The following is a 41,192-nucleotide window of genomic DNA, read 5'->3' as shown; positions in this document are numbered from 1 at the left end:
AATGGTGCCGATGTTTACGTGGGGCTTATTACGTTCAAACTTGCTCTTTGCCATCGCCGTTGTTCTCTTTGTTCTAGAACCGCTCGAGCGCCCGCATAGAAACCAATCAGATTTCCAGGCCGACATTTATGCCAAAACGGAACGGCGAACCGCCCGTCGATGATTCCTTACACGCCTATCCGCTCTTGAAAATCTGGAGCGGGTAACGGGAATCGAACCCGTGTATTCAGCTTGGAAGGCTGCTGCTCTACCATTGAGCTATACCCGCGCACTCTAAACTCTAATCCGACAGTGGTGGAGGAAGTTGGATTTGAACCAACGTAGGCTTAGCCAACGGATTTACAGTCCGTCCCCTTTAACCGCTCGGGCATTCCTCCTAATATCACTATCAGCAGAGTCGAGTAACTAGGCATTTTTCACAGAGTTTCCGGTTGGCGCTGGGCCCGCCGTCGTTCTGTGAGCGGGCTTATGCCGATATGCGTCGCTCCTGTCAACAGGGTAAAAGTGAAAAGAATGCAGAACATTCCACAGCTTGGACAGATCAGCTCGCCCTCAGCCCCCGAGAACCGCGCGAAACCGGGATTTGACGCCTATAAAGAGATATAAATTCTCACATTAAATAAAATCGAGCACGCTATCTTCCATGTTGTGGACAGGGTATAAGCGCCGCATGAATGATAAAAACTCACCCCGTACCCCCAAAGATTCTCATTATGCGCGCCTGCGTCGCGAACATCGTGACCATAAGGCAGCCGCAGAAGGCAAAGTGCCGCACAGGCCTCAACGAGCACCTATTCCGGCCGGTCGAGTGGCGGATGGAACCGTGCGCCTTTATGGTCTGCATACGGTTCGCGCAGCTGTAGAGAATTCCGCACGCACGATTTTGCGTATGCGTGCGACTCGCAATGGCTTTGCGCGCCTTGAAATTGGCGAAGCGGAGAGCCTCCCCTTCCCAGTCGAAATCGTCGAACCTAAAGAGATCGACAAAGAGACTGGTTCGGATGCCGTCCATCAGGGCGTCATGATCGAAGCAGAACCGCTTCGGCATAAAAAGTTGTCAGAATTGAAAGATAGCCCGCTTTTGCTGGTGCTGGATCAAGTTACCGATCCACACAATGTTGGTGCTATCATCCGCTCGGCAGTGGCTTTTGGTGCAGGAGCAATCATCACCACTAGCCGTCACAGCCCTCAAGAAAGCGGGGTTCTGGCAAAAGCTGCCTCGGGTGCGCTCGAACTGATTCCTCATATTGAGGTTCGCAACCTTGCAGAAGCGATCGAAGAACTTCATTCGCTCGGTTTCATGACCATCGGCCTTGATTCGGAAGGTCCACTTGAAATGGAAGCGACACTTGAGGGTGGTCGCGTTGCACTCGTTCTTGGCGCAGAAGGCAAAGGTCTTCGTCAAAAGACCCGTGAAACAGTGACTGCACTGGCACGTCTCGATATGCCGGGCGAAATCAAATCGCTTAACGTCTCCAATGCTGCAGCAATTTCGCTCTATGCAGCGGAACGTTATCTGCGTGCGCGCAACGGTTCTTAAAAGCGATTCAAGTTTTTATCTGGAGCGTTTCATGCGCTCCAGATGATTTGAAGAATAGGACACACGGATTTAGGCCGTGGCGATGTAAGTCCGAATATCCTCTGCTTCACGCTCCACATCCTCAATGCGCCGCTTAACTACGTCACCGATTGAGATGATTCCAGCAAGCTTGCCATTTTCTTCCACCGGCATATGACGGAACCGGTTGCGAGTCATGATTTCCATCACCTGATTCACAGTGTGATGTTCCCGACAAACCTGTACCTTTGTAGTCATAAACTCAGACACAAGCCGGTCAGCGATCTTTTCTTGCATAGACGCGATAGCACGCACCACGTCACGTTCAGAAAAAATGCCCTTTATCCGACCTGCTTCATCACAGACGACCAAAGCACCGATTTTGTGTTGAGCTAAGACAGCAACAGCATGAGAAAGCGTTTCCTCAGGGCCTATAACAACAACATCTCTGCCCTTTGTCTCGAGAATCGATCTAACAGTCATGCCAAAGTCCCTCCCAAGGTTCAGCAATCCAATCTGCAGGATCGCTGCATGATTCTAACGCAACTCCTCCAGCTGCGTTCCAATAATGGTGCGCTTTGATTAGCCGCTTTGCAAGCAGACTAAATTGGGAGACCTAAGCTCAGCGCCTAATCACAGCGTCGTAGCTTCGGGGCTTATCAAGCAGTGAAATCCCGAAAAAGCCTGCGATGAAGCCACCAATATGGGCTTCCCATGCAATTCCCGATAAATCAGCTCCGCCTGTCGAATAAAGACCCGTGAAAATATTGATCAGAAACCAGATACCCACGAAGGTCAGCACAGGCTTAAGTGTGAGCGTGAGACCAATAGGCAGCACCGGCCCTGCAAATTCCGACCTGCGCCCAAAGCCGACACGGCGGAACCCGTAACGCGCTGCAGCCCCCATCATGCCGGAGATTGCGCCGGAAGCACCAACGAGTGGCGTTACGCTTTCGGGATAGATCGCATAATGCGTGAGGCCCGCAATCACCGACGTTAGAATCCAGAAAATAATCATTCGACCAGTACCGATACGGCCCGCGAGCGGAGAACCGAAAGCCGCAAACCAGATCATATTGACCGCAATATGCGCAAAACCGCCATGCATGAAAGAGTAACTGATGAGCGTGAAAAGTGCGGACGGATCGGTAAAGCCACCAGCAAGTGAGAACCGCGCGGGAATCAAAGCAAAGTTCAGCATGAACTCATAGTTCTGCTGCTCACTGATAAAGTAATTTTGATAGATATAGACGCCAGCGCAGATCGCCATTAGCGCAAGAATGACGCTTGGTATGTTGAATATTGGTTCGCTGCCGCCCGAACGTCTCGAATCGTTGGAGTTTCCGCGCATTTCAGGCTGAGGCGTGCTCATCGATTGCCACTTTCCGTCTGCGAAAGACCTGTCGCGCTGATCGCTCTTGGCGGTCGCGCTAATCTGGATATGGATTCTTGATAAGTGACAATTCGTTAAAAATAAAGGCCGCCGGAGTATCCCGCACGGCCTTGTCGCAAATGTCTGACTTTTGCGAGACAGAATCTGGAGATCAGAAAAAAGCCAACCAAGACAATGGCTTCAACTGACAACCCATCAAACTGCTATAAAAGAACTTTTGCAACTATTACTTCTTGTTAACCTTAACAACCAACCCTAGTGGATGAAGAAAGGGTTAAGCTGGCGCCCTCGCCGTTAATACTATTTTAATGCGCTGACCAACGGGCACTGCCCGAAATCAGGATAAAACGGCAAGCAGCGCATAATGAAAAATCGCAGCACGATCGCAATCTTTAGCGAATGGCAGCGACTGGCTTTAAGTCAGGGTAACGCGCTCCATGCGCCGCAGCGCGAACTGATCCAGCCTCGCAAGCTCGGACGGCATTTGTCGGATCTGTTCATTCTTGAAGAAGATGAAACGGGGGACCTGATGTTCCGCCTCGCGGGCACACGCGTTTGTGCCCTGTTCGGTCGCGAACTTAAAGCCACTCGGTTCCTGTCACTCTGGCCTGAACGCAATCGCTCTGCCCTTAACGAACTTGCCAGAAACATTGATTCTCTCTTGGTCCCGGCTTTGAGCCAGAATGACGGCATTAGTCTCTCAGGACGTAGTCTGGCCTTTGAGATGTTGCTGGCACCGCTCGAAAGAGGCGAAGGCGGAAGAATCAATCTCCTTGGCAGCATCGTTGTTCTTAGTGACGTCGCATGGGCCGGTGCCGATCCGCTGGTCTTGGGCCATCTTAACAGTGTTGAACCGCTTGCACCCGATCTAATCATTGAGCAGGAGGTCCGTAAACCTTCCGTGATGACCGTCAATGTAGCAAACAGCACACGCCGCTGGGGTACGCCGGTTCCTGCGCACCATATGCCAGCTCTCCGGGTCATCAACGGCGGCAAAGCCTGACTGGAAACATTTAAGGTCAGCAGTATAAAGGTAAACGCGCACTAAGGTTACGGATTGGCAAACCGCTTTTTTGAGCAATTTGGGCATCAAAAGGCCATAAAGCCCTCTAAAATGGTCTTAAACACGCCATTTCTGAACAAAACATTGCTGAGTTCCGCGCAGTTTTATTCAAATTAGATTCGCATTTTCGCGTCTGAATTTCCCAGCCCTCAAAGTCTTGCACGCATTCTTGTTTCCAACAGGGAGACAAAAGAATGACGAAGCAAACAATCATCGCAGCAATCCTGCTGATACTGGGTACGGCTTTTGCGCAAGCAGCGAATCCAGCATCCAAGTCGCACTGGATGCCAACGGGTGAGCGTACATCTCAGCCGATCGGCCATTATGAATTTTGCGAGCGCCATGACACAGAGTGCAAGATCACCAGCGCTAACAGCGCACCGCTGACGCTCAATCAGAAAGTTTGGCAGGAAATCATCGCGGTTAACGCCAGCGTCAATGAACGAATCGCACCACGCACCGATATGGACGTCTGGGGCCGCGAGGAATATTGGGAATACCCAACCACGGCTGGCGATTGCGATGACTATATGTTGCTCAAGCGCCGCGAGCTTATTGCTCTCGGTATCCCGGTCAACACGCTCCTGATGACAGTCGTTCGTCAGGCAAATGGCGAAGGCCATGCGATTCTGACGGTACGCACAGATCGCGGCGACTTCATTCTCGACAATCTCGATCAGCGTGTGCGCCTTTGGAACGAAACCGACTACACCTATCTTAAGCGCCAATCGACGACCAACACTGGCACCTGGGTCTCTATCAAGGATGGCCGCGAAACCTTCGTCAGCAGCATCCGCAACTGATTCTCATTAAATATCACATTAAAAAGGGACGGGTCGTCATTCCCCGTCTCTTCTTATATCTTTCAGATTCTGCTTATGCCGGTTCCAGGCCACGCATGAAAGATTGGCCTTTCTCGACGTAATGCTTGGCTGACAATTTCAGGCTTTCGACAGCTGCAACATCAAGCTCGCGAATTACGCGCGCTGGCGAGCCGACAATTAGCGAGTTATCCGGAAACTCCTTGCCTTCTGTCACCAGCGCGCCCGCGCCGATGAGGCAATTGTTTCCGATTTTCGCACCGTTGAGTAAAATGGCCCCCATGCCGATCAAACTATTATCGCCAATTGTGCAACCGTGAAGAATCGCGCGATGGCCAATCGTGCAGCCCTCCCCAATGCTGAGCGGAAACCCAATATCCGTATGCATGATGGTGTGTTCTTGCACATTGGTGTTGGCACCAACCGAGATCATCTCATTATCGCCACGCAGAACCGCTCCAAACCAAAAGCCGACATTCTCGCCAACGAGAATTTTACCAATCAGCGTTGCATCCGGTGCGATCCAGTTACTGGCCCGGTCGGCAAATTCAGGTTTGTGGCCATTATACGCATAGATCGGCATGAGCTTTCCTCCATCACAAATTCTTCGAACAACATGCGCTAATTATCATGGGAACGGAATGCGGCTTTCAGGCAATAGAGTGTTGCCGCTAGGAAGATGATACCTGCGAGCACTTTGAAACCAACAATTGTCGAGAAGAATCCCCAGTCATCCGGCCAGTAATAGGTGCTGCGAAGCCTCCCCATCTGCGATGAAACCGCCATTTTTCCGGTGGTTACGTTATTAAAAGCACTACGAAGCAAAAAGAACGACACCAGTCCCCCGAGCACTGTACTGGCCCAAAGCGAACCCGACGAAAATTTTCGCATTTCAGATTGCGGTCGATTTTCAGGATCCGGCTTAATATCGCGCGTTTTACGATTGCGGATATTAAGCCAGATAGGCAGCTGTTTATCTCTGTCGTCTTGCGCCATGATCAATCGCAGATTTCATAGCCGCTGCTTTCAGCTTCCACGGCTGCCTTGATCCAGAAGAAGACATTGCCTTCACCTTGAAGCTTGCCCTGACAAAGAGCGACGACATTTCCCTGTCCCGCAGGAGCCTTAGCGGCACAGGATGCCTTCCAGCTGGCAAAACGTTCAATGGAACCATCAACAATCTCAGGAAAACCAAAATAGATCTCGCTCATTTTCTGGGCCAGTTCGGGACAGGTACCGTCATCGTCAATCGCCTGCGCTTGCGCTTGCGCAGAGGAAGCCACAAGGCCCATACATAGGGCTGCGGCAGTACCCAAAACATGGCGCGCAAATGAATCAATCATGATTTCTCCCACCTTCCTCAATCAGCGCCAACTTTTGTAGAGAACGCTCCTCGGACCATCAAGCCAATAAAAAACGCCCTCTCTGCAAAGCAGAAAGGGCGTTCTGGTTCATCAATCAAGACGGATCTTAAAGATCGACGTCAAGAATAGCCATCGAGAAGTTGTAGGAAAGTTCGCCTTCGTCTTCGTCCTTATAGACGAGACCCAGGAACTCATCATCCAGATATACCTCAGCGGAATCGTCCTTGCGCGGACGCGCCTTCACCTGAAGGCCCGGATTGTTGAAAGTCCGCTTGAAATATGCGTCGAGTTTCTTGAGTTCTTCGGGTTTCAACCGGCTTCTCCTGATATTGAATTGAGGCCGGTTTAATGCACCCGGCATTGTTTGATGTAAAGCACTAACGCATGAGCGGCTCAGCGCATACACCGTTAGTTTGGATGACTAATCGTGGATATAGTCCGCGCTGATGAAAAGACCAGACGCGGCAGATCGTTACGATTTATGGGAACTATGCCGGGCTAAATACCCTCGCCATACATGTGCTCACCAAAGGCTGCTTCGCCTAGCGTCTGGTCCATAACGCGCGATGGCTCGGAACAACCACTTTCCCCGACAACCTTTGCCGGTACACCAGCTACCGTCGCATTATTCGGCACAGGTTTCAGCACGACAGAACCAGCCGCAATTTTTGAGCAATTGCCAACTTCGATATTGCCCAGAATTTTCGCACCCGCTCCGATAAGCACACCATGGCGAATCTTAGGGTGACGATCACCACTGGCCTTGCCCGTACCGCCCAGCGTTACGCCATGCAGAATCGAAACATTGTCTTCAATGACAGCCGTTTCGCCCACCACAAGCCCGGTCGCATGGTCAAGGAACAACCCACTGCCAAACTTTGCAGCCGGATGAATATCAGTCTGGAAGATCGAAGACGAACGGCTTTGCAGGTAATAAGCAAAATCCTTACGACCTTCTTTATAAAGCCAATGAGCCAGACGATGCGTCTGGATGGCATGAAAACCCTTCAGATAAAGAATTGGGTCCATAAAACGGCTGTAAGCCGGATCGCGGTCATACACGGCCTGTATATCGACGCGCACTATATGCGACCATTCCGGATTGGCTTCAAACATCGCATCAAAAGTCTGACGCAGGATATCCGCGCTCAGATCCGCATGACCAAGACGTTCGGCAATGCGATGCATCACTGCATCTTCGAGCGTCGATTGATTGAGGATCGTCGCATACAGAAACGTTCCAAGCACGGGATCGTTCTTGGCCGCTTCCTCCGCTTCAGCGCGAATGGAATGCCAGATCGGATCAACCTGCCCCAACGAAGGGGACAATTTTGCGTTCGAACGAACGGACATCATGCATACTCCAATTTTGCTCATTGCAGACAATTGAACACTCCCGTTGCCCATAAAGCCTGCATTGCAATGCGAGTTCGGCAGACAACATATCTCAAAATGCCGTGCCTTTACACCGCATAAATCTTATCGCTGTCGTTAGCGTATCGCGCCCGAACTCAGAGAGGGTTTTCTTCGAGAAAGGCCAGAACACCTTTCTTATAAATCTTGTCACCCACCGCCAACATATGGTCACGGTCAGGAATATCGAGCGCCCGACCATTTGGCAGCATATCTGCCAACTCTTGAGCACTCCCTGCAATATCGTCTGTCGTCCCGACCGCTACAAGGACCGGCTGCATGATGCGCGCAATTGCCTCGGCAGAAACCAGTTCCTTAGATGTAATGACACAAGCCGCGAGCGCAATTCGATCACTCTTGGTCTGGTCAGCAAATTTGCGGAACATCATCCCGCGCGGATGCGTGATGGTCGATGGATCTTCTGCAAGAAGTGCTTCACCAATTGGCTCCCAGTCGCCCGCGCCCGTCACCATGCCGATGCCAAGACCGCCAAACACGGCGCTATGGACGCGTTCGGGATGCTCGATTGCCAGAAACGCAGTGATGCGCGCGCCCATGGAATATCCCATGACGTGCGCTTTTTCGATGCCAAGATGATCAAGCAGAGCCGCGGCATCACCCGCCATGGCGCTCGGTGTGTAATCCGCTGCCTCATGGCTCTTTGCAGAAAATCCGTGGCCACGATCATCGATGGCGATCACGCGATAACCTGCTTCAGTCAAAGTGCGAAACCAACCCGGCGACACCCAATTGACGAGGCTCGACGAGGCAAAGCCGTGAATGAGCAGGATCGGGTCGCCCTCTCCGTCCTGACGATACGCAAGACGCAGACCATCATGTTCGAAATATTCGATATCGAGCGCGCTCAATTTGTATTCCTTTTGAATTTCAGAATGCGGGATTTTTGACAGGCTTAACTGCGACACTCGCCACAAATGGCCTTGTGGATCGCACTGTCACCACGCTTGATACCGGTTCGTTTAACAGTCCCGGCCAGAAGTTCAACCACATAAGCCGCGGGTCCTTGCGAAGAAATGATGGCCTCGGAGAACGGTTCTGCATTTTCATGGATCGCCGACACATGGCCGGTATCGTCAAGAAAAACCATATCCAGCGGCGAAGGCGTGTTCTGCATCCACATCATCACGCTCCGCATTTCGCCAAAAACAAAGAGCATCGCGCGGTCTTTCGGAAAATCGGTTCGCCACATCAGACCACGCATACGCGCTTCATCTGTAGCAGCAATCTCCAACCCGAATGAAACCTTGCCCTTTGAGGTAACGAAGGTCAGCGGTTCTTTATCCAAAGGCAATAGCATTGGCTTGGTTTCCTGCGCATGGGCAGAAACAGCAAAAAATAGAAAAGCGAATGCGAAAAGAATCCGGCCCATACCCTGCTCTCGTGCTGCGCGTTCGTGCCAATTGCGCAGTCACGGGCGCTCACGAATGGTGCGATTGAGCCGCGAAGATAACAACGAGGTTGTAGTACGGCAAGACTAAGTCGCCAGCATCACCCGGTTGTTACAGAATATGAAATGGGAGTTCGATCATCTCCAGCAAAAGTGCGAAACGTTTTTGCGTTGGATGATGCATTAAGCGAAGAGATAGAGTGATTCTATGAGCTTTGGTGGGCTGCTCAATGAGAAACCGGAATCGCCGTGCCAATATCTGGATGGATTTCCGCAGCCATGAGGCCCTTGTCTCCATTGCCGAAACGGATCAGAACGACTTGACCGGGGCGCAGTTCCATCATGCCAAAGCGACGAAGCGTTTCCATATGAATGAAAATATCTTCTGTGCCCTCACCGCGCGTCAGAAAGCCGAAGCCCTTGGTGCGGTTGAACCACTTCACAATCACGCGCTCCAGCCCGCTTGATGGCGTAACCGTTACATGCGTGCGCTGTGGCGCCATCTGAGCCGGATGAACTGCTGTAGACGCATCCATAGAAAGAACGCGGAAGCACTGCATACCACGATCGCCATTGCGCACTTCACAAACGATACGCGCGCCTTCGAGCGCTGTTTGAAAGCCATCGCGGCGAAGCGATGTGACATGAAGGAGAATATCGGAAAGCCCAGGCTGGTCGGGAACGATGAAACCGTACCCCTTTGCAACGTCGAACCACTTGATGTGGCCGGACACTTCAATAAGTTCGCCTAGCTCTTCTGAGGAGGCCTGACTGCGAAACTGGTCATTCGACACAGATTTGTCCGCCATGCGCTCGTCCCTCCTCTTTTGTTCCGTTGCGATTCTGTCCTGATTCTTGCCCAAAGAATAACACTTCCTTAACCGGAGGCGGCAAGCCTAAACTTTTGCTGTCATGAAGATGATCACAGGCTTTGTGCTCTCAGCGTTAATTTGCCAATTTCTAAAATTGAAAATTGCCGTATCAAGCACCTCGTCGAAAACATATGGCAGCATGGCAATTCGACAACTTGTTTACTTGCGTTTTCACGTAAGCCGCCTATCCACGAAATTGCTCTTTCAAGCCGTGCAATGGAAACCGGGCGGAAGGATACGAAAAGCTGAACCATTCTCTGGGGAAAGCGTTAAATCCTACAACCGGCAAACATGCGAACCAGGAGAAGACTATGCGTTATCTGCACACGATGGTTAGAATTCGCGACATTGATGAATCGCTCGATTTTTACGTGAACAAGTTTGGCCTTGAAGAAATTCGCCGGACTGAAAATGAGAAAGGTCGCTTTACGCTCATCTTCCTTGCCGCGCCATCAGACAAGGATAAGGCCAAGGCAGAACGCGCTCCAGAGTTGGAACTTACCTACAACTGGGACCAGGAAACCTATACCGGTGGCCGCAACTTCGGCCATCTCGCTTATGCGGTCGATAATATCTATGAGACTTGCCAGAAGCTGAAAGACGCTGGCGTCACAATCAACCGTCCACCACGCGACGGCCACATGGCTTTCATCAAGTCACCCGACGGCATTTCCATCGAACTGATCCAGAAGGGCGAACGCCTCGCTCCGCAGGAACCGTGGGCTTCAGCCGAAAACATCGGCAGCTGGTAATCAAGAAAAAGGCCCGGTATCTCGACCGGGCCTTTTCATTAAAACTGTTAGGCTTATTCGGTGCCTTGAATGGCTGCGAGCAACCAGTCGCCACCATCAACGCGGGTGAACGTCCAGACTTCGACGCTTTCAACCGGCTCATCAGGGTTACCTTCGACGACAGCGCCTGTATTGCGGTCAAGCATAACATCGATAGCCGAGTAGCGGATGGCGACAGTCGCATAGTCGACATTGCCTTCACGCCATGCTTCGGAAACATCGCCCTGAAGCAGCTTCACGTCCTTGACTTCATTACGCATACAGCTGGAAGCGATCTCACCCAGTTCTTCAGCCAGGTAAGACATGGCTTCCGGTGTTGCGAGCTTGCGGAGTGCTGCATAATCCTCACGGCCATAAGCGGTCTGGATTTCTGACAACATCTGCTCGAAGCGATCCAGTTCTTCCTGGCCAACATCCATTGGCTCTTCTTCAACAGCAGCTGCAACCGGGGTTTCTTCCTGCTTAGCGCCAAAGGGATTTACCGAAGGCGTGCGGCTTGCAGTATTTGACGGTGGTGCAGCAGTCTTTGCAGAACCAAAAACCTGTGCAGCATTAAAAGGCTGGCCACCGGCGTTGCCTGCACCCGCTGCTGCCGTCTGACGACGATTTGCAATCATGCGCATAACGAACATCGCGATCAGCGCAATGACAGCGACCTGCAACAGAAGGCCTAACATGCCGGCCATACCGCCAAGGCCATTACCCAGCAACATGCCGATCAGACCACCAACAAGGAGACCACCGAGCATCGAACGGCCGAAATTGCCAAACATGCCACCAGAACGAGCCGCAGCTGCATTCTGTGTGCCTGCCGCTGCACCCGGACGATTGGTCTGTGTTGCACCTGTATTTGGCGTCATCGAACGTTCCATAGGCGCTGCATTGTTTGGTGCAGTGCGTGTCGGTGCAGGCGCCTGATATGTACGTGCACCACGGCTACCAAAACCGCCCCCGCCAGCACGGCGAGCCTCGGCGAAATCAACAGCGGCAAAAGAGGCTATAAGCCCAAGGACCATTGCAGCGGTCAGTTTGGTCAGGCGGTTTCCGGAACCCGGCATAAGTATCTCCCAATAGAGTAATCACAGAATATTTTAGTCCGTGATTATATGGGAATTCGCTCCCCGTTTTCACAAGAGCGTGAAGACAAAAAAGTTGAGAAAATTCAAATAGGCACAGCTGCATCCAGAATCTGTATCTGAGGAGTGACTGAACCGTTCCAGTGATTGAGCGACAAATTGCCGACAATATGGACACTCTGACCGATATTATTAAACAAAAACCGCCCCAGATCGCCTTCAGCAACGCGGAAGGCGATCGCGTTGACGCGTTTGCCATCTGCGCCACGCAGAGCAACACGCACATGATCCCGTCCAACTAAACGCGCATCCGCCAATATATGATGCGGAAGTGCAAGCACCGGCTGTGGATGAGCTGAGCCGAAAGGACCAGCTTTCTGCAAAGATTCATAAAGCGAAACAGTCGCGCCCGAAGCAGCAACCGCTCCGTCAATCGAAAGACTCTGATTTTCACGAAGCCTTGCGACCGTATCAGCCGATTCTTCCTCAAGATATGCACGAAGCGCACCAAGCTTGCCGCGCTCAATGGTAATACCAGCTGCCATGGCGTGACCACCGCCCTTTACCAGCAACCCGCGCTCCATCGCACCGCGAACCAGTTTGCCAAGATCAAGTCCGGAAATAGAACGCCCCGACCCCGAGCCAATGCCATTCGCATTAAATGAAATGGCAAAGGCAGGCCGACGCGCCTTTTCTTTGAGCCGCGATGCCAGCAATCCGACGATACCCGGATGCCAGCGATCACTTGCCGTCACAATCACCGATGCACCTGCACCGCCTGAAAGCTCAAGTGAAGCTTCCGCTTCGGCCTCAATCAGCATTTCGGCTTCCATAGCCTGTCGCTCCAGATTGAGTCGGTCGAGTTCTGCGGCAATTGGATCAGCAGCGGTTGAATCGTCCAGTGTAAGCAACCGAGCGCCCAGCCCTGCATCACCAATACGTCCCCCGGCATTGATACGTGGGCCGATCAGATAGCCAAGATGGAAAACATTGAGCGGCTCGCCAATGCGCGAAACCCGGCCAAGTGCTGCCAGTCCCGCATTGCTCTGGCTACGCGCAACCAGCAGTCCCTTCACGACAAAGGCGCGATTGACACCTTTCAGCGGAACCACGTCACAAACTGTCGCAAGTGCCACCAAATCGAGCAGCGAAAGAAGGTCCGGCCCGGCCCCCTTCCCGCGTTCGCGCAAAACTTTTGTCACCTGAACAAGCGTCAGAAAAACAACGCCCGCGGCGCACAGATGCTCCTGCTGTGAAATATCGTCTTCGCGGTTCGGGTTGACGATGGCCACCGCATCATCCGGTAGATCACCGCCCACCTGATGGTGGTCGATAACCACTACATCGGCACCAGCTTCTTTTGCAGCCGTAATCGACGGCGCGCTGTTGGTGCCACAATCAACCGTCACGATTAACGAGGCGCCCTTTGCTACCAGTTCACGCATGGCATCGGGGTTCGGGCCGTAGCCTTCAAAGATACGATCCGGAATATAGATTGAATGCGCGATACCATAATGTTTCAGAAACCGCGCCATAAGGGCGGATGAACATGCGCCATCAACGTCATAGTCGCCGAAAATAGCAACCGTCTCGCGCCGCATGATAGCGTCGGCGATGCGGTTTGCGGCTTTATCCATATCGGTCAGCATCGCTGGATCTGGCATCAGGTTGCGCAGGCTCGGATCAATAAACTCTGGCGCGCCTTCAACAGAAACCCCGCGCCCTGCAAGCACGCGCGATACCAGATCGGAAATACCATGATGCTGCGCGATTGCGAGCGCCGTATTGGCCTCACGAGGCCCGAGCCGGTCCATCCACTTCTGGCCAGTGACGGATTTCCGGATACCAAGAAAAAAGCGTTCTGTTGTCATGGTTTCTTAAAGACACAAAAGGCGACATTTTTGCAATGCCGCCTTTTAAACAACCCTATGATAGCTCTGTTAGAATTTAGACAAGTCCTGATGTCTTGCCTTAATTTCACGAACTGTCTGCGAACTTGAGCGCATGACGATTGTGTGGGTCTGGATATAATCACGGGCGAACTTGACGCCAGAAAGCATATTACCATCCGTCACACCGGTTGCAGCAAAAAGCACGTCGCCCTTCGCCATCTCTTCGAGCGTATAGACCTTTTTCGGGTCGGAAATGCCCATCTTGGCCGCGCGTGCGATTTTCTCATCAGAATTAAGCTGAAGTCGGCCCTGCATCTGGCCGCCAATGCAACGCAATGCAGCAGCTGCCAGCACACCCTCCGGCGCACCACCTATACCGATATAAATATCGATGCCGGTTTCATCCGGATTGGTCGTGTGCATAACACCCGCAACGTCACCATCGCCGATCAAACGAATGGACGCACCAGTCGCACGCACTTCTTCGATCAGACGCGCGTGGCGTGGACGATCCATAATGCAGGCCGTAATTTCATGTGGCTTTACGCCCTTGGCCTTTGCAATGGCCATGATGTTGTCGGTAGGTATTGCATCGAGATCGACAACGCCCTTCGGATAACCTGGACCAACAGCAATCTTTTCCATGTAAACATCTGGCGCATAGAGCAGATTCCCCTTCTCAGCGATGGCGATAACAGCCAGCGAGTTCGGCAGATTCTTGGCGCAAATCGTCGTACCTTCCAGGGGGTCGAGCGCAATATCGACATCAGGCCCCTGCTTGGTGCCAACTTCTTCACCGATATAGAGCATCGGCGCTTCATCGCGTTCGCCTTCACCAATTACGACGGTACCAGCAATCGGCAGACGATTAAGCTCCTGACGCATGGCGTCAACTGCGGCCTGATCGGCAGCCATTTCATCGCCACGTCCACGAAGGCGTGCTGCAGCCACTGCCGCGCGTTCTGCCACACGAACGAGTTCGAGTGTGAGAATGCGATCCAGTCCCTGGGCTGATCCATGCGGTTGCTGCTCTGCGGTCTTGGCCATGTGAACAAAGTCCTGAATTCGAATGAGGTTGCTGCGTCGACAGAACGACAGTGTCGTCACTTATAGCGACAATATGCAAATCTTTTGTCAAAGTCCCCTGCCGCCTGCAAGAGAATGAAGGGTAAAAAGATTTTGCACTCAAGCGCTTAATCGATTTAAGGTCACACACTTGGTTTCATGTCTTGGTCGGGCGTGAACGAACACACCCAACCATTGAGACCAGAAAGCTGAAAGCAACCAGAAGAAGCTTCTGCAGATCAACCTAAAGCTGCTTCGAAGAAAAACTCTGGGCTATCAACTTCGACCAGCTTTTTTCTATCGATTACCCAGAAACGATTTCCAACGTTACGCACGAAACTGCGATCATGTGATACGATGAGGCTTGCTGTTTCATCGCTCAACAGTTCTGCTTCCAGCGCTTCTTGCCCATCGATATCCAGATGATTGGTCGGCTCATCGAGAATGTAGAAGTTCGGCTTGGTCAGACGCAGAACCAGCATGGCAAGCCGCGCCTTTTGTCCGCCCGAAAGCCGCGACAAAGGTTTGGCCTGCATCTCAAGCGTCATACCGGCGCCGGCAAGCAAGGATCGTGCTCGCTGGTCGCCGACATCAAAACGCTTCATTATCGTCTCAAATGGCGTCCAGTTACCATTCAGCTCGGATAAAGCCTGATCACTATAGCCCAACACGAGTGACGGCGTCGCTTTGATGCCCGCAAGCGATTGTTCCGGCTGAAGGATTGCTTCACGAACCAGTGTGAGCAATCGCGTCTTACCCGTACCGTTAGCGCCGAGCAGCACGATTCTGTCACCGGGATTGACCCACAACTGCCCGGCTTTGTAGAGGGCTCGACCGTCAGGCGTCGCAATCTCAGCCTGATCGATAACGATTAGTGCCTTGGCATGGCTACCCCGACCATCAAGCCTTATTTTGCCCGCAGAGCGTTCGACATGTCCTGCTTTCGCGCTTTCCTCGATTTTCTCGGCTCGCGCACGCAACTGCTTGGTTTTCACCACCAGCAAATCACTTCCCGAATTAATGCCTATATTGTTGAGCTTCGCGGCCTGTCTGCGCAATTGCTGGACAGTCTTCATGTCCTTTTCAAACTGGCGGGCGTCAGCCGCATCTATCTCGTCAAGCGCCACACGCGCTTGGCTGTACGGCAACGCAAAGACGAACGACTTATCCGCACGCAGGAAAAGCGTGCGTTTCGTGACCACATCAAGAAAGGCGCGGTCATGACTGCAAACAATGACGGCTACTGAACGCGGGAGCGCATCAAGCCAGTTTTCCAGCAAATGCACTTTCTCAAGGTCGAGATGGTTTGTCGGCTCGTCCAGCAAAAGCACGTCAGGCTCGGACACCCATGTGCGTGCCAGAAGCGCAAGCCGCTGCCAGCCACCACTCAACTGCCGAATGGCAAGTTCACGCAATTCAGCCGGAACATTAAGATCATCAAGCACGATATCAGCACGCCAGCTTTCATAAGCGCGTGCTTCTTCATCCAGTCCGCTGAGCACGACGTCATAGAAAGACAGATCCATCAGATCGTCTGAGACATACTGGCTGACATAGCCGATTTTGAGCCCACGCGAGCGCGTGATCGTACCGCTGGTGGGCTCCCCCTCTCCGACGATCAATCGTAAAAGACTGGTCTTTCCACGACCATTGGCGGCAACGATACCAAGCCTCTCGCCATCGCCTACGACGAAATCGAGGTTTGCAAACAAGGTCTGATGGAGGCTAAGCGAAAGATTCTGAACAGATATAAGAGACATGACGATAGGCCCAATTTGGCCAAGCACTGACGAGCAGTTCTCAAACAGCTTCAATCAACATGCTTGCAAATTTGCGGCTACAGCAATTGAAGCTGAGCCTTCAGAAAAGGCAGAAAAAGACCTTTGTTTCAGTCTTAATCGGCCCTGCACAATTTAATGTTGCAGGGCAAAATCAGGGCCATACTGACGATGACGGTCGTGACGCGTCACATCCATATTACAGCCCTCCTTTTCCATATTGTCTCTAAACCGGACTATTCCGATGGGTGCTTCTTAGCAAAGTCGTTGCCGCCCTTCAAGAGTGGCAACACTATTGGATATAATCAGCCTGCGCGTTCGATACGGATCATCTGTGGCTTGTTGACCAGATGATCATCCTTGAGAATTGCTTCAAGAGCTTTCTTCACAGCGGATTCAGTCGTTTCGTGCGTAACGAGGATAACAGTCTTGATGCCATCACTTACATCGCTGTCCATCAAAGGACGTTGAACGATTGACTCAAGCGAAATGTCGTTCTCAGCCATACGCTTGGCAATTCCAGCAAATGCACCGATACGATCATAAACCGTCAGGCGAATGAAATAGCCGCCCGCATGCTTGCGCATCTTCGCACGCTTATATGGCTGCAAGGCTTTCGCAGGTGTTCCGAAAACGGGGCCATGCTGAAAGCCGGGACGACTTTTGGCAATATCTGCCAGATCGCCGATCACGGCCGAAGCCGTGGCATTACCACCGGCACCCGGACCAGAAAGCAGAAGCTCACCCAGGAGGTCAGTTTCAATTGCAACTGCATTGGTCACGCCATGGACCTGTGCAATTACCGACGAGGTTGGAACCATCGTTGGATGCACGCGCTGTTCGATACCGGTATCGGTCTTCTGCGCAACGCCGAGCAACTTGATGCGATAGCCAAGCTCGTCAGCAGCACGAATATCGGCCAGTGAAATATTGCTTATGCCTTCAAGATAAATGTCGTCGGCTGCAATCTGGGTGCCAAATGCAAGGCTTGTGAGCAGCGCAAGTTTATGCGCCGTATCGTTGCCTTCAATGTCAAAGGTCGGATCAGCTTCGGCATAACCGAGACGCTGCGCATCCGCGAGGCAATCTTCAAACGAAATACCCTCTTCCCACATCCGGGTGAGGATGTAGTTACAGGTGCCGTTCATGATGCCATACACGCGTGAAACCGTGTTGCCGGTCAGTGATTCACGCATCGCCTTGATGACGGGAATGCCGCCAGCAACGGCTGCTTCAAAATTGAGAAGAACGCCCTTATCTTCGGCAATCTTGGCAAGCGCCACGCCGTGCTTTGCGAGAAGTGCCTTATTGGCGGTCACGACATGATGACCTGCACGCAATGCAGCTTCAACAGCCGATCTGGCCGCGCCTTCATCACCACCGATCAGCTCAACGAAAACATCAATATTAGCGCTTTTGGCAAGCTCGATCGGATCGTCAAACCATTCAATGCCACCAAGATCGACACCGCGATCACGAGTTCGATCGCGTGCGCTCACCGCAGTAACTGTAACTTGCTTGCCGCACTGACGAGTGAGCATTTCGGCCTTGTCACGTAGAATACGCAACACCGAAGCACCAACGGTGCCCAGTCCGGCAACGCCGATCCGCAATGCATCACTCATTGTTCTGTCTTTCCGATTCGTTGAATTTCTATGTGGTGGGAAACAAGGGCCGACCAGAAGACGGCCCCTGCTTTGTCCGGTTAAAATCGCTTAACGGCGACCTTCAAGCGGAATGATGTTCTGCACATTCTCGTCCTTGGCGGACAGGAAGCGCTTGATGTTACGAGCAGCCTGACGGATGCGGTGTTCGTTCTCGACCAATGCGATACGAACATACTCATCACCGTGTTCGCCAAAGCCTACGCCCGGCGCAACAGCCACGTCGGCCATTTCAACCAGAAGCTTGGAGAATTCGAGCGAGCCCAGCGCACGGAAACGCTCTGGAATCGGAACCCATGCGAACATGGTTGCCGCTGGTGGCGGCACATCCCAGCCTGCACGGCCAAAGCTGTCGACCAGCACATCGCGACGCTGCTTATAGACATTCCGAACATAAGCAATGTCAGTACCGTCGCCGTTAAGTGCTGCGGTTGCTGCAACCTGAATAGGCGTGAATGCACCATAATCCAGATAGGATTTAACGCGCGTCAGTGCCGCAATCAGGCGTTCATTGCCAACCGCAAAGCCCATGCGCCAGCCCGGCATCGAAAACGTCTTCGACATCGAAGTGAACTCGACAGCAACATCCATCGCACCCGGCACTTCAAGAACCGATGGTGGCGGGTTGTTGTCGTCAAAATAGATTTCCGAATAAGCCAGATCCGACAGAATGATCAGATCGTTCTTGCGTGCGAAATCGACCACATCCTTGTAAAAATCAAGGGTAGCAATATAAGCGGTCGGGTTCGACGGGAAGTTAAGAATAAGCGCGAGTGGCTTTGGAATAGAATGCTTGACCGCACGATCCAGCGCACGAATGAAATCCTCATCCGGCTTTGCAGGAATCGAACGGATCACACCGCCCGACATGATGAAGCCGAACGAATGAATCGGATAGGTTGGATCCGGGCAAAGCACGACATCGCCGGGTGCCGTGATCGCCTGCGCCATATTGGCGAAGCCTTCCTTGGAACCAAGCGTCGCGACGACCTGTGTATCCGGGTTGAGCTTCACACCAAAACGACGCGCATAATATTGTGCCTGCGCACGGCGAAGACCGGGGATGCCCTTCGACGACGAATATCGATGCGCGCGCGGGTCCTGAACAGCTTCGCAAAGCTTGTCGACGATGTTCTTTGGCGTCGGCAGATCAGGATTACCCATTCCGAGATCAATGATGTCGGCTCCGGCCGCTCGCGCCGATGCCTTCAGGCGATTTACCTGCTCAAAGACATAAGGTGGCAAGCGACGGACTTTATGAAATTCTTCCGACATGATCCTGTTCCAGAAGGGAGTTGAATGAAACGGCGCGTATGCGCCGGGTTAGGAGCTATACACCTGTTATCGAATCGGGTCGAGACTTGTTACAGTTCTGCGACGAAGCTTTTATAGAAAGAAAAGCCCGTTATTCCCCGGCTTCGATCTGCTTGAGGGTGGCGTCTGTTTCTTCCTGCGCCTGTTTGCGCAAAGCAGCAGCCTGAGCTGGCGTGAGAGCCGCATTGGAAGAACGTGTGGCCGCGAGACGCGTGCGGTCAGAATCAAGGCCGGACATCATCTGCGCCTTCTCTTCAGGCGTAATCTGTGTAGTCGCAGCTTTTGGCATTCGGCCAAAGGTCGGATAGGTATCGGTGCGCTTGGCACCTTCCTGAGGCGTACCCTGAAACTCAGGCCCACCGGCACAACCCGCGAGAAGCACCACGGCTGTTGCTGCCAGCATGAGATTGGCAAACTTCCGTGTGCTTTTGGTCATATGTCCGGTTCCGATCCTGGTGCTCTGAAGACGCTAGTACATTACTTAGCGCGTCACAGATAGTATAGTGCGGAATGGATAGCACTAACTCGATGCATCATGTCAACAAGTGAGTTGCGATTGGCTTCATTCCGCGGCGACGGATGTATGAATGATAAATAAGTATAACCAAAAATTACAAGCAGTAATATTGTGTTATATCTCTGTAATTGAACGACCTAATAAGCGCTTATGAAACACATAGCACTTTCAATAGTTGCGTTTGGCAGTTAAAAATCCTAAAAATTAGTTACTACTTATCACTGAGTGATTTGTATATTCACGCTTAAATGCGCCTACATATGTGGTGTAATCGCTATAAAGTGCTGAAAATCTTGGTTTATCTACCCCGGTACAAATGACCGGTTTCCGTGAGTAAAATCGCCTTCTTTAAAATTGGCGAGACTCACATGGGGGATTTGATCTCCCGAAACCAGGCGGGCACGGGCTTCCGGTTCGTCAGACTGATAAATCCCGATAAGCTGATCAAACAGCCGGGACGTCGAGCTGGAGCAGACATTGAAATTTGCAGAACCTTCACACCGGAAGACCGGCAGATTGCTGACAAGCAGCGTAGCTTTGCTCGCACTTGTACTCGCATCCTGCACATCGACTGGCAACGGCACTTCGCCTTTACAAATGACGAACAACGCCGATGGTTCCATGATTGCTGACACTCTTCAAAGTGCTGCCGATCAGACAGTTGCCGCCGAAGCAGCGGCAGACGCAGGTAAGGCTGAAACGAAAAAGGCTGATGCAACGACTGAAACGGCGAAAGCCGCTGTCGCCGAAGCAAGGTCAACTGATACAGAACAAAAGCCAGCAACAGCAGCCGCAAACGACGCGCAACCGACCCAAGACGGCTCTATTCAGGTTGCAGCTATCGCACCACAGACGAAATCCACTTCCCTGTTTGGCATGTTTGGCAAAAAGCCAGCTGAGCCGCCTGTAAATTCAACAACGGCGCCCGAAACAACTGAGACTGCAAAACCTGAAGAGACAAAAGAGCAGGCTGCCGCACAGGTAGCTAAGCCTACTGCGGAAGAAGCCAAACAAGCCGAAGCGCCAAAACCTGCCGAATCAGAGAAACCTACTCAAGTGACATCGCTTTTTGGCTCTGCAAAAAATGCCAATGCATATGCAGCGCCCCAGCGCCCCGCCTCAACAGCAAGCCAAGGCAGCATCGCTCGTCTCTTCACCGATGAATCAGCAAACAGCTCTGGTACGTCGCAGAACAAGAAGCTCGCAGTTATAAGGCCAGCCGGAAAATCGAAGCACGAATATAATTACACCCTCCCTGGCGTGCGTCCGAACGGCGGCTTCGAGATCAAGCACCGCAAGAGCATCTATGACGACAGCGATATCGATGCGAACGAATATGACGATTACGCATCCGTTCAGTTAGCATCGGCACCGGGGCTTGCGCGGCTCGCACCAAATGGCCTGAAGGTTCAGCGCGAAACAGTCGATGTTGCCTGCCTTAAGCCTCAGCTTGTCACTATGCTGAAGACCATGGAACGGCACTTCCGCAAACCTGTCATGGTCACTTCCGGCTATCGTAGCCCTTCCTACAACCGCAAGGTCAATGGTGCCCGCAAATCACTTCATATGATTTGTGCAGCAGCCGACATTCAGATCGATGGTGTTTCAAAGCATGAGATCGCCCGCTATGCGCGCAACATGACAGGCCGCGGCGGTGTCGGCACCTATTGCCATACAACCTCAGTCCACGTCGATGTAGGTCCAGAACGCGACTGGAACTGGAGCTGTAAAAAGTAATCACAGCAAATCAAGCCGGACCAAAAGTCCGGCTTTTTTGTTATTTTTCATATAGTTGCCAGATTCCCCACTCCGCTTTTCCAGAAGAAAACGACAATCAGACGAGTTTTTTTTAGAAAAGTTATATTAAGGGCTTGCGAGTCAGGATCTTCCTGAATATAAGCCCACTCACACCAGCAACAGGCGCCCATCGTCTAGCGGTTAGGACAGCGCCCTTTCACGGCGCAGACAGGGGTTCGATTCCCCTTGGGCGTACCACTTGCTGGTTTTTTCTTTTCCAGAACACTATAATCCGCAGCTTGTACGTTGAAGGCCACAAGGGCCGCCAACGCTTTTCGTTGTTCATGTTCTTTTTGCACAAGCCGCCCTATCTCTTTGTTTTCAAAGAATCATACAGAAAGCTCGCCCTCGAAAATTTTCTTTGATTTTTTCTAAAAAAGGACTTGCGCGTCTGAAATTTCCTGCCTATAAGCCGACCCACACCAGCAACAGGCGCCCATCGTCTAGCGGTTAGGACAGCGCCCTTTCACGGCGCAGACAGGGGTTCGATTCCCCTTGGGCGTACCACTTGCTGGTTTTGTTTTTCTCCCGAAAAGTTGATATCTTGGTAAGTGACATAGCTTCGACAGCAATGTTACGCACTGTCCGTAAAACTTGAAAATGGACAGCAAGATTATGGCTAAAACCAAAGCAATCGTACCGACCGCCCATGCCAGTCGCTATTTACAGCAGCTGTGCAAACATTGGGCTCATAAATTCACTGTTGAATTCACACCCGAGCATGGTCGAATCGATCTTGGCGAGAATCGCTTGGTTCTGATGGACGCTAATCCGGAAAATCTCGTCGCAACGGTCGAGGCACCTGAAGAAAGCCTCTCTCAAATGGAAGACGTCGTCGCAAGCCACATCGTGCGCTTTGCGTTCCGCGAAGAACTGGTCTTCAACTGGGTGAAGGAATAGGCGCTTTGGCGCCCGTTCAACCCTCCGATAAATTGCCCGCAAATTGCCCCGAATAGCCATCTTCACATCACATTGCGGGCTAAATCTCACGCAAAATTCTCACCAACACAGAGATGATTTGGTGGTGGTGAAGATGACCAGTGAAACAAGAACAACACTGACACTGCTCAGTGCAGGCCTTATTGCAGCAATGCTTGTGCTCGGCGCAGATATGAGCTGGGCGGACGTCGCCAAGGTACTGTTCTGATACTCCTTCGCACATACTTGCAACAAAGCAATCATGAGCCTACACCGGCTCATGCTTTTCCAAACCTGCCTTGTCACCGGTCGCTTAGAGCGGCGCTATAAAAGGTTTCTCGCCGACGTCACGCTCGACGATGGGCGCTTCATCACCGCATCGGTTCCCAACACTGGTTCCATGCTCGGATTGACTGCTCCCGGCTCCCGCGTCTGGTTGAGCGTCTCAGACGCCCCTCACCGCAAATATCCACATACGTTGCAGATCGTTGAAGCAGACAACACACTGGTCGGCGTCAATACCGGACTCCCAAACAAGATTGCGGAAGAAGCCATTCTTTGCGGCATGATTCCCGATCTTAAAAACTACGGGCTTCTCAAACGCGAACAGAAATATGGCAAAAACTCGCGGATCGACATTCTACTTGATGAAGGTGAGCAACCCCGCGCCTATGTCGAAGTGAAAAATGTCCACTTCATCCGCACACCTTCCCTTGCCGAATTTCCCGATACTGTCACCGCGCGCGGTGCAAAACATCTTGATGAACTTGTTGATGTCGTATCCGCTGGATATCGGGGCGTGATGGTGTTTATTATCCAGCGAAGCGATTGCAACAGATTCAGCATCTCAGGCGATCTTGATCCGGCTTATGCCCGCGCATTTGAACGCGCACGGGCGGCCGGGGTTGAGGCTTGGGCCATTCGATGCCAAATAACAGAAAATGGCATCACCGCTGAAACTCTGGTGCCCATTGAATACTGAGCGCATCCCGAGTTGTTTAAAACAGTTTCCGGGCAGCGCATGAGTAAGAATAAATGATTAGAGCGCCGGTCTGATGAAAACGGATTTTAAAGCGCTTGAGAAAGACGGATCGAAATGGTGACTTATATCGAAGCGACGAGCGCGCCGATGAAATATACTGGGCAGATCAGGCTCTATGGCCCGGATGCCTTTGAAGGTATGCGCAAGGTCTGTAACCTTACCGCTCGTTGCCTTGATGCATTGAATGACATTGTAAAGCCGGGCGTCACGACCAATGAAATCGACCGCTTCGTGTTCGAGTTCGGCATGGATAATGGCGCCTTCCCGGCGACACTTAATTATCGCGGCTATACAAAATCGACCTGTACCTCAATCAATCACGTCGTTTGCCACGGCATTCCGGACGATAAGCCTCTCCGTGAAGGCGACATCGTCAACATCGACGTAACCTATCTGCTCGATGGCTGGCACGGCGATTCCAGCCGCATGTATTCGGTAGGTGAAATCAAGCGTGCGGCAGAGCGTCTGCTGGAAGTCACCTATGAGAGCCTGCTGCGCGGCATTGCTGCGGTAAAACCCGGTGCAAAAACCGGCGCAATTGGAGCAGCCATCCAGACCTATGCCGAAGGCGAGCGCTGCTCTGTAGTGCGCGATTTTTGCGGCCACGGCGTTGGTCAGCTTTTCCATGATGCACCGAACATTCTGCATTATGGCACTGTCAACGAAGGCGTCGAAATCAAGGAAGGCATGATCTTCACGATCGAGCCAATGATCAATCTGGGCAAGCCGGGCGTGAAAGTGCTGTCGGATGGTTGGACGGCAGTTACACGCGACCGTTCGCTGACGGCACAATACGAACACACTGTCGGCGTTACTAAAGATGGCTGTGAAATATTCACACTGTCACCAAAGAATGTTTTTGGCCCGCCATCCATGCGGTAAGCGTAATTCAATATTGTCTGTCTGTTTCTGCGGGGGTTTAAACAGAATGGCACCGAAAGATAAAAAAACGGGGAGTTTAGACCTCCCCGGATTCAATGAAGGTATTCAGATCGGCCTGCGGCTCGAAAAGCCGCACCATTTGGGCCACCGTGACAGGCTTCGCCAGCGCTTCAAGGCGGCATCAGATGCGCTCGCGGACTATGAATTGCTCGAACTTCTTCTGTTCCGCGTTATTCCGCGGGCCGACACCAAACCGATCGCAAAGTCTTTGCTTACCCGTTTTGGCTCTCTCGCCGAAGTTCTTGGTGCACCCGAAAAACTTATTGCCGAAACACCGGGCGTTGGCCCTTCCATAGCGCTTGAACTCAAAATAGTTGAGGCAATAGCCAAACGTTCCGCACGTAGCATGGTGATGGAGCGCGAAGTGTTAGGCTCATGGAGCCAAGTAATCGCATACTGCACGACCGCAATGGCCTATGAAACGCGAGAGCAGTTCCGCGTGCTTTTCCTAGACAAGAAAAATCGCCTCATCGCAGACGAAGTGCAGCAACAGGGAACGGTCGATCACACGCCAGTCTATCCGCGCGAGGTCGTACGACGAGCACTGGAGCTTTCTGCAACCGCGATAATCGTCGTTCACAATCATCCGTCTGGCGATCCAACCCCATCGCGGGCTGACATCGACATGACGAAACTTCTGATCGATGCGGCCAAAGCTTTGAGTATCTCGGTCCACGACCACATCATTATCGGCAAGCACGGCCATATTAGTATGCGAGGCCTGAAACTGATTTAGAGCGCATCTCTAAAAATGCGAAGCGGCTTTCGGAAAAAGATGCGCGTAGAAACAAATGAACAGTACATTTCCAATAACTCAATCAAAACTGGAAATGCTCTATTCTCGGACCTGTGAATGGTTACCATTCATTAAGCATAGGAACGGAAACGCGGGCTTACCTCTACAAATTAGCTCGAATTTTCTTAAATTTAGACACAATCACAAGCGACGAAGCGAATAGTTCAAGGGGCTTCAAATCCGCCCCTGTCATAAGAGTTAAAGTATATTTCTCGTCAGCGTTTTCGGCGGGAAAACTGGAGTAAAAAATGTTGAAGCGTTCTTACATCGCCGCGGCGTTCGGTGCCGCAATCGTTGCCTTTGCTGGCCCGTCCTTTGCTGCTGACATGATGGGCGGCGCGGATTACACCTACAACGAGCCGATTGCATCCGGTCCTCATGACTGGTCGGGCAACTACGTCGGCGCACAGATCGGCGCTTCGTCGTCCCGCGTTCCTGGCCCATTCACGAACCGTACTGGCTTCCTTGGTGGCGCGGTTGTCGGCAAAAATATGCAGAGCGGTAACGTTGTCTTCGGTGGTGAGCTCGAGGGTAACTTTGCAGAAGCTGAACATCGTATCGGCAATGGCGGCAGCCTCCAGCAGTCTTGGAATGCAAATGCCAAGGGCAAAGTCGGCTATGCTTTCGACAAAACATTGGTTTACGGCACTGCTGGCTATGGCGTAACGAAGTTCAAGGCCAAGGATGCAACCACGTCCGCTCCAGGCTGGGAAGGCGGAGCACTGATCGGCGCAGGCGTTGAACAGGCACTTTCTGGTCCAATCTCCATCAAGGCTGAATATGACTTCCAGCGCTTCAACGATGTGAAGTCGAAGGTAAATGGCGTTAGCCAGACGAACAACTTGAAGAATCATTCGATCAAGGCCGGTGTAAACTACCGCTTTTGATTCTTGACGAAGGACACTTCAGTCCAATTTCGCATAAGCTCATTCTGCTTTTGCACAAAAGGCTGCGCTTACCGGCGCAGCCTTTTCTTTTGCACAATTTCTCAGGCTGGAAAGGTTGCAGCGGCTATCGTGCAACCCCTCATGCCACTTGACTTCGCTAGCTCCCAACTTCTTATATATCAACGGTTCGAGTGGGGCGCTCATCACCAGTAATTCTCAAGTGAATTCCGGCAGCGTTGAATCCCTATTGGGAACCGGCTTTCAATTGGGTGGCGAGACATATCTTCGCCGTTCAGCTAGGAATGGAAAATGCAGCGCGTTTTTGACGGACATAATGATGTCCTTCTGCGTCTTTGGGAAAACCAGCGCAATGGTGGCGACCCAATCAAGGAATTCATCGACGGCACGTCGATTGGCCACATAGATCGCCCCCGCTCACTCAAGGGCGGTCTGGCTGGCGGTATCTGCGCCATCTACATCCCATCTGGCCACCATATCAAACTGGGTAAGCCAGATCAGAACGGACATTACGAAACGCCGCTTTCGCCTCCACTGGAACGCGCCCCATCGCTTGACATCGCTCTTGAATTTGCTTCGCTGGCACTCCGCCTCGAAGAAGCTGGTGGCTGGAAACTTTGCCGCAACGGCAAAGAATTAGACGAGGCACTGACGAGCGACACATTCGCGGCAGTTCTTCATATGGAAGGCTGCGAAGCCATTGACGCCGATCTGGCAGCACTAGACGTCTTTTACGCCGCAGGACTGCGCTCGCTCGGCCCGGTCTGGAGCCGAAACAATATTTTCGCGCATGGCGTACCCTTTGCATTCCCTATGAGCCCTGACACAGGTCCCGGCCTGACAGAAGCCGGTGAACGTTTGGTCAAGGAATGCAATCGCAAAGGCATCCTCATCGACCTCGCGCACATCACCGAAAAAGGATTTTGGGATGTGGCAAAGCTGAGCGATCAGCCACTTATTGCCAGCCATTCCAATGCACATACTCTCACCCCTGTCGCACGCAATCTGACAGATCGTCAGCTTGATGCGATCCGTGACAGTAAAGGGCTTGCCGGTCTCAACTACGCAACCACCATGCTGCGCAGCGATGGCATCGAGAATGCAAATACACCGCTTTCAGATATGGTACGCCACGTTGATTACATGGTTGAGCGCATGGGCATCGATTGCGTGGCGCTCGGTTCTGACTACGACGGCGCAACCATTCCAAACGAAATCGGTGATGCAGCAGGTACGCAAAATCTCGTCACGGCGCTGCGGGAAGCAGGTTATAGTGAAGATGAACTCGCGAAGCTTTGCCGCGACAACTGGATAAGAGTGCTTAAACAGGCTTGGCACGAAGCAGCCTGATCGCTCGATAACAAAATCCCAAAACAAAATGACAGAAAGGGAACTAAAATGATGCATTTCGGACGTTTTCGTATTCTTGCAGCCGGTGCAGCTCTTGCTGCAGTTATGGCTGCAAATCCGGCATTGTCGGCAACGCCGGCCGATACACTCGTTCAGGCTTGGGCTATCGATGACACCATCACGCTTGATCCGGCTGAATCCTTCGAACTTTCGCCAGCCGAATTCATCGGCAACGCCTATGACATGCTGGTTCGGCTCGACATCAACGACACATCGAAAGTTGTGCCGGGCGTGGCAGAAAGCTGGACCATTTCTGATGACGGCCTCACCTACACGTTCAAGATGAAGCCGGGCATCAAGTTTGCTTCCGGCAACCCGCTGACTGCAAAGGACGTGGCTTACTCGTTCGAACGCGCTGTTCGTCTCGACAAGAGCCCGGCGTTCATTCTGACCCAGTTCGGTCTCAATGGTGAAAACGTCACGGAAAATGCCAAGGCGGTTGACGACACCACCTTCGTTCTGAAGGTCGACAAGGCTTATGCTCCAAGCTTCGTGCTGAACTGCCTCACCGCTACCATTGGCGCGGTTGTAGATCAGAAGCTGCTTGAAGAGCATTCTGTAAAGGTCACTCCGACTGACGATTATAAGTACGAAACCGACTATGCCGCAGCATGGCTCAAGACTGGCTATGCAGGTTCGGGTCCATTCAAGATCCGTGACTGGCGCGCCAATGAAGTTGTCGTTCTGGAACGCAACGACAATTACTATGGCGAAAAGCCAAAGCTCGCCCGCGTGTTTTATCGTCACGTCAAGGAAAGCGCCACGCAGCGTCTGATGCTTGAATCGGGTGACGTCGATGTCGCGCGCAATCTTGAGCCAGGCGATCTGGAAGCCGTTCAGAAAAACAAGGATCTGGCCGTCGCCAGTGCTCCAAAGGGTACCGTTTATTACATCTCGCTCAACCAGAAGAATCCGAATCTGGCGAAGCCAGAAGTTCGCGAAGCCTTCAAATATCTGGTTGATTACGACGCAATCGGCGCAACCTTGATCAAGGGCATCGGCGAAGTTCGTCAGACCTATCAGGCAAAGGGTGTTCTCGGCGCTCTCGACGCTGCCCCATACAAGCTCGACGTTGAAAAGGCTAAAGAACTGCTCGAAAAGGCTGGTCTCAAGGACGGTCTATCGATCACCTTCGACGTTCGCAACACACAGCCTGTGACCGGCATTGCCGAATCCTTCCAGCAGTCCGCTGCCAAGGCTGGCGTCAAGATCGAGATCATTCCGGGCGATGGCAAGCAGACGCTGACCAAGTATCGCGCACGTAACCACGATCTTTACATCGGCCAGTGGGGCATGGACTATTGGGATCCAAACTCCAATGCTGAAGCCTTCACGTCCAACCCGGACAATGGCGACGATGCTTCCAACAAGACGCTCGCATGGCGTAATGCATGGGACATTCCTGCACTGACCGAGGAAACAAAGGCTGCACTTCTGGAACGCGACAACGACAAGCGCGCCGCAATCTATCAGAAGCTTCAGCAGGAAGCTCTTGATCAGAGCCCATTCGTGATGCTGTTCCAGCAGACCGAAGTTGCCGGCGTTCGTGGCGATGTGAAGGGCTACAAGCTCGGCCCGACATTCGACTCGAACTTCCTCGCACCGATCAGCAAAGACTGATCTGAAGAACGGTCAGACAATTGAGCACGACAACAACTGTAACTAAAAAGAGGGGCGCCCGACGGCGCTCCTCTTCCATCGCTAAAGCGATTGCCAGCTTTCTGGTCATCGTTATAACCACTTATCTCGGCCTTTTGGCCGTCACGTTTTTCATCGGCCGCGTTGTGCCGATTGATCCAGTTCTCGCCATTGTCGGCGACCGCGCACCCGCACATGTGGTCGAGCGCGTGCGTCAGGAGATGGGCTTCAACCTCCCCTATTACCAGCAGTTCTACCTTTATGTGAAAGGTGTCCTGCAAGGCGATTTCGGCACATCGGTACTAACCACAAATCCGGTCATGACTGATATTCGCCGCGTATTCCCAGCAACTATGGAACTCGCAACCATCGGAACCATCATCGGTGCCCTGCTCGGAATTCCGCTCGGTGTTCTCGCAGCTGTCAAGCGCGGCAGCATCATCGACCAGATCGTACGCGTGATCGGCCTTGTCGGCTATTCTGTGCCGATCTTCTGGCTCGGAATGCTCGCACTTCTGATTTTCTATGCGCGCCTCGGCTGGACGTCTGGCCCCGGACGCATCGATATCACGTTCGAATATACCTTCACGCCAATCACTGGCTTTTACCTTGTCGACGCCATCATCCAGCGCGATTGGGAAGCACTGCGCAACATCGTTTCGCATCTCATTCTGCCGTCGGCTCTGCTAGGCTATTTCAGCTTGGCCTATATCAGCCGCATGACGCGTTCCTTCATGCTCAACGAGCTTGAACAGGAATATATCGTTGCAGCGCGCGCGAAAGGTATTTCGGAAACCCGCATCATATGGGGCCATGCTCTTCGCAATGCCGCTGTGCCACTCGTGACGGTGATTGCGCTTTCCTATGCAGGTTTGCTTGAAGGTTCAGTTTTGACCGAAACGATCTTCTCGTGGCCAGGTCTTGGTCTTTACATCACCAACTCGCTTCAAAATGCTGACATGAATGCCGTCCTCGGTGGTACAATTATCATTGGGTCGGTCTTTATCGCGCTCAACCTCGTATCCGATCTGCTGTATCGGCTTCTCGATCCAAGGACGCGCGCACGATGAGCCAAATGACAGAAACATCCAATCTTTCGTGGCGCGACTGGCTGCTCTCCGAGCGCCCGCAATCGCGTATGCAGGCACGCCTCGGCCGTTCTTACATGGTCTGGCGCCGCTTTACGGCCAATAAACTGGCCGTTCTCGGCCTGCTCATCATCATTGCATTGCTGCTCGTTGCAGCCTTCGCCAATGTACTGGCACCGCATTCGCCTTATAGTGGCGACTTGGCCAATGCTCGTCTGCTGCCTCCGGGCACACCGGGCTATCTGCTCGGCACCGATGATCAGGGACGTGATATTCTCTCACGCCTAATCTACGGCTCACGCCTGACACTTTACGTCGTCTTGCTGGTTGCGGTCATTGCTGCACCTATCGGCCTTCTCGTCGGTACAGTTGCCGGTTACGCCGGTGGCTGGGTCGATGCAGTTCTCATGCGCATCACCGATATTTTCCTTGCTTTCCCGAAGCTCATTCTGGCACTCGCCTTTGTCGCTGCTTTGGGACCTGGCATTGAAAACGCCATTATCGCGATCGCGATCACCTCATGGCCGCCTTACGCGCGTATTGCACGCGCTGAAACCCTGACCATTCGCAACTCGGATTATATTTCCGCCGTGCGTCTGATGGGCGCGTCACCTTTCCGCATCATTCTGCGCCATGTGATGCCGCTCTGCACATCTTCGCTGATTGTACGAGTAACGCTTGATATGGCTGGCATCATTCTGACGGCAGCGGGCCTCGGCTTCCTTGGCCTTGGTGCTCAGCCACCATTGCCTGAATGGGGCGCAATGATTGCTTCTGGCCGTCGCTTCATTCTCGACCAGTGGTGGGTGGCAGCAATGCCGGGTATTGCGATTCTCGTCGTCAGCCTTGGCTTCAACTTCCTTGGCGATGGCCTGCGTGATGCACTCGATCCGCGGGGTAACAACCAATGAAGCCACTTCTGACAGTTGAAGACCTCCGCGTCACCTTCCCTACCCGCACAGGCGCGATTGAAGCAGTACGTGGCGTAAGCTTTACGCTTGGTCGCGAGCGTCTCGGGATCGTTGGTGAATCCGGGTCCGGCAAATCGCAGACCGGACGCGCGATCATGGGGCTTACCCCACCACACGCGAAGATCACCGCCAAGAAGCTTGAATTTGACGGCATCGATCTTCTCAATGCGTCACCTCGTGAACGTCGCGCCTTGCGCGGCGGCCGGGTTGCCATGGTGTTGCAGGACCCGAAATATTCGCTCAATCCTGTCATGACTATCGGCAAGCAAATCGCGGAAACGCTGAAAGCACATGGCAAGTTTTCGAGTTCGGAAATCCGCACTCGTTCAATTGCCATGCTGGAAGCCGTACAGATCAGAGATGCTGAACGCGTGATGAAACTCTATCCGCACGAAGTTTCGGGCGGCATGGGACAGCGCGTCATGATCGCTATGATGCTGGTCGCGGAACCGGAAATGCTGATCGCAGATGAGCCAACCTCTGCACTTGATGTGACAGTTCAGCTCGAAGTGCTTGGCATTCTCGACAAGCTCGTGGCAGAGCGCGGCATGGGCCTCATCTTCGTGAGCCACGATTTGCGTCTCGTATCGTCCTTCTGCGACCGCGTCATCGTCATGTATGCTGGTAAGATCGTTGAGGAACTTGCGGCAAGTGATCTTGCAAATGCGAAACACCCTTATACGCAAGGATTGCTGAACTGCATGCCCAAACTCGGAGCTGACCGCCATCCGCTACCTACCTTGCAGCGTGAGGAGGCATGGCGTCTATGAGCACCGCACCAGCTCTCAGCGTCGACAAGATCGACGTATTTTTCGACGAATTCCACGCACTCAAATCGGTCAGCATCGATGTCGCACGCGGGGAATCTTATGGACTGGTGGGCGAGTCCGGCTCCGGTAAATCCACGCTTCTGCGTGCAGTAGCCGGGCTTGCACCTGTCGACGACGGTGAAATCCGTATTGACGGAAAGCCACTTAAGACACCGCGCGACAAAGCGTTCTACCGCAATGTTCAGATGGTGTTTCAGGACCCTTACGGCTCTCTGCATCCACGTCAGACGGTCGATCGCCTGCTGCTTGAACCGCTTGCAGTGCATGGCATAGGTGATACAGAAAAGCGCATCGTTCGCGCGCTTGATGAAGTGGGCCTAGGTTCGGGCTTCCGTTTCCGCTATCCACACCAGCTTTCGGGCGGTCAGCGTCAGCGTATCGCCATTGCACGCGCACTCATCATCGAGCCAAGTATTTTGCTTCTCGACGAACCTACCTCTGCGCTCGATGCCTCCGTACAGGCTGAGGTGCTCAACCTGCTCGAACAAGTGCGGCGCGACCGCAAGCTGACCTTCGTTATGGTCAGCCACGATCTCGCAGTCGTTACGCATATGTGTGATCGGTTGGCGGTGATGCGCAACGGTGAAGTTGTCGAGCAGCTTGAAGCCGGGGATCTTGTCAGCGGCAATATCAATGCTGACTATACAAAGAACCTGATGACGGCCAGTGAAGGCTTCAGGCGCTAAAAACAAGGGGACCAAAAGGTCCCCTTTTTCAATAGCCATTCTGAAAAGCGTGAAACGCACGTCGGATAAAACCGGCTTACAGCAGTTCCAATTAAGAATGAATCGTTGGAAACGCTGTAAATCAATGCACGGTTGGTACTTTAGTCGTCTGCACCGCGGCGTGCACTGTCGCCATCCAGACCACGGCGCCAATAGGCAACGATCAGCTGCTTATCCTTTGGAATATTCCGCTCTTTACGCATATAGGTGCGGATGGACCTGAATGCATTGAATTCGCATCCCGCCCACACATAGATGCTCTCTTCGCCTTCGGGCAGTTCAACTGCGCGTACGGCATCCTGCAGAAGCGTCGTGGTTCCAGCTTCAGCACCTTTGCGGTGTAGCCACTGCAGATCAACGTCAGCACGCGATTGAATGGCCTGTTCTTCCGCATCACTGTCGATTTCAATGCGTACGACAGCTTTGGCACCTTCTGGAAGACGCTCCAGAATCCGTCCGATTGCCGGCAGAGCCGTTTCATCACCCGCCAGCAGATACCAGTTCGCATCAGCGGCAGCATCACCACCCCCAGGCCCTGTCATGCCAACAATATCGCCCGGCTTGGCGCTTATAGCCCAACCGGAACCCGGCGCATCGCAATCGTCACCATGAACAACCATATCGATATCAACCCAGCCAGCTTGAGCATCAATCTGGCGGATCGTGTAAACACGGGTAGCGAGCTTGGCTTCGCCTTCCGGCCAGACGGGGCGACCGTCTTCACCGGACACAGGCCATTGCGGCGTAGCGAGACCTTTTGGTGGGAACAACAGACGGATATGCAGACCCGTATGGGCAAAGCGCGCAAGTTCGTTTCCCTTCAGGCGGACACGGCGCATGTGCGGCGTAACATTGCTGACGGCAACTACCTGCATTTCGCGGAAGTAAGGCAGTGGCAGACCTGCTGCACCGTCACCTTCCCAGATGATCCGAGGCTTTGGGCTGCCCTTTTCAAGAAATTCCATCACATGTTCAACGATGGAGTATTTCATATAGGCTAGGCCAGTTTCGTCGCGGCTTTTCACATCGACCGATACTGCGTCCTTGTCCCACTGAACATCAGCCTGTCCGAAGCTTAACACAAGTCGCGCACTGTTTTCCTGCCGCTCTACATCAGCATGTTCGACAAAATGATCAAGAACCTGATCAAGAATACGAGATGGATTATTGACGATGAAACGTGTGCTGGCGTTCAGGCTCAATTCGGACATGCCTGTTCTCCTCATCATGGAATGTGAGCCAGCCATACCCGAATTTAACATGAGGGTTCAAGTCATCATTTAACTTTAACGCCGCAATAAATCGTGACGGGCAGTGCCTGACGCCATGCATCAAAGGAACCAAGCGCCCCTGCTTGCGCAACCTGCAACCGGGTCAGTTCACCGCCATATCGCTGCTGCCAGTTGAAAAGCTGCATTTCGCTTTGCAATGTAACAGCATTGGCAACCAAGCGCCCGCCGGGCTTTAGGGCTTTCCAGCAAGCTTCGATCACGCCCGCATCTGTAACACCACCACCAATGAAAATCGCATCCGGTGCTTCGAGGCCACTCAACGCTTCAGGCGCGTCGCCTTTCACAAGCTGCAGACCGGGCACGCCCAGAGCACGCGTGTTGCGCTCAATGATCGCTTGCCGCGTTTCATCGGCTTCGATTGCGATAGCCCGACAAGAAGGATGAACACGCATCCATTCAATGCCAATCGAGCCACAACCAGCACCTACATCCCATAAAAGCTCATGCGGCAGCGGCTGCAACCGCGACAGTGTCACTGCACGTATATCGCGCTTTGTCAGCTGCCCGTCATTCTCAAAAGCATGGTCTGGCAATCCGCTGACAGGCGAAAACACAGCCGCATCTGGCTCCGCGATGCAGTCAATTGCCAAAACATTGAGATCGGCACAGTTTTCATGTGACCAGCCATCAGCACTGCCAATGATAGATTTTTCCTTTGTCCCGCCGAGATGCTCAAGAACTGTCAAACGGCTTTGGCCAAAGCCTTTGGCCTTTAGAAGTGCTGCAGCTTTCGCAGGCGTCGTACCATCATTGCTCAATACGAGGGTCTTCTCGCCCGGCAGGATATGCGGTGCCAGCAGTTCAAACGGACGACCATGCACGCTGACTATGCGTACTTCTTGCAGAGGCCACGCCATACGGCTTGCGGCCAGCGACAATGACGATGGAAACGGGATGATCTGCATATCTTGTTTCGAGAAATGACGGCTCAGCGATGCACCCATGCCAAAGAACATCGGATCACCGCTAGCCAGCACCACAACTTGCCTGCCGCGTTGGGCTTCAATCATTGGAAATGCATTATCGAACGGTGACGGCCATGAAATCTGCTCGGCTTCAACGTCAGGATTGAGCAAGGCCAGATGCCGCTTGCCGCCGAAAATCACATCAGCACGGTTGAGTACGTCGCGAGCGTTCCTTCCAAGACCCGCCAGCCCGTCCTCACCAATACCGATAACCGTCAGCCAGCAGCTCATAAGCATTGCTCCTTTTCTTTGTTCGTATGGCGGTGCAGTAGCAAGTGCAAGCGCGAAGGCGTATAAGGCCAATATGTTGAGCAAGCCAAAAAACCAGACCATTGCTATCAGACCCGACCGGCGTAGCGCCTGTCCGGGACTTTCGCGCATGGTGATGAGCAAGGATGGCGCAATCGCCCGCATCAAGCTCCGGCTCGGAAGGCTCAGCGTGGCACAGGCTCAAGCCATCGCAGATATCGCCGAACGATTTGAAACGGGCGCGATTGAATTGTCGATTCGCTCCAACATTCAGCTTCGCGGCATTCATCCCGACGTCTGGCCGAATGTAATTAGTGCACTTTATGAGGCCGGGCTTGGTGCGGAAAACGCGGCGGCTGATGATGTTCGCAATGTCATGGTAAGCCCGACTGCTGGTATTGATCATCGTCAGATCAGCGATGTGACTAGCCTCGCCGCCAAACTGCTTTCCGTTTTGCAGGAAAACGAGACCTATCACGCGCTGTCGCCCAAATTTTCGCTCCAGATCGACGGTGGCGAAGATTGCGCTATGGTTTCGCATCCCGGCGATATCTGGCTCTCAGCAATTGAAGGTGGCAAGGCCTATGCTTTTGGACTGGCTTCCTCGCCTGACAAACAGGCGCTTGGCACAATTTCAAACGACCATGCCCTGCCTTTTATCGAAGCTCTGCTACAGCATTTCCTTAGCACGAGCCAAAAAGGTATTGCGCGCATGAAACACCTCTTCGAGGTGATGCCAGTCGCAGAGTTTCTGCAAACACTTCCATTTGCATTTGATGCACCAGCAAGCTGGCAGCGCAAAGCACCCATCGCTCACGCCCATCTTGGCTTACATCGCCAGCTCGACGGCAACTTCTATGTCGGTGCCATGCCGCTGCTTGGTCGCCTGACACCGCAGCAACTGCGTGGACTTGCCAGCCTTGCACAAAACGAACTGCGCCTCACCCCATGGCAAGGTATTCTCATCCCGCATATTGCGGAAGCTGAAGGCAAGAGCATCATCAGCCAGCTACATGCCCTTGGCTTTTCCACCGATCCTGCTTCGCCTGCCGCCCGCCTTCGTTCTTGTTCCGGTTCCAAAGGCTGCGCCTCAGCGCTTGCAGATACACAGGCAGACAGTGAAAAGCTTGCACGTAAGCTACAAAGCGATACCTCACATATTCACATCACGGGCTGCGCCAAATCCTGCGCCGCACTTTCTCCCTTGCCGCACACGCTTCTCGCCCGCTTCCCAATGCATTACGACCTATTTTTGCAAGACAAAGCTGGACCAGCACGCTTCGGGCGGCTATTGGCGTCAAACATCACCATTGATGAGGCAGCAAAGCTGCTGAACAAATAGCAAAAGCGGACGCCATGACAGATTACATCCGCGACGGGCAGGCAATTTATGACCGCTCCTTCGCCATCATCCGCGCCGAGGCCGACCTGAGCCGCATACCTGCGGATCTCGAAAAGCTCGCCGTGCGCGTGGCTCACGCATCTGGCATGGTCGATATCGTTGAAGACATCGTCTTCTCAGATGGCGCAGGACAGGCCGGACGTGATGCTTTGCTCAATGGCGCGCCGATCCTCTGCGATGCGCGCATGGTTGCAGAAGGCATTACCCGTTCGCGACTGCCAGCCAATAATGATGTTATCTGCACACTGAACGATCCATCGGTTCCGGAGCTGGCGAAAAAGATCGGCAACACACGCTCTGCCGCAGCCCTCGACCTTTGGCTTCCACACCTTGAAGGCAGCATCGTTGCCATCGGCAACGCACCAACCGCCCTCTTCCGCCTGTTTGAAATGCTGGATAATGGCGCGCCCAAACCTGCGCTTATCATCGGTATGCCGGTCGGCTTTGTGGGTGCTGCAGAATCCAAGGACGAGCTGGCTGAGAACAGCCGTGGTGTCCCTTTCGTCATTGTGCGCGGACGTCGTGGCGGTAGCGCAATGACCGCAGCTGCCGTTAATGCACTTGCTTCGGAGCGCGAATAATGGCCCTCAAAGGCAAGCTCTATGGTCTGGGTGTCGGCCCCGGCGACCCCGAACTCATCACACTCAAAGCGCTTCGACTGCTCAAATCCGCTCCTGTGGTCGCCTACCACGCAGCCAAGGGCAAAAAGGGCAATGCACTGACTATTGTCGAAACCTACCTGTCTTCAGAACAGACGTTGGTTCCGCTCATCTATCCGGTAACAACGGAAAAACTGCCCGCACATATGGATTATGAGCAGATCGTCAGCGATTTCTATGCTGAGATCACCACGACGATTGCAAGTCATCTTGATGCAGGCCGCGATGTGGCCGTGATCGCGGAAGGTGATCCGTTCTTCTATGGCTCGTTCATGTATATCCATGACCGACTGGCCGAAAAATACGAAACGGAAGTCGTGCCTGGCGTTTGCTCTGTTCTGGGAGCTGCTGCCGTGCTCGGCGCACCCCTGGTCTACCGCAACCAGACCCTGTCGATTCTTTCAGGCGTCATGAGCGCAGAAGAACTCAAAACACGTATCGCTGGCACTGAGGCCGCAGCCATCATGAAACTCGGCAAAAATCTCGACAAGGTGCGTGATGTGCTGAACGAGCTTGGGCTGATGGATCGTGCCCTCTATATCGAGCGTGCAACCATGCAAAACCAGCGTATTGCGCCATTGATCGAGGTAAGTGGTAGCGATTGCCCTTATTTCTCGATTATTCTCGTTCCGGGCAGCAAATGGAACGGCACATGAAGCCTGCAATTCTGATCTTGAGTGAAGCTGCAATTTCCACCGCGCGGAAAGTGCAATCATCACTTGGAAATGCGGAAGTGCTGGGACTGGAAAACCGCGTTCAAAGCGCCGACAAAAGCTTTGCTCATTTTGGCGACGCTATACGCGCACTTTATGAAGAAGCTCGACCTGTGATCGCTTTGTGCGCTTCAGGCATCATCATCCGCGCCCTTGCACCGCTTCTGCAAAACAAACGCATCGAACCACCAGTTCTGGCCGTTGCAGAAGATGGCAGCGCAGTCGTGCCATTGCTTGGCGGTCTGTCGGGCGTCAACGATCTGGCGCGAACAATCGCTCATGCACTGGAAGTCGCGCCCGCGATCACCACGACTGGCGAGTTACGCTTTGGCATTAACCTGCTTCATCCTCTGGCAGAACTGACACTCGCCAATCCGGACAACGCCAAGACTTTCATGTCAGACCTGCTGGCAGGTCAAACATTACAAATCAATGGCAATTCTCGCTGGCTCACGGCATCAAAGCTGCCGCTTGCCGACGATGGGCAACTCACAATCAGCATCACGCCCGAAAGTCGCACGCCACAGGCAAATGAGCTGATCTATCATCCGAGAACAATTGCCATCGCTATCGAAAAGCCGACCGAAGAACTGACAAGCCTCATCGGGAAAGCCTTTGACGATGCCGGCCTGTCTATAGACTCACTTGCTTTGCTTCTGGCTCACGAGAAAGATTGCGCATCACCGCACATTCATCAGGCATCAAAAGCACTGAAAGCGCCATTGCGCTTTGTTGCAGGTGATGCCGATCTTTCAGCCGCCTCGGTCGAAAACCCTGTTCGACACATAGCGACTGAAAACCTAAAGCTGGCTGTTGCATCAGCACCTGCCGATGTTCTTTTTATCGGTCGCAAGCGGGGCAAGCTCACGGTTATTGGACTTGGCCCCGGTACCCGTGATCTAATGACCCCAGCAGTGCAGCGTGATCTTGAACAGGCCGAAGACGTACTCGGCTATGAAACCTATGTTCGCATGGCAGGACCCTTCCGCGACGATCAGATCATTCACATGACCGACAATCGCGAAGAAATGCAGCGCGCACGCCATGCATTTGAACTTGCAGCTTCAGGCCGCGACGTCGTGATGGTGTCGTCCGGCGATCCGGGCGTATTTGCAATGGCTGCAGCGGTTGTTGAGGCACTGCATGAATCATCTGATGTGGCGTGGCACGGCGTTGAATTGGTTATCCAGCCCGGTATTTCGGCGGCGATGGCAGCGGCGTCCCGCATCGGTGCACCGCTTGGGCACGATTTCTGCATCATCTCGCTTTCGGACAATCTCAAGCCCTGGGATGTGATCGAGAAGCGTCTCGCACTGGCAGCTCAAGCCGATCTCGCCATGGCTTTCTATAATCCGATTTCCAAAGCCCGCCCGCATCAGCTTGGTCGAGCGCTGGAAATCCTCCGGCAGTATCGCGATGCTGAAACGCCAGTCGTGCTTGGTCGCGACATTGGCAGGCCTGCGGAAACAACTCGCGTTGTTTCGCTCGGGCAACTCAGACCTGACGATGTCGACATGCGAACTGTGGTGATTGTCGGCTCATCGCACACTGCCCGCTTTCCACGCGCGGAAGGCGGAGAGTGGGTTTACACGCCGCGCTGGTATGGCGAAAAGACCAAATAAATGAAAAACAAAAAGGCAGGGAAATCCCTGCCTTTTTAGTAAGCTATGAAGTTTTATTGAATCACTTCTTCTTCGACTTTTTCGGCGCAGGTGCAGCCGATGCAGCCTGAGCAGCAGCAGCTTCAGCTGCAATCTGGTCGGCGCTCTTTGGTGACGTATCGACAACCGAACGAACCGAGCCATTTGCAGAAACCTGACAAACTGCAGTGCGCAGGTCGACCTTCAGGTCAACATCCGTACCACCACCGGCGCCCGGACGCGAATTAACTGCGCTGATCACGCGTTCAGGCAAGAAATACTTATTGGCAGCAGCAGTGATGCAAGGCTGTGCCAAAGATGAATCGACCGTCGACGTTGGAATGAAACGTGGCAGCGAAACAGTCGAAGCTGTTACTGGCGCTTCAGACTTGCCTGGAACCGTCGCATTCTGCGTAGTTGTTGTACAAGCGGCAGCCAAAGGAGCCAGCATGGCAATAACAAACAAACGGGCTCCGTTGCGGGTGCGTCCGTACATGATCAACCTCTTACGATCTGCTGATTAGGTAAAATTTTAACTGAGATAACTATTCGCTTTTGACAGATTGTCGAGTGGCAGGAAGGCCACAATGCCGGTTTTTCGTTGAGCATCCCCAACGACGTCATCATTGTTTCGTGAATATCCAGTTCAACATCTCGCGCCAGTCGCTCATTCTGATCGGCGTTCCATGATTGCCGCTTTCAAAACGACGGAACTGAACGGGATAACCGGGCGAGCGCTTGCGGATTTCTCGATAGAAGCCTTCCTGCTTATCGATTGCGAAAACCGGATCGCGACTGCCATGGCCGAAAAACACCGGCACACGCTTTTTGAAAGCCGGCGATTTGAAAAAGCCCTCATCCCACAGCGAACCTAAAAGGATCAGGCCTGAGAGCTGATTGCCCGCATTATCATTCGATGCGATACGCCAGCAAAGCGCCCCACCCTGCGATCCACAAGCCAGTATGAGCGGTGCAGATGGTGAAGTCGCTTTCGCCGCTTCGATGAGTCCTGCAACTTGCGCTTCGCCCGTTGCCGCAAAATCCTTGAAGTCCGGCGTCAGATAAAGTCCGCCATTTGTCGCCGCAAGGTTCTTCACGCGGTTGAAATTGCCGCCAAAGGTAAAATCATTCATGCCTTGCAGACGATTACCGCCGCGCCCGTGCAGATAAATGACGATAAACGATGCACCGCTCTGCTTTCCGGCAGCCATGACCTTTACC

General features: G+C 53.0%; 41 protein-coding genes and 4 tRNA genes. 22 read left to right on the top strand and 23 right to left on the bottom strand.

Annotation, left to right across the window (positions count from 1 at the left end; genetic code table 11):
* Positions 1–194 precede the first annotated feature (194 nt).
* Together RT142_RS09310 and RT142_RS09305 are read right to left on the bottom strand one after the other, a co-directional pair.
* Positions 195–268 (bottom strand) — tRNA-Gly (locus RT142_RS09310).
* Positions 269–292: 24 nt separating this feature from the next.
* Positions 293–377 (bottom strand) — tRNA-Tyr (locus RT142_RS09305).
* Between the two features lie 293 nt (positions 378–670).
* Here RT142_RS09305 and rlmB point away from each other — a divergent pair.
* Positions 671–1,540: a 23S rRNA (guanosine(2251)-2'-O)-methyltransferase RlmB gene (rlmB, locus tag RT142_RS09300; RefSeq protein ID WP_105518651.1), complete on the top strand. Its 870-nt coding sequence runs from the start codon at positions 671–673 to the stop codon at positions 1,538–1,540.
* A 69-nt stretch (positions 1,541–1,609) separates the two neighbouring features.
* On the opposite strand, the gene RT142_RS09295 is transcribed toward rlmB, so the two are convergent.
* Complete coding sequence (locus RT142_RS09295) at positions 1,610–2,041, bottom strand: CBS domain-containing protein (RefSeq protein WP_007875447.1); 432 nt, start codon at positions 2,039–2,041, stop codon at positions 1,610–1,612.
* A 139-nt stretch (positions 2,042–2,180) separates the two neighbouring features.
* On the bottom strand, positions 2,181–2,930 hold the full coding sequence (locus RT142_RS09290) for a rhomboid family intramembrane serine protease (protein ID WP_112812566.1): 750 nt from the start codon (positions 2,928–2,930) through the stop codon (positions 2,181–2,183).
* A 385-nt stretch (positions 2,931–3,315) separates the two neighbouring features.
* Between RT142_RS09290 and RT142_RS09285 the strand changes: the two genes are divergently transcribed.
* Entirely contained in the window at positions 3,316–3,954 is a 639-nt protein-coding gene (locus tag RT142_RS09285; RefSeq protein WP_313028419.1) for a PAS domain-containing protein, read from the top strand.
* A gap of 254 nt (positions 3,955–4,208) precedes the next feature.
* Positions 4,209–4,817, top strand: coding sequence for a transglutaminase-like cysteine peptidase (locus RT142_RS09280; RefSeq protein WP_313028417.1), 609 nt, complete (start codon positions 4,209–4,211; stop codon positions 4,815–4,817).
* A 73-nt stretch (positions 4,818–4,890) separates the two neighbouring features.
* Here RT142_RS09280 and RT142_RS09275 read toward each other — a convergent pair whose 3' ends face one another.
* The 8 genes from RT142_RS09275 to RT142_RS09240 all read right to left on the bottom strand — a co-directional run bounded on the left by RT142_RS09275 (position 4,891) and on the right by RT142_RS09240 (position 9,829).
* Positions 4,891–5,418: a gamma carbonic anhydrase family protein gene (locus RT142_RS09275; RefSeq protein WP_313028416.1), complete on the bottom strand. Its 528-nt coding sequence runs from the start codon at positions 5,416–5,418 to the stop codon at positions 4,891–4,893.
* A gap of 38 nt (positions 5,419–5,456) precedes the next feature.
* Entirely contained in the window at positions 5,457–5,831 is a 375-nt protein-coding gene (locus RT142_RS09270; protein WP_079211990.1) for a hypothetical protein, read from the bottom strand.
* A 2-nt stretch (positions 5,832–5,833) separates the two neighbouring features.
* Positions 5,834–6,178 carry a hypothetical protein gene (locus tag RT142_RS09265; RefSeq protein WP_313028413.1) on the bottom strand — a complete coding sequence of 115 codons (345 nt, stop codon included), beginning with the start codon at positions 6,176–6,178 and terminating at the stop codon, positions 5,834–5,836.
* Between the two features lie 127 nt (positions 6,179–6,305).
* Positions 6,306–6,512: a DUF3126 family protein gene (locus RT142_RS09260; protein ID WP_007875463.1), complete on the bottom strand. Its 207-nt coding sequence runs from the start codon at positions 6,510–6,512 to the stop codon at positions 6,306–6,308.
* 185 nt (positions 6,513–6,697) lie between these two features.
* Positions 6,698–7,552 (bottom strand): serine O-acetyltransferase, encoded by an 855-nt coding sequence (gene cysE, locus RT142_RS09255; protein WP_007875465.1) that lies wholly within the window; start codon positions 7,550–7,552, stop codon positions 6,698–6,700.
* A gap of 158 nt (positions 7,553–7,710) precedes the next feature.
* Positions 7,711–8,481 carry an alpha/beta fold hydrolase gene (locus RT142_RS09250; RefSeq protein ID WP_112805822.1) on the bottom strand — a complete coding sequence of 257 codons (771 nt, stop codon included), beginning with the start codon at positions 8,479–8,481 and terminating at the stop codon, positions 7,711–7,713.
* 44 nt (positions 8,482–8,525) lie between these two features.
* Positions 8,526–9,002 (bottom strand): DUF192 domain-containing protein, encoded by a 477-nt coding sequence (locus RT142_RS09245; RefSeq protein WP_007875473.1) that lies wholly within the window; start codon positions 9,000–9,002, stop codon positions 8,526–8,528.
* A 245-nt stretch (positions 9,003–9,247) separates the two neighbouring features.
* The gene (locus RT142_RS09240) at positions 9,248–9,829 is read right to left on the bottom strand and encodes a cold-shock protein (RefSeq protein WP_313028410.1); all 582 of its coding nucleotides are present in this window, start codon (positions 9,827–9,829) and stop codon (positions 9,248–9,250) included.
* 374 nt (positions 9,830–10,203) lie between these two features.
* Between RT142_RS09240 and gloA the strand changes: the two genes are divergently transcribed.
* The gene (gloA, locus tag RT142_RS09235) at positions 10,204–10,644 is read left to right on the top strand and encodes a lactoylglutathione lyase (RefSeq protein WP_112805818.1); all 441 of its coding nucleotides are present in this window, start codon (positions 10,204–10,206) and stop codon (positions 10,642–10,644) included.
* Positions 10,645–10,697: 53 nt separating this feature from the next.
* Here gloA and RT142_RS09230 read toward each other — a convergent pair whose 3' ends face one another.
* The 7 genes from RT142_RS09230 to RT142_RS09200 form a co-directional block, all read right to left on the bottom strand.
* Positions 10,698–11,741, bottom strand: coding sequence for a Tim44 domain-containing protein (locus RT142_RS09230; RefSeq protein WP_313028408.1), 1,044 nt, complete (start codon positions 11,739–11,741; stop codon positions 10,698–10,700).
* A 104-nt stretch (positions 11,742–11,845) separates the two neighbouring features.
* Positions 11,846–13,630 (bottom strand): single-stranded-DNA-specific exonuclease RecJ, encoded by a 1,785-nt coding sequence (gene recJ / locus RT142_RS09225; protein WP_313028406.1) that lies wholly within the window; start codon positions 13,628–13,630, stop codon positions 11,846–11,848.
* A 69-nt stretch (positions 13,631–13,699) separates the two neighbouring features.
* Complete coding sequence (gene glpX / locus RT142_RS09220) at positions 13,700–14,698, bottom strand: class II fructose-bisphosphatase (RefSeq protein WP_200635124.1); 999 nt, start codon at positions 14,696–14,698, stop codon at positions 13,700–13,702.
* A 257-nt stretch (positions 14,699–14,955) separates the two neighbouring features.
* Complete coding sequence (locus RT142_RS09215) at positions 14,956–16,476, bottom strand: ABC-F family ATP-binding cassette domain-containing protein (protein ID WP_313028403.1); 1,521 nt, start codon at positions 16,474–16,476, stop codon at positions 14,956–14,958.
* Positions 16,477–16,799: 323 nt separating this feature from the next.
* Positions 16,800–18,119 carry a homoserine dehydrogenase gene (locus RT142_RS09210; RefSeq protein WP_112805811.1) on the bottom strand — a complete coding sequence of 440 codons (1,320 nt, stop codon included), beginning with the start codon at positions 18,117–18,119 and terminating at the stop codon, positions 16,800–16,802.
* 90 nt (positions 18,120–18,209) lie between these two features.
* Complete coding sequence (locus RT142_RS09205; RefSeq protein ID WP_007875500.1) at positions 18,210–19,433, bottom strand: LL-diaminopimelate aminotransferase; 1,224 nt, start codon at positions 19,431–19,433, stop codon at positions 18,210–18,212.
* A gap of 130 nt (positions 19,434–19,563) precedes the next feature.
* A complete protein-coding gene (locus tag RT142_RS09200; RefSeq protein WP_105518659.1) occupies positions 19,564–19,908 on the bottom strand; it encodes a hypothetical protein in 345 nt (114 codons plus the stop codon).
* Positions 19,909–20,466: 558 nt separating this feature from the next.
* Here RT142_RS09200 and RT142_RS09195 point away from each other — a divergent pair.
* The 14 genes from RT142_RS09195 (at position 20,467) to RT142_RS09130 (ending at position 33,012) form a co-directional block, all read left to right on the top strand.
* Positions 20,467–21,726: a D-Ala-D-Ala carboxypeptidase family metallohydrolase gene (locus tag RT142_RS09195; protein ID WP_105518660.1), complete on the top strand. Its 1,260-nt coding sequence runs from the start codon at positions 20,467–20,469 to the stop codon at positions 21,724–21,726.
* A 183-nt stretch (positions 21,727–21,909) separates the two neighbouring features.
* A tRNA-Glu gene (locus RT142_RS09190) sits at positions 21,910–21,984 on the top strand.
* 234 nt (positions 21,985–22,218) lie between these two features.
* Positions 22,219–22,293: transfer RNA gene (locus RT142_RS09185), tRNA-Glu, on the top strand.
* 108 nt (positions 22,294–22,401) lie between these two features.
* Complete coding sequence (locus RT142_RS09180; RefSeq protein WP_007875507.1) at positions 22,402–22,686, top strand: DUF2218 domain-containing protein; 285 nt, start codon at positions 22,402–22,404, stop codon at positions 22,684–22,686.
* Between the two features lie 298 nt (positions 22,687–22,984).
* The gene (gene sfsA / locus RT142_RS09175; protein ID WP_313028398.1) at positions 22,985–23,686 is read left to right on the top strand and encodes a DNA/RNA nuclease SfsA; all 702 of its coding nucleotides are present in this window, start codon (positions 22,985–22,987) and stop codon (positions 23,684–23,686) included.
* Positions 23,687–23,800: 114 nt separating this feature from the next.
* Positions 23,801–24,628 (top strand): type I methionyl aminopeptidase, encoded by an 828-nt coding sequence (gene map, locus RT142_RS09170; protein ID WP_105518661.1) that lies wholly within the window; start codon positions 23,801–23,803, stop codon positions 24,626–24,628.
* 46 nt (positions 24,629–24,674) lie between these two features.
* Entirely contained in the window at positions 24,675–25,424 is a 750-nt protein-coding gene (gene radC / locus RT142_RS09165; RefSeq protein ID WP_079212003.1) for a RadC family protein, read from the top strand.
* Positions 25,425–25,732: 308 nt separating this feature from the next.
* Positions 25,733–26,371 (top strand): outer membrane protein, encoded by a 639-nt coding sequence (locus RT142_RS09160; protein ID WP_007875519.1) that lies wholly within the window; start codon positions 25,733–25,735, stop codon positions 26,369–26,371.
* A 309-nt stretch (positions 26,372–26,680) separates the two neighbouring features.
* Positions 26,681–27,739, top strand: coding sequence for a dipeptidase (locus tag RT142_RS09155; protein ID WP_079212004.1), 1,059 nt, complete (start codon positions 26,681–26,683; stop codon positions 27,737–27,739).
* A gap of 48 nt (positions 27,740–27,787) precedes the next feature.
* Positions 27,788–29,419 (top strand): ABC transporter substrate-binding protein, encoded by a 1,632-nt coding sequence (locus RT142_RS09150; RefSeq protein WP_112805807.1) that lies wholly within the window; start codon positions 27,788–27,790, stop codon positions 29,417–29,419.
* A gap of 20 nt (positions 29,420–29,439) precedes the next feature.
* On the top strand, positions 29,440–30,507 hold the full coding sequence (locus RT142_RS09145) for an ABC transporter permease (RefSeq protein ID WP_007875525.1): 1,068 nt from the start codon (positions 29,440–29,442) through the stop codon (positions 30,505–30,507).
* Positions 30,504–31,436, top strand: a complete 933-nt coding sequence (locus RT142_RS09140) for an ABC transporter permease (protein ID WP_312470047.1) — start codon at positions 30,504–30,506, stop codon at positions 31,434–31,436. Before RT142_RS09145 ends, RT142_RS09140 begins: the two co-directional genes overlap by 4 nt.
* The gene (locus tag RT142_RS09135; protein WP_007875530.1) at positions 31,433–32,266 is read left to right on the top strand and encodes an ABC transporter ATP-binding protein; all 834 of its coding nucleotides are present in this window, start codon (positions 31,433–31,435) and stop codon (positions 32,264–32,266) included. The genes RT142_RS09140 and RT142_RS09135 overlap by 4 nt, the downstream gene beginning before the upstream one ends.
* The gene (locus RT142_RS09130) at positions 32,263–33,012 is read left to right on the top strand and encodes an ABC transporter ATP-binding protein (RefSeq protein WP_113498093.1); all 750 of its coding nucleotides are present in this window, start codon (positions 32,263–32,265) and stop codon (positions 33,010–33,012) included. The genes RT142_RS09135 and RT142_RS09130 overlap by 4 nt, the downstream gene beginning before the upstream one ends.
* A gap of 140 nt (positions 33,013–33,152) precedes the next feature.
* On the opposite strand, the gene RT142_RS09125 is transcribed toward RT142_RS09130, so the two are convergent.
* Both RT142_RS09125 and cbiE read right to left on the bottom strand, forming a co-directional pair.
* On the bottom strand, positions 33,153–34,262 hold the full coding sequence (locus tag RT142_RS09125) for a siderophore-interacting protein (protein ID WP_313028392.1): 1,110 nt from the start codon (positions 34,260–34,262) through the stop codon (positions 33,153–33,155).
* A gap of 65 nt (positions 34,263–34,327) precedes the next feature.
* A complete protein-coding gene (cbiE, locus tag RT142_RS09120; protein WP_313028391.1) occupies positions 34,328–35,539 on the bottom strand; it encodes a precorrin-6y C5,15-methyltransferase (decarboxylating) subunit CbiE in 1,212 nt (403 codons plus the stop codon).
* A gap of 73 nt (positions 35,540–35,612) precedes the next feature.
* Between cbiE and cobG the strand changes: the two genes are divergently transcribed.
* From cobG to cobJ, 4 genes are read left to right on the top strand one after another with little or no spacing between them, the layout of a single operon-like run.
* Positions 35,613–36,899, top strand: a complete 1,287-nt coding sequence (cobG, locus tag RT142_RS09115) for a precorrin-3B synthase (RefSeq protein WP_313028390.1) — start codon at positions 35,613–35,615, stop codon at positions 36,897–36,899.
* A 14-nt stretch (positions 36,900–36,913) separates the two neighbouring features.
* Entirely contained in the window at positions 36,914–37,540 is a 627-nt protein-coding gene (locus RT142_RS09110) for a precorrin-8X methylmutase (protein WP_112805799.1), read from the top strand.
* Complete coding sequence (locus RT142_RS09105) at positions 37,540–38,274, top strand: precorrin-2 C(20)-methyltransferase (protein ID WP_313028388.1); 735 nt, start codon at positions 37,540–37,542, stop codon at positions 38,272–38,274. The genes RT142_RS09110 and RT142_RS09105 overlap by 1 nt, the downstream gene beginning before the upstream one ends.
* Positions 38,271–39,953: a precorrin-3B C(17)-methyltransferase gene (gene cobJ / locus RT142_RS09100; RefSeq protein WP_181152448.1), complete on the top strand. Its 1,683-nt coding sequence runs from the start codon at positions 38,271–38,273 to the stop codon at positions 39,951–39,953. Before RT142_RS09105 ends, cobJ begins: the two co-directional genes overlap by 4 nt.
* 61 nt (positions 39,954–40,014) lie before the next feature.
* Here the strand turns inward: cobJ and RT142_RS09095 are convergent, their stop codons facing one another.
* On the bottom strand, positions 40,015–40,467 hold the full coding sequence (locus RT142_RS09095; protein WP_007875549.1) for a hypothetical protein: 453 nt from the start codon (positions 40,465–40,467) through the stop codon (positions 40,015–40,017).
* 127 nt (positions 40,468–40,594) lie between these two features.
* Positions 40,595–41,192: alpha/beta hydrolase (locus RT142_RS09090; RefSeq protein ID WP_313028386.1), on the bottom strand; the 598-nt coding region annotated here is incomplete at its 5' end.

This window comes from Brucella sp., from assembly GCF_032066345.1.
In the GTDB taxonomy this organism is placed as follows: domain Bacteria; phylum Pseudomonadota; class Alphaproteobacteria; order Rhizobiales; family Rhizobiaceae; genus Brucella; species Brucella pseudogrignonensis.
This window is presented reverse-complemented; position numbering and strand designations above follow the sequence as displayed.

What these genes read in the sequence shown, in the direction of transcription:
- rlmB (WP_105518651.1), top strand. Translation starts at nt 671, where the DNA reads ATGAATGATAAAAACTCACCCCGTACCCCCAAAGATTCTCATTATGCG.
- RT142_RS09295 (WP_007875447.1), bottom strand. Translation starts at nt 2,041, where the DNA reads ATGACTGTTAGATCGATTCTCGAGACAAAGGGCAGAGATGTTGTTGTT.
- RT142_RS09290 (WP_112812566.1), bottom strand. Translation starts at nt 2,930, where the DNA reads ATGAGCACGCCTCAGCCTGAAATGCGCGGAAACTCCAACGATTCGAGA.
- RT142_RS09285 (WP_313028419.1), top strand. Translation starts at nt 3,316, where the DNA reads ATGAAAAATCGCAGCACGATCGCAATCTTTAGCGAATGGCAGCGACTG.
- RT142_RS09280 (WP_313028417.1), top strand. Translation starts at nt 4,209, where the DNA reads ATGACGAAGCAAACAATCATCGCAGCAATCCTGCTGATACTGGGTACG.
- RT142_RS09275 (WP_313028416.1), bottom strand. Translation starts at nt 5,418, where the DNA reads ATGCCGATCTATGCGTATAATGGCCACAAACCTGAATTTGCCGACCGG.
- RT142_RS09270 (WP_079211990.1), bottom strand. Translation starts at nt 5,831, where the DNA reads ATGGCGCAAGACGACAGAGATAAACAGCTGCCTATCTGGCTTAATATC.
- RT142_RS09265 (WP_313028413.1), bottom strand. Translation starts at nt 6,178, where the DNA reads ATGATTGATTCATTTGCGCGCCATGTTTTGGGTACTGCCGCAGCCCTA.
- cysE (WP_007875465.1), bottom strand. Translation starts at nt 7,552, where the DNA reads ATGTCCGTTCGTTCGAACGCAAAATTGTCCCCTTCGTTGGGGCAGGTT.
- RT142_RS09245 (WP_007875473.1), bottom strand. Translation starts at nt 9,002, where the DNA reads ATGGGCCGGATTCTTTTCGCATTCGCTTTTCTATTTTTTGCTGTTTCT.
- RT142_RS09240 (WP_313028410.1), bottom strand. Translation starts at nt 9,829, where the DNA reads ATGGCGGACAAATCTGTGTCGAATGACCAGTTTCGCAGTCAGGCCTCC.
- gloA (WP_112805818.1), top strand. Translation starts at nt 10,204, where the DNA reads ATGCGTTATCTGCACACGATGGTTAGAATTCGCGACATTGATGAATCG.
- RT142_RS09230 (WP_313028408.1), bottom strand. Translation starts at nt 11,741, where the DNA reads ATGCCGGGTTCCGGAAACCGCCTGACCAAACTGACCGCTGCAATGGTC.
- recJ (WP_313028406.1), bottom strand. Translation starts at nt 13,630, where the DNA reads ATGACAACAGAACGCTTTTTTCTTGGTATCCGGAAATCCGTCACTGGC.
- glpX (WP_200635124.1), bottom strand. Translation starts at nt 14,698, where the DNA reads ATGGCCAAGACCGCAGAGCAGCAACCGCATGGATCAGCCCAGGGACTG.
- RT142_RS09215 (WP_313028403.1), bottom strand. Translation starts at nt 16,476, where the DNA reads ATGTCTCTTATATCTGTTCAGAATCTTTCGCTTAGCCTCCATCAGACC.
- RT142_RS09210 (WP_112805811.1), bottom strand. Translation starts at nt 18,119, where the DNA reads ATGAGTGATGCATTGCGGATCGGCGTTGCCGGACTGGGCACCGTTGGT.
- RT142_RS09205 (WP_007875500.1), bottom strand. Translation starts at nt 19,433, where the DNA reads ATGTCGGAAGAATTTCATAAAGTCCGTCGCTTGCCACCTTATGTCTTT.
- RT142_RS09200 (WP_105518659.1), bottom strand. Translation starts at nt 19,908, where the DNA reads ATGACCAAAAGCACACGGAAGTTTGCCAATCTCATGCTGGCAGCAACA.
- RT142_RS09180 (WP_007875507.1), top strand. Translation starts at nt 22,402, where the DNA reads ATGGCTAAAACCAAAGCAATCGTACCGACCGCCCATGCCAGTCGCTAT.
- sfsA (WP_313028398.1), top strand. Translation starts at nt 22,985, where the DNA reads ATGCTTTTCCAAACCTGCCTTGTCACCGGTCGCTTAGAGCGGCGCTAT.
- map (WP_105518661.1), top strand. Translation starts at nt 23,801, where the DNA reads ATGGTGACTTATATCGAAGCGACGAGCGCGCCGATGAAATATACTGGG.
- radC (WP_079212003.1), top strand. Translation starts at nt 24,675, where the DNA reads ATGGCACCGAAAGATAAAAAAACGGGGAGTTTAGACCTCCCCGGATTC.
- RT142_RS09160 (WP_007875519.1), top strand. Translation starts at nt 25,733, where the DNA reads ATGTTGAAGCGTTCTTACATCGCCGCGGCGTTCGGTGCCGCAATCGTT.
- RT142_RS09155 (WP_079212004.1), top strand. Translation starts at nt 26,681, where the DNA reads ATGCAGCGCGTTTTTGACGGACATAATGATGTCCTTCTGCGTCTTTGG.
- RT142_RS09150 (WP_112805807.1), top strand. Translation starts at nt 27,788, where the DNA reads ATGATGCATTTCGGACGTTTTCGTATTCTTGCAGCCGGTGCAGCTCTT.
- RT142_RS09140 (WP_312470047.1), top strand. Translation starts at nt 30,504, where the DNA reads ATGAGCCAAATGACAGAAACATCCAATCTTTCGTGGCGCGACTGGCTG.
- RT142_RS09135 (WP_007875530.1), top strand. Translation starts at nt 31,433, where the DNA reads ATGAAGCCACTTCTGACAGTTGAAGACCTCCGCGTCACCTTCCCTACC.
- RT142_RS09130 (WP_113498093.1), top strand. Translation starts at nt 32,263, where the DNA reads ATGAGCACCGCACCAGCTCTCAGCGTCGACAAGATCGACGTATTTTTC.
- RT142_RS09125 (WP_313028392.1), bottom strand. Translation starts at nt 34,262, where the DNA reads ATGTCCGAATTGAGCCTGAACGCCAGCACACGTTTCATCGTCAATAAT.
- cbiE (WP_313028391.1), bottom strand. Translation starts at nt 35,539, where the DNA reads ATGAGCTGCTGGCTGACGGTTATCGGTATTGGTGAGGACGGGCTGGCG.
- cobG (WP_313028390.1), top strand. Translation starts at nt 35,613, where the DNA reads ATGTTGAGCAAGCCAAAAAACCAGACCATTGCTATCAGACCCGACCGG.
- RT142_RS09110 (WP_112805799.1), top strand. Translation starts at nt 36,914, where the DNA reads ATGACAGATTACATCCGCGACGGGCAGGCAATTTATGACCGCTCCTTC.
- RT142_RS09105 (WP_313028388.1), top strand. Translation starts at nt 37,540, where the DNA reads ATGGCCCTCAAAGGCAAGCTCTATGGTCTGGGTGTCGGCCCCGGCGAC.
- cobJ (WP_181152448.1), top strand. Translation starts at nt 38,271, where the DNA reads ATGAAGCCTGCAATTCTGATCTTGAGTGAAGCTGCAATTTCCACCGCG.
- RT142_RS09095 (WP_007875549.1), bottom strand. Translation starts at nt 40,467, where the DNA reads ATGTACGGACGCACCCGCAACGGAGCCCGTTTGTTTGTTATTGCCATG.